58 protein-coding genes, 3 pseudogenes and 1 other annotated feature (1 of these 62 running past the window's edge) are annotated in these 57671 nt (G+C 30.6%); of the genes and pseudogenes, 29 read left to right on the forward strand and 32 right to left on the reverse strand.

Annotation, left to right across the window (positions count from 1 at the left end; translation table 11 throughout):
* Window positions 1–3099: YhgE/Pip family protein (locus JX287_RS00280; protein ID WP_204641246.1), on the forward strand; the 3099-nt coding region annotated here is incomplete at its 5' end.
* A gap of 427 nt (window positions 3100–3526) precedes the next feature.
* Here JX287_RS00280 and JX287_RS00285 read toward each other — a convergent pair.
* From JX287_RS00285 to JX287_RS00310, 6 genes are all read right to left on the reverse strand, one after another.
* The gene (locus JX287_RS00285) at window positions 3527–3973 is read right to left on the reverse strand and encodes an IS30 family transposase (protein WP_204641247.1); all 447 of its coding nucleotides are present in this window, start codon (window positions 3971–3973) and stop codon (window positions 3527–3529) included.
* Window positions 3891–4208, reverse strand: coding sequence for a hypothetical protein (locus tag JX287_RS00290; RefSeq protein ID WP_204641248.1), 318 nt, complete (start codon window positions 4206–4208; stop codon window positions 3891–3893). Before JX287_RS00290 ends, JX287_RS00285 begins: the two co-directional genes overlap by 83 nt.
* A 3-nt stretch (window positions 4209–4211) precedes the next feature.
* The gene (locus JX287_RS00295) at window positions 4212–4469 is read right to left on the reverse strand and encodes a hypothetical protein (RefSeq protein ID WP_204641249.1); all 258 of its coding nucleotides are present in this window, start codon (window positions 4467–4469) and stop codon (window positions 4212–4214) included.
* 434 nt (window positions 4470–4903) lie between these two features.
* Entirely contained in the window at window positions 4904–6034 is a 1131-nt protein-coding gene (locus JX287_RS00300) for a tRNA(Met) cytidine acetate ligase (protein ID WP_204641250.1), read from the reverse strand.
* A 99-nt stretch (window positions 6035–6133) separates the two neighbouring features.
* On the reverse strand, window positions 6134–6742 hold the full coding sequence (locus JX287_RS00305) for a sarcalumenin (protein ID WP_239650291.1): 609 nt from the start codon (window positions 6740–6742) through the stop codon (window positions 6134–6136).
* 142 nt (window positions 6743–6884) lie between these two features.
* Entirely contained in the window at window positions 6885–7460 is a 576-nt protein-coding gene (locus JX287_RS00310; RefSeq protein WP_204641252.1) for a hypothetical protein, read from the reverse strand.
* A 223-nt stretch (window positions 7461–7683) separates the two neighbouring features.
* On the opposite strand from JX287_RS00310, the gene JX287_RS00315 reads away from it, so the two are divergent.
* The 12 genes and pseudogenes from JX287_RS00315 to JX287_RS09095 all read left to right on the forward strand — a co-directional run bounded on the left by JX287_RS00315 (window position 7684) and on the right by JX287_RS09095 (window position 14854).
* The gene (locus tag JX287_RS00315; RefSeq protein ID WP_204641253.1) at window positions 7684–7878 is read left to right on the forward strand and encodes a hypothetical protein; all 195 of its coding nucleotides are present in this window, start codon (window positions 7684–7686) and stop codon (window positions 7876–7878) included.
* Between the two features lie 20 nt (window positions 7879–7898).
* Window positions 7899–8111 carry a DUF2922 domain-containing protein gene (locus tag JX287_RS00320; RefSeq protein WP_204641254.1) on the forward strand — a complete coding sequence of 71 codons (213 nt, stop codon included), beginning with the start codon at window positions 7899–7901 and terminating at the stop codon, window positions 8109–8111.
* A 40-nt stretch (window positions 8112–8151) separates the two neighbouring features.
* Window positions 8152–8313 (forward strand): YvrJ family protein, encoded by a 162-nt coding sequence (locus JX287_RS00325; RefSeq protein ID WP_155801239.1) that lies wholly within the window; start codon window positions 8152–8154, stop codon window positions 8311–8313.
* Between the two features lie 24 nt (window positions 8314–8337).
* Window positions 8338–9012 carry a CHAP domain-containing protein gene (locus JX287_RS00330; RefSeq protein ID WP_204641255.1) on the forward strand — a complete coding sequence of 225 codons (675 nt, stop codon included), beginning with the start codon at window positions 8338–8340 and terminating at the stop codon, window positions 9010–9012.
* 615 nt (window positions 9013–9627) lie between these two features.
* Window positions 9628–9735 (forward strand): annotated as a pseudogene (locus JX287_RS09075) (YSIRK-type signal peptide-containing protein); the annotation flags it as partial.
* 2049 nt (window positions 9736–11784) lie between these two features.
* Window positions 11785–12591, forward strand: a pseudogene (locus tag JX287_RS09080) (mucin-binding protein); the annotation flags it as partial.
* Between the two features lie 170 nt (window positions 12592–12761).
* Entirely contained in the window at window positions 12762–12956 is a 195-nt protein-coding gene (locus JX287_RS00340; RefSeq protein WP_239650292.1) for a hypothetical protein, read from the forward strand.
* A gap of 112 nt (window positions 12957–13068) precedes the next feature.
* Entirely contained in the window at window positions 13069–13356 is a 288-nt protein-coding gene (locus JX287_RS00345; protein WP_204641257.1) for a transposase, read from the forward strand.
* 200 nt (window positions 13357–13556) lie between these two features.
* A complete protein-coding gene (locus tag JX287_RS00350) occupies window positions 13557–13994 on the forward strand; it encodes a DDE-type integrase/transposase/recombinase (protein ID WP_204641258.1) in 438 nt (145 codons plus the stop codon).
* A 15-nt stretch (window positions 13995–14009) separates the two neighbouring features.
* Window positions 14010–14216: pseudogene (locus JX287_RS09085) on the forward strand (IS3 family transposase); the annotation flags it as partial.
* Window positions 14217–14418: 202 nt separating this feature from the next.
* Window positions 14419–14631, forward strand: a complete 213-nt coding sequence (locus tag JX287_RS09090; protein ID WP_204641259.1) for a hypothetical protein — start codon at window positions 14419–14421, stop codon at window positions 14629–14631.
* Window positions 14585–14854: an IS30 family transposase gene (locus JX287_RS09095; RefSeq protein WP_204641260.1), complete on the forward strand. Its 270-nt coding sequence runs from the start codon at window positions 14585–14587 to the stop codon at window positions 14852–14854. The genes JX287_RS09090 and JX287_RS09095 overlap by 47 nt, the downstream gene beginning before the upstream one ends.
* 177 nt (window positions 14855–15031) lie before the next feature.
* Here the strand turns inward: JX287_RS09095 and JX287_RS00370 are convergent, their stop codons facing one another.
* A complete protein-coding gene (locus JX287_RS00370) occupies window positions 15032–16030 on the reverse strand; it encodes a LysM peptidoglycan-binding domain-containing protein (protein WP_204641261.1) in 999 nt (332 codons plus the stop codon).
* Window positions 16031–16370: 340 nt separating this feature from the next.
* On the opposite strand from JX287_RS00370, the gene JX287_RS00375 reads away from it, so the two are divergent.
* Together JX287_RS00375 and JX287_RS00380 are read left to right on the forward strand one after the other, a co-directional pair.
* A complete protein-coding gene (locus tag JX287_RS00375; protein WP_204641262.1) occupies window positions 16371–17099 on the forward strand; it encodes a cytochrome c biogenesis CcdA family protein in 729 nt (242 codons plus the stop codon).
* Between the two features lie 29 nt (window positions 17100–17128).
* Window positions 17129–17707, forward strand: coding sequence for a TlpA family protein disulfide reductase (locus JX287_RS00380; protein ID WP_204641263.1), 579 nt, complete (start codon window positions 17129–17131; stop codon window positions 17705–17707).
* A 121-nt stretch (window positions 17708–17828) separates the two neighbouring features.
* Here JX287_RS00380 and JX287_RS00385 read toward each other — a convergent pair whose 3' ends face one another.
* The 4 genes from JX287_RS00385 to manA form a co-directional block, all read right to left on the reverse strand.
* Window positions 17829–18641, reverse strand: a complete 813-nt coding sequence (locus tag JX287_RS00385; protein ID WP_204641264.1) for an acetylxylan esterase — start codon at window positions 18639–18641, stop codon at window positions 17829–17831.
* A 180-nt stretch (window positions 18642–18821) separates the two neighbouring features.
* On the reverse strand, window positions 18822–20375 hold the full coding sequence (locus JX287_RS00390; protein ID WP_204641265.1) for a sodium:solute symporter: 1554 nt from the start codon (window positions 20373–20375) through the stop codon (window positions 18822–18824).
* Window positions 20376–20514: 139 nt separating this feature from the next.
* Entirely contained in the window at window positions 20515–21393 is an 879-nt protein-coding gene (locus JX287_RS00395; RefSeq protein ID WP_204641266.1) for an N-acetylneuraminate lyase, read from the reverse strand.
* A gap of 370 nt (window positions 21394–21763) precedes the next feature.
* Window positions 21764–22711, reverse strand: coding sequence for a mannose-6-phosphate isomerase, class I (gene manA, locus JX287_RS00400; RefSeq protein WP_204641267.1), 948 nt, complete (start codon window positions 22709–22711; stop codon window positions 21764–21766).
* 197 nt (window positions 22712–22908) lie between these two features.
* Here manA and JX287_RS00405 point away from each other — a divergent pair, with 197 nt between their 5' ends.
* The 5 genes from JX287_RS00405 (at window position 22909) to JX287_RS00425 (ending at window position 26330) form a co-directional block, all read left to right on the forward strand.
* Window positions 22909–23772 (forward strand): ROK family protein, encoded by an 864-nt coding sequence (locus JX287_RS00405; RefSeq protein ID WP_204641268.1) that lies wholly within the window; start codon window positions 22909–22911, stop codon window positions 23770–23772.
* Window positions 23773–23888: 116 nt separating this feature from the next.
* Entirely contained in the window at window positions 23889–24071 is a 183-nt protein-coding gene (locus tag JX287_RS00410; protein WP_204641269.1) for a hypothetical protein, read from the forward strand.
* Entirely contained in the window at window positions 24064–24675 is a 612-nt protein-coding gene (locus tag JX287_RS00415) for a Fic/DOC family protein (RefSeq protein WP_204641270.1), read from the forward strand. The genes JX287_RS00410 and JX287_RS00415 overlap by 8 nt, the downstream gene beginning before the upstream one ends.
* A gap of 232 nt (window positions 24676–24907) precedes the next feature.
* The gene (locus JX287_RS00420) at window positions 24908–25612 is read left to right on the forward strand and encodes a GntR family transcriptional regulator (protein WP_204641271.1); all 705 of its coding nucleotides are present in this window, start codon (window positions 24908–24910) and stop codon (window positions 25610–25612) included.
* Window positions 25613–25631: 19 nt separating this feature from the next.
* Complete coding sequence (locus JX287_RS00425; RefSeq protein WP_204641272.1) at window positions 25632–26330, forward strand: N-acetylmannosamine-6-phosphate 2-epimerase; 699 nt, start codon at window positions 25632–25634, stop codon at window positions 26328–26330.
* A 47-nt stretch (window positions 26331–26377) separates the two neighbouring features.
* On the opposite strand, the gene JX287_RS00430 is transcribed toward JX287_RS00425, so the two are convergent.
* Entirely contained in the window at window positions 26378–26668 is a 291-nt protein-coding gene (locus JX287_RS00430) for a PspC domain-containing protein (RefSeq protein ID WP_204641273.1), read from the reverse strand.
* A gap of 349 nt (window positions 26669–27017) precedes the next feature.
* The gene (locus JX287_RS00435; protein WP_204641274.1) at window positions 27018–27368 is read right to left on the reverse strand and encodes a PBECR2 nuclease fold domain-containing protein; all 351 of its coding nucleotides are present in this window, start codon (window positions 27366–27368) and stop codon (window positions 27018–27020) included.
* A gap of 356 nt (window positions 27369–27724) precedes the next feature.
* Here JX287_RS00435 and JX287_RS00440 point away from each other — a divergent pair, with 356 nt between their 5' ends.
* The 3 genes from JX287_RS00440 to JX287_RS00450 are packed head-to-tail and all read left to right on the forward strand — an operon-like array spanning window position 27725 to window position 30183.
* Complete coding sequence (locus JX287_RS00440; RefSeq protein ID WP_204641275.1) at window positions 27725–28441, forward strand: ABC transporter ATP-binding protein; 717 nt, start codon at window positions 27725–27727, stop codon at window positions 28439–28441.
* Window position 28442: 1 nt separating this feature from the next.
* Window positions 28443–29525 (forward strand): ABC transporter permease, encoded by a 1083-nt coding sequence (locus tag JX287_RS00445; protein WP_204641276.1) that lies wholly within the window; start codon window positions 28443–28445, stop codon window positions 29523–29525.
* Window positions 29526–29544: 19 nt separating this feature from the next.
* The gene (locus JX287_RS00450) at window positions 29545–30183 is read left to right on the forward strand and encodes a TetR/AcrR family transcriptional regulator (protein ID WP_204641277.1); all 639 of its coding nucleotides are present in this window, start codon (window positions 29545–29547) and stop codon (window positions 30181–30183) included.
* 41 nt (window positions 30184–30224) lie between these two features.
* On the opposite strand, the gene JX287_RS00455 is transcribed toward JX287_RS00450, so the two are convergent.
* The 9 genes from JX287_RS00455 to JX287_RS00495 form a co-directional block, all read right to left on the reverse strand.
* Entirely contained in the window at window positions 30225–31835 is a 1611-nt protein-coding gene (locus tag JX287_RS00455) for an ABC transporter ATP-binding protein (RefSeq protein ID WP_204641278.1), read from the reverse strand.
* Window positions 31835–33556 (reverse strand): ABC transporter ATP-binding protein/permease, encoded by a 1722-nt coding sequence (locus JX287_RS00460; RefSeq protein ID WP_204641279.1) that lies wholly within the window; start codon window positions 33554–33556, stop codon window positions 31835–31837. Before JX287_RS00460 ends, JX287_RS00455 begins: the two co-directional genes overlap by 1 nt.
* Before the next feature lie 476 nt (window positions 33557–34032).
* The gene (locus JX287_RS00465; RefSeq protein WP_239650293.1) at window positions 34033–35952 is read right to left on the reverse strand and encodes an ABC transporter permease; all 1920 of its coding nucleotides are present in this window, start codon (window positions 35950–35952) and stop codon (window positions 34033–34035) included.
* Window positions 35953–36046: 94 nt separating this feature from the next.
* Window positions 36047–36799, reverse strand: a complete 753-nt coding sequence (locus tag JX287_RS00470; protein ID WP_204641281.1) for an ABC transporter ATP-binding protein — start codon at window positions 36797–36799, stop codon at window positions 36047–36049.
* A 216-nt stretch (window positions 36800–37015) separates the two neighbouring features.
* Window positions 37016–38623: an ATP-binding cassette domain-containing protein gene (locus JX287_RS00475; protein ID WP_204641282.1), complete on the reverse strand. Its 1608-nt coding sequence runs from the start codon at window positions 38621–38623 to the stop codon at window positions 37016–37018.
* Between the two features lie 363 nt (window positions 38624–38986).
* A complete protein-coding gene (locus JX287_RS00480; protein ID WP_204641283.1) occupies window positions 38987–39973 on the reverse strand; it encodes a sensor histidine kinase in 987 nt (328 codons plus the stop codon).
* Window positions 39973–40641, reverse strand: coding sequence for a response regulator transcription factor (locus JX287_RS00485; protein WP_204641284.1), 669 nt, complete (start codon window positions 40639–40641; stop codon window positions 39973–39975). Before JX287_RS00485 ends, JX287_RS00480 begins: the two co-directional genes overlap by 1 nt.
* 342 nt (window positions 40642–40983) lie before the next feature.
* Window positions 40984–42261, reverse strand: coding sequence for an O-acetylhomoserine aminocarboxypropyltransferase/cysteine synthase family protein (locus JX287_RS00490; RefSeq protein ID WP_204641285.1), 1278 nt, complete (start codon window positions 42259–42261; stop codon window positions 40984–40986).
* Window positions 42262–42337: 76 nt separating this feature from the next.
* Window positions 42338–42575 (reverse strand) — a binding site (T-box leader).
* A gap of 424 nt (window positions 42576–42999) precedes the next feature.
* Window positions 43000–43266 carry an AbrB/MazE/SpoVT family DNA-binding domain-containing protein gene (locus JX287_RS00495; RefSeq protein ID WP_204641286.1) on the reverse strand — a complete coding sequence of 89 codons (267 nt, stop codon included), beginning with the start codon at window positions 43264–43266 and terminating at the stop codon, window positions 43000–43002.
* 205 nt (window positions 43267–43471) lie between these two features.
* On the opposite strand from JX287_RS00495, the gene JX287_RS00500 reads away from it, so the two are divergent.
* On the forward strand, window positions 43472–43753 hold the full coding sequence (locus JX287_RS00500; RefSeq protein ID WP_204641287.1) for a GNAT family N-acetyltransferase: 282 nt from the start codon (window positions 43472–43474) through the stop codon (window positions 43751–43753).
* A 141-nt stretch (window positions 43754–43894) separates the two neighbouring features.
* On the opposite strand, the gene JX287_RS00505 is transcribed toward JX287_RS00500, so the two are convergent.
* The 10 genes from JX287_RS00505 to rpmH form a co-directional block, all read right to left on the reverse strand.
* Window positions 43895–44527 carry a DUF421 domain-containing protein gene (locus JX287_RS00505; RefSeq protein WP_204641288.1) on the reverse strand — a complete coding sequence of 211 codons (633 nt, stop codon included), beginning with the start codon at window positions 44525–44527 and terminating at the stop codon, window positions 43895–43897.
* Window positions 44527–44979 carry a DUF3290 family protein gene (locus tag JX287_RS00510; protein ID WP_204641289.1) on the reverse strand — a complete coding sequence of 151 codons (453 nt, stop codon included), beginning with the start codon at window positions 44977–44979 and terminating at the stop codon, window positions 44527–44529. The genes JX287_RS00505 and JX287_RS00510 overlap by 1 nt, the downstream gene beginning before the upstream one ends.
* A gap of 86 nt (window positions 44980–45065) precedes the next feature.
* On the reverse strand, window positions 45066–45578 hold the full coding sequence (locus JX287_RS00515; protein ID WP_204641290.1) for a GNAT family N-acetyltransferase: 513 nt from the start codon (window positions 45576–45578) through the stop codon (window positions 45066–45068).
* An 8-nt stretch (window positions 45579–45586) separates the two neighbouring features.
* Window positions 45587–46069, reverse strand: coding sequence for a hypothetical protein (locus tag JX287_RS00520; RefSeq protein WP_204641291.1), 483 nt, complete (start codon window positions 46067–46069; stop codon window positions 45587–45589).
* Between the two features lie 194 nt (window positions 46070–46263).
* Window positions 46264–47028 carry an exodeoxyribonuclease III gene (locus tag JX287_RS00525; RefSeq protein WP_102169911.1) on the reverse strand — a complete coding sequence of 255 codons (765 nt, stop codon included), beginning with the start codon at window positions 47026–47028 and terminating at the stop codon, window positions 46264–46266.
* 39 nt (window positions 47029–47067) lie between these two features.
* A complete protein-coding gene (mnmE, locus tag JX287_RS00530) occupies window positions 47068–48450 on the reverse strand; it encodes a tRNA uridine-5-carboxymethylaminomethyl(34) synthesis GTPase MnmE (RefSeq protein ID WP_204641292.1) in 1383 nt (460 codons plus the stop codon).
* A 172-nt stretch (window positions 48451–48622) separates the two neighbouring features.
* A complete protein-coding gene (locus tag JX287_RS00535; protein ID WP_204641293.1) occupies window positions 48623–48991 on the reverse strand; it encodes a response regulator in 369 nt (122 codons plus the stop codon).
* Between the two features lie 8 nt (window positions 48992–48999).
* A complete protein-coding gene (gene jag / locus JX287_RS00540) occupies window positions 49000–49869 on the reverse strand; it encodes an RNA-binding cell elongation regulator Jag/EloR (RefSeq protein WP_204641294.1) in 870 nt (289 codons plus the stop codon).
* Window positions 49870–49871: 2 nt separating this feature from the next.
* The gene (gene rnpA, locus JX287_RS00545; protein ID WP_204641295.1) at window positions 49872–50216 is read right to left on the reverse strand and encodes a ribonuclease P protein component; all 345 of its coding nucleotides are present in this window, start codon (window positions 50214–50216) and stop codon (window positions 49872–49874) included.
* Between the two features lie 277 nt (window positions 50217–50493).
* A complete protein-coding gene (rpmH, locus tag JX287_RS00550; RefSeq protein ID WP_003144116.1) occupies window positions 50494–50628 on the reverse strand; it encodes a 50S ribosomal protein L34 in 135 nt (44 codons plus the stop codon).
* Window positions 50629–51293: 665 nt separating this feature from the next.
* On the opposite strand from rpmH, the gene dnaA reads away from it, so the two are divergent.
* From dnaA to JX287_RS00575, 5 genes are all read left to right on the forward strand, one after another.
* Window positions 51294–52778 carry a chromosomal replication initiator protein DnaA gene (gene dnaA, locus JX287_RS00555; protein ID WP_204641296.1) on the forward strand — a complete coding sequence of 495 codons (1485 nt, stop codon included), beginning with the start codon at window positions 51294–51296 and terminating at the stop codon, window positions 52776–52778.
* A gap of 157 nt (window positions 52779–52935) precedes the next feature.
* On the forward strand, window positions 52936–54075 hold the full coding sequence (gene dnaN, locus JX287_RS00560) for a DNA polymerase III subunit beta (protein ID WP_204641297.1): 1140 nt from the start codon (window positions 52936–52938) through the stop codon (window positions 54073–54075).
* 316 nt (window positions 54076–54391) lie between these two features.
* Window positions 54392–55582 carry an MFS transporter gene (locus JX287_RS00565; protein ID WP_204641298.1) on the forward strand — a complete coding sequence of 397 codons (1191 nt, stop codon included), beginning with the start codon at window positions 54392–54394 and terminating at the stop codon, window positions 55580–55582.
* 572 nt (window positions 55583–56154) lie between these two features.
* Window positions 56155–57108, forward strand: a complete 954-nt coding sequence (locus JX287_RS00570; RefSeq protein WP_204641299.1) for an L-lactate dehydrogenase — start codon at window positions 56155–56157, stop codon at window positions 57106–57108.
* Window positions 57109–57365: 257 nt separating this feature from the next.
* Window positions 57366–57671: the 5' portion of a LacI family DNA-binding transcriptional regulator gene (locus JX287_RS00575; protein WP_204641300.1), read on the forward strand. The gene runs 735 nt beyond the window's last position; the window shows 306 of its 1041 coding nt (coding positions 1–306); the start codon lies at window positions 57366–57368; its stop codon lies beyond the right edge, outside the window.

Here is a 57671-nt window from a genome sequence, read left to right on the forward strand (position 1 = left end):
AATGAACTTGCTAATGGTTCTAAACGTCTAACCGATGGACTAACTCGTCTTAGCGATGGTGGACAAAGACTTAACAACGGAATTAATGAACTTGCTAATGGTTCTAAACGTCTAACCGATGGACTAACTCGTCTTAGCGATGGTGGACAAAGACTTAACAATGGAATTAATGAACTTGCTAATGGTTCTAAACGTCTAACTGACGGTCTTTCTCACCTTAGTGAAGGTGGAGCTAAACTTGGTGATGGAGTATCTCAATTACAAAGTGGAGCTGGAAGATTATCAGGGGGTCTAAGTTCATTAAACGATAAAAAAGACGCGTTAATCTCTGGTGTAAATGAACTAACTGAAGGTTCTAATAAACTTACTATCGGTTTCGATACATTCAAAGCTAAAAGTATTATGCTTACTTCTGGTTTCAATTCTCTATACAACGGAAGCAAAGAATTCCAAGCTGGACTTTTAAAATATACTAACGGTGTTCTTACACTTAATGAAAAATTATTAGCTAAAAAAGATGATTTAGAAAAACTTAATGTCGGAAGTGCTACATTAAACAATGGAATCGATAGATTATCAGACGGTATTTCACAAATCAACTCTGGACTTGCAGCTAAAAAAGATGATCTTAATAGACTTACTGCGGGTGGGGTGGCATTAGGTGATGGAGTAGCTAAACTTTCTGAAAGTACTCCAAAACTTGTAGATGGAGCTGATAAGCTAAACATAGGGTTAAACGCACTAAACGATAACCTACCTAGCGATAGTGCTTTAGCAGCTAAGAAATCTAATCTAAACTCAACATTAGATAAACTTAAAGGATTAAAACTTACTTATAGAACTCATTTTAATCCACTTAACAGTGCTTTTGCAGAATTAGGTTCTCAATTAGAATCTATAAAAGCTCTCGTAGATCGTATAGAAACACAATCTACTACGACTACTACAACTACAACAGCGTCTGCTCCAGCTCCTGCAACTACTAACTTTGCAAACTTGGAGCAAACATTATCATCAATGCAATTAACACCTGAACAAAAAGCAAGTATCCTTGCTGCTGCTCGTAACGATGTTGCTGCTACACCAGCACCTGCTGCTCAACCAACTACTACTGTTCAAAATAGCAGCAGTAACAACAATAGCCAGATTAAAGCTGAACTTTCTTCAGCAGTATCTAGCGCAAACTCAAAATATTCAAGTATGAAATATCGTGTAGGAAGATTAAATTACATCCAAACTCAACTTGATAAATTCGATGTAAATACACTTTCTTCTCAACTTGAAGGAACAATTAGTGGTTTTTCTAGCATTAAAGACGCTGTCGGTAAACTTTCTGCTGGTAGTGGGCAATTAAAAGCTGGTTTAACTATAATGAACGAAAAAACACCTACCCTTATGGCAGGATTCAATCAATATAAAGGTGGAGTAGATGCTACAGTATCTTCTCTAACAACAGGGGACTTAGCAAATGGACTTAACCAACTTGCTAGTGCAACTCCAAAACTTAAAGATGGAGTAACAAACTACACTAACGGTGTAAGTGCCCTTACTACATCAATGACTACAGGTGAACTAGCACAAGGTGTTGGAACACTTGCAGCTAAAGGATCAGAACTACAAGCAGGATTCGATAAATTAGGTGGTGGTATCAGCATAATGCATGAGAAACTTCCTGAGTTAGCTGGTGGTATTGATGCTTTAGTTAATGGAAATGCAAAAATCAATGCAGGACTTAACAAACTACAAGCTAAACTTCCTGAATTAAGTATCGGTATTAAAGAACTTGATAACGGTGGTAAAAAATTATATCAAGGACTAACAGATATGAAAGCTAAAGCTCCGGAACTAATTAACGGACTTAACAGCGCTAAAGACGGGTCTGAAAAACTTTCTAACGGACTAGCCGTTATGCAAGCTAAAGCTCCGGAATTAATCAACGGGGTTAATGCTGCGAAAGTTGGATCTGAGAAACTTTCTAATGGTTTAGCTGCTATGCAAGCTAAAGCTCCTGAGTTAATTAACGGAGTTAATGCCGCGAAAGCTGGATCTGAAAAACTTTCTAATGGACTTGCTGCTATGCAAGCTAAAGCTCCGGAATTAATTAACGGGGTTAATACTGCTAAAGATGGATCTGAAAAACTTTCTAACGGACTTGCTGCTATGCAAGCTAAAGCTCCGGAATTAATTAATGGAGTTAATAGCGCCAAAGATGGAGCTAACAAACTTCACGGCGGACTTGTTGCTATGCAAGCTAAAGCTCCTGAGCTACTTAATGGACTTAACACTGCTAAAGCAGGTTCCGACAAACTTTACAGCGCTCTTACAATCATGCAAGCTAAAGCTCCTGAGTTAATCACAGGATTAGATAAAGCAAAAGATGGGTCTGGTTTATTAGCAGATAAACTTTCTAGCGGAGCTGATAAACTATCAGCAGCTAAAACTGGAGACAAAAACGTAGACATGATGTCTAACCCAATCAAAACTAATATTAGCGACATCTCAGAAGAAACTAGCTACGGAAACGCAATGGCTCCATTCTTCTTAGTATTCGGACTTCTAATCGCAGCTGCGGCATTTAACATCCTATTCCCAGCTCGTAAAGCGGAATACAGAGAATCAACAAATAGTCTATTCACTTCAAGACTTGCATCAATGTCTACATTCGCAGTATTAGCTACACTTATCGAAGTTGTAACGATGAAATTATTATTCGACTTTAGAATACAAAACTTCGGAATGTACTTCTTAGGATTAATACTTTCAGGTATCGTGTTTATGATAATAACTCACTTCTTATCATACACGTTCGGAAAAGTTGGGAATGCTATTAGTATCGGATTTGTAGCTCTACAATTCGTCCTAACTACACCACTATTCCCTAAAGAAATGTTACCATCTCTATATAGTGGATTAATTCCTTTCACACCTGTTTACTATGGTGACATGGCAGTTCGACACGCTGTTCTTGGTGGTTTAACTGATGGAATTTACAACAACTCTATATTAATCTTAGTTGTTTTAGGAATAATATTCTTAACTATTACTTACATCTCTTATAACAACAAGAATAATAAAGTTGCTGTAAATTTAGCAAAATAGTACAAAATAAATAAAAATGAGGGTGACTCAAAAAATCAAGATTTCAAAAAACGATTTCATCGAGTCACTCCCACAATTTATGGTTATATAATAAATTCGGGGCATGAAAAAATTCTAACCCCGAATTTCAATTTTTATATAAAAAGACAAATATCCAATATAATAAAAGTGTAAAAACTAATTAACTAAGAAAGGATATTGGTCGTGAATAATTTTATCACAAATTTACTATTAATAAAAAACGGTAAATGTCAATATCAAATTAGACAGAAAATTTTTCAGTAAAAATCTTAGGGATTAATAACACTTCCCCTCATTTTTTTGAAACAAATCAGCTTAATAGGCACGTAGAAAAAACAAATATCTTAGTCAAGGGTTTAAACAAAGTATCCCTTGACTAACGGTGGAGGTTTTTTCTATACTTTGCCTATGCTGATTGTTTTATTATCACTCTAGCTTCTTTATCAAAAGCTTCATTGGCTCTTTGATAACCTAGTATTTTTCTAGGGAGATTATTTATTCTATCTACTATATTCTCAATGTATTGTCTATTATAATCATCTATAGACGTACCTTTTGGTATAAACTGTCTTATTAATTTATTAAAATTCTCATTCTCGCCTCTTTCGAAGGCTGAATATAGGTGTGCGAAATATACTTCTACCACGTTTGAAAAGTATTTACTTAATGTTGAAAATTCAGATCCGTTATCTTCTGTTATAGATTTTATAATACCTTTTTGATATTCTTCCATTATTTTATTTAATACATATGTAACAGATTCACTGTCTTTAAAATCTATTAATACTACGATTCCTTTTCTTGTTTTTCTTTCTGTTAAGGTTAGTAAACATGTACTTTCTCCTTTTTTCATGTACTGTATCTATTTCAAAATGACCAAATTCTTCACGCTTATCAATATGGTTTGGTCTTTCATCTATACTAATACCTAAGATTTTTTTATTCTCCTTTGGGTTTGTTTTGCATTTTTCACGTCCCAATTTCTCTTTCAGATTTATATTTTTAACTTTAAGTCTACCTTCATCTATATAACGATAAAGCGTATTTACGCACACTACTTCTTCTTTTGTGAATAATCCCTCTATCAATGCTCATCCTATAACTACATCAGGTGATAGTTTATCTTCTAAAATCAATTTTTCTGCATATTCTATGAACTCTTTAACCTTGTTAAACTTTGATTTATTGCGACTATTCATTCTATTTGTTTCATACACACATTGATCGTAGACTGGGCTATACTCCTCTTTATATTTAACTTTACTATTAACCTTTTGTTTAGTTCTAACTGTTCCTCTTTTGATTTCATTGAGTACTGTTTGTGGTGATACTCCCAGTATTTTTACCATAGTTCGTTTTGGCACAAAAGGTAGCTTTTTCTTCTTGCATTTCTCAGCTTCTTTAATCAAGTTAAATAAAATTCTTCGCGTTGCGAATATTAGATGTTTACTTTCTTTGTATTTTCTTGTAAAATTAGTTTTAGTATTTCTACTTTACTCAAATTACATAGAGAGAATGATTTAAATATATTTCTAACACTTTCTTTACTTCTTTTAAGAAACAACTTTTTAGCTCTAAAATTTAACCTTTTTCAAATTTTTTATACCTTATATTGCTAATTTCTATATAAATTGTATAATTATAAAATATTGTAATATAATTACATAAATTTTAATTAAAGTTTATTTATAATGAATTAGAATTATTTATATTTTCTATAACGCGGACTTCTTTTATCCACAATAAAAAACAGAGAATTTCTAAAAAAACCTCCGTTTAATAATTAATCTATTATTTGTATATTTTCTCTAAAAATGTCTTTGTTATTAAATAGTAATTCATATATTCTAGCTACTTTAATATCTTGTTCAAAGTTCAAACTATTTTTACTATTCAAAAGTGGATGAAGAATGATTTTACCGTCTCTATTGATTTCTCTAATAACAGCTGCTCTATCCTTTTTCACAGCTAACACTCTAAAATTGTTAGTAGAAAAATATTTTTTATAATCTTCTTTCGTTGTATTAGTTAGTATATGAAGTAATACCCTTTGAATTTTTTTATTACTATATCTTTTCGTAGCAATTAATTTTACTAAATCACCATAACTTCCTGCTTTAATAGCTGCTTCGTAAATTCTATTTTCTAACCCCTCATTAATATCATAAATCTTTTCTATCTCTGATTTACCAAGAGATAATATCTTATATTTTAAATACGGAAATATCTCTGTTTCTGATGCTTTTTTTTCTTTTTTTAAATCTCTCAACATCTCATTCGAAAGATACTTTTCAATCTTTTCATCATCTATATTGTTTCTTATGGAAGTTGCACTAAGATGCACTTGATCTGACATCTCTGCGCTATTCAATCCTTGACCTTCTCTTTTTATCGGAATCATTTGAATTTCTAGTCCCGCTTCTCTAATAGCTTTGTAATAACTATATGCTAAACTGAAATTCGGATTATTATTCTCAAAACCATATAATCTACTATTAATTTTCGCGTGATTAAGACCTAATTTTAATAATTTTTTATATTCTTCTCTGCTTGCGTTTTGCTGTTTTGTGTAAATCTCCTCAAACATACTTACATCTTCATTTTCAGTTCCAAAGATTAAATGAGTTATTCCAGCACCAGACAATATCTCTATACTCTTTTTAGCGAAATCATCTCCATACGCAACACTACCCAAATAAGGTAGTGCTACAACTAAATCACAACCACACCTAACAGCTTCCTTAGCACGAATATAGCCATCTACAACAGCAACTTCTCCCCTCTGTGTAAAAAATTCACTCATCACACAAACAACTTCTCCGTTATTTCGATCCGCAATATCTCTTGCACATTCTATTAAATATCTATGTCCACTGTGTAACGGATTAAATTCTGCAACTATTCCTATCCTCATACTTCCACCTCACTTTTTACTATTTTTGTGAAAACATGGAAAATAGCGAGTCTTTTACTTAATACTTTTATACTAAGCAAGTCCCTCGCTTTCTTTTTCCTATTCTCTATTTTTATTATTTTCTGTATTTTCTGTCGGATTAGAGACTATCTTCTCTACGCTGTTATCTTCAAAAATATCTACAGTCCATCCTACTAGGCTTCCATCTTTCGCCGTTACCTTACTTATAGAAAATTGTCTAGGTCTTTTATCTCCTTCAGTTAACTTCTTAACCTCTTGTTTTCCAAAATCTAAAGCTTCTTTTTGGGAATTAAATACTTTACCAGTCGTACCAACACCTTCTGATTCTGATAGTTTTTTCCCTTTATAATCTTGTACTCTATTATTTTTTTGAGATACATTATCGCTATTTTTTATTATATTTTTTTCTTTGTTTTGTATAACTTTATTATTAGATTCGCTATCTTTATTTTCTGATTTTTGTTCTTCTTTTATCTCTGTAGACTGATTATTATCTTCATCACGATTGTTATCTTTACTATTTTTATCTTGTTCTATCTGTTCTTGTTTATTTTCACTTTGTGATGAATCTTTCTTCTGAACAGATTCCTCCTTACCAAAATAACTAATTGTTAAAAAAATAATAATCGCAATAATACAGGATAAACCGCTATATAGCATAATCTTAGTGGTTTTATTTTTTTTCATAATTTCTATATCCTCTTTCATACTTACTCTATATTATACCACTTATCATAGTATTTTGCTAAAATAAAAAGATATTTATTCTCTCTTTTTTACGCAAAAAACACAGTCTCTAGCATATTCCTAAAGACCGTGCTTTTAAATTCTAACCTTCTTTAATATTTACAACAAATTCACCTTTGTTATTTCTGTCTACAGTATAACTATAGTGTTTTTTATTTTCTTTTGCTAATCTAGCTATTTCATCATTAGCATATTTTTTAGCATCAGCTGAACTTCCATATGTTCCTTGTGATGATGTGTTACTAGAAGATGAACTATTATCTTTATTATCAGTGTTTGCTTCTTCTTTCTTAGAAGCAGTATTATTACTATTTGAAGCTGTGTTACTGTTACTAGTTGTTCTATTACTTACAGCTCTGTTATTATCACTTGACTTATTGCTTTCTGATTTAGAAGAGCTTGAAGATGATGAACTATTGCCATCATTAGAATCTTTACTTTCTCTATATTTCTCCTCATCACTTTTCTCTTTTGATTTAGACTTAGAGTCATCTTTGTCTTTAGTTTTTGATGAAGATACATCTGTAGTATCATTATCCTTTTTCTTACTTAAACTATCTCCACCTGTAAAATAACTTATCCCTATGAATAACGCACTACATAAGAATATAGCTAATACTATACCCCATAATACTTTCAACAATCTATTATCTTTCATTATATTCCCCTCCTTCGTTATTAATATATTATAATACTATTTTTAGCAGATTTCCACTATTTTTTTATTATAATCTATTCAAATTAAATTTTACTTAAAACTTTCTCTAAAAATAATTATTAATCAAAAAAATTATTTTTGACAAACTATAACTAATTAATTCGTTATATATAGTGTCAGAGGCCAAAGACAAATAATAAACAATTACAAAGGAGATTTGAAAATGAAAATATTAAAAAAAGTTTTACATTTAAACTATAGCGAAGAGAAAAACCAAAAACAAGTTGGTAAAAGTTATAACTTTGAGGTTGCTACAAACGCTGAAGATAACACTTTAAAAGAAGTAGGAGAAGAATTAAAAAAACTTATCGATAAAAATATCGATACTATTACTACTAACACTAAAGAATCACTATAATTTAGGAGGAAACACATATCATGGAGAAAAAATTAAATATTTATTTTAATACGGAGAATAAAAAAACTTATCACATCGCTTTATCACATCCAAAAGAAAACTTAAGTAAAGATACTGTTGAGGCTGTTGCTCAAAAAATTGTTGATACAAAAGTATTTAACAACGAAAAACATACCCTTACAGGTTTCAAAAAAGCTACTTACGTTACACGTGAAGCAAGCGAACTTCAATAATAGAAGGGAGGGAGGTGCGGTTAATTCCGCACCTTTTTTTATGGATATATTAAATTTCATTAATACTGTAGGTTTTCCTATTTTTGTTGCAGTATTCTTTTTATTAAAATTAGACAATACTCTACAAAATATAGGAAAAAATTTAAATGAACTTACTCGTATTATCGAAACAAAATTAAATCTAGATATTAGCAATAAATAATACTAACAAAAGGGAGTAAATATTATGACAAGTCAACAAACAATGGTAAATTGGGCTAAAGATAATGTATATAAATGGATTGATATGGATGGTATGTATGGTGCACAGTGCGTCGATCTTACTATGGCCTATGTAAAAAACTTTGCAAACTTTCAAATATACGGTAACGCTATAGATTATCTAACTAACTCTATACCTCCTGGGTGGAAAAGATACTATAAAGGGGAGGCAGAAATAGCTCCTGGAGATATAGCAATCTGGCATTGGGGAAGTTGGGATAAATATGGACATGTAGGAATAGTCATTGAGGTAAACGGTAGTACTATTACCTCTGTAGAACAAAATGTTGATGGTACTCCAGAACGTGGAGGTATCGCTCGTATCATGAACCGTGATGATACTTATCTAGTTGGATTCATAAGACCTAGCTATGATTCTAGTGAAGAATGGACTAGAATCTCCGAAAATGGGCAGTTCATAGTAGAGGTTCCTTCAATAAATGTCAGAGTTAAACCAAGCAAACTAGGGAAAATCGTTAGCGTCTATCACAAAGGCGAACGAGTCTTTTATGATAGCTATGTAATTAAAGAAGGATTTGTTTGGATTAGTTATGTCTCATATTCGGGCGAACGCCACTATATGGCTATTGGAACTCATAACGGTTCGCAACGAACTAGCTGTTGGGGAGATTTTGAGTAGTGACGACTAATTTGCTATACTAAGAGAAACTAATCAAAAATCCTGTAACTAAGCAAATCAAACCAATTAAAATAACTTATCAAAAAAATTGGGGGTGACTCAAAAATCATGATTTCAAAAAAAACAAGATTTTGTCGAGTCATCCCCGAAAATCTTATTATATGTATTAAAATCTTTCACAGAACGAAGATAAATATCAATAACCCTCTATGTCTATGAATCCGTATATAACGGATTTTTAAACTAACCTTTTCAGCTACTTCTCTTATAAATTATATCTATTAAAGCCCTAATTATTATCAACGCACTTTTCCCCTTAAATTTAGAATATTTATCATCAATTAGACCTTTTTTCTTCTATCCTATAAAATTATCAAGCCAAAATATCTTTTATGTTATAATATTAACAAATAATCTCTTAATGAATATTTCAGAAAAATATCCTTTGACAAATAAATCATTTCAACACATTTTTCATTATTAAAACTGTAATTACAACCATTCTCCTACTAAAGAACAAATCTTTAAACTACGATTATTGCAATATATATATTGCAAACTACTAAATTTTTTCGTATAATATAGCTAAACTTTATGCTGAAAGGTGAAAAATTTATGCGTAACATAGAACAATATAAAAATACAATATATACAATAAGAAAACTCAGCGTAGGGACCGCTTCTATCGCTATCGCTTCTATAATGTTTTTAGGAGGAAATGCTTTAGCCAGCGAAGATAACAACACCACTAGAGATAATAGCGTTACCGTCACTCCTGCTAATAATTCTCCACAAGCCGATAACATTTCATCGGCAACACCCAATGATGAAAAGTCAGCGTCGGATGTTCACGATAATACAGACTTGAAGAATAATACGAACGAACAAACTACTAACGCCGTTACCAACAACAATGAGCTAACGACATCGAAAGAAAAATCAGAAAATACTAGAACTAACATCGATAATACAACATCAGCATCTAACTCTGAACAGCCGGCTGATAGTTCTAACACACATAAACCTAGAAGAAAAAGAGACACTTCCTCTCAACCAGAAAACAATAACGAAACCAAAACTCTTCATAATATTTCGGAAAAAACAAACAAGAATCCTATCCAAGGTAAAGAATTTAACGGAGAATATGGATTTTATCTTACAGCAAATGATAAAAATGGAAAAAAATATTCATCTACATATGGAGGATACTCTTTTCTTAATCTAGATAATCTAGATCCCGAGTCAATCCGTGGTCACTTCGTCCTAAAAAACGGAGATAAAGATATTAATTCAAATATAATCTTAACACTACCTAATTATTTTAAAAATGGTACTGCAAATCTAGTATTTGACAAAGAAAACATTGATTCTAAAGATGGTATTGCTGTTAAGAGTAAATTAGGAGAAGATTATTCTGGACAAATGAGATACGGTAATGCTAATGGTGAATATCGACCACTAGCAGACTATCTTCAAACTTATGGCAACGCTGCTTTTGGAGAACAATTAAGAGCTATTCGTTTAGAGAGTGGCTCTATAAAAGCTAACGACGAAGTTACTTTCAACTTTAAACTTAAACTACTTAAACCAAGTACCGAGATTAACCGTGACCTTAATACATTTTCTATCTATAATTTCATTAACGGACACAACGGTTATGTTACCGATAATCTAAATCTAGCTATGATTCATCACTCTGATATTAATACAGGTGAGCACATCGGTAAATATGTTTATCCTGTTTATCGTAAAGAGGTTGATGTTGATGGAGGTTCTAATTGGGTTTATGTACCTGAACTACAAGAACTTATACCTACATCAAACGAAATATTTAGATTCGGAAGAAAAGATAATAATACTAGGCCTGAGTCATCAATCCAAGCCGAAGAAGATGCAAAAGGATTCTATGTCGTTAAATCACAAGATCCAGATTTAGTACCTTATCCTAATTTAAGCCCTTACTACTTCCTTCTATTGGATAAAGCACAAAAAAACATTTCTAAACACGGGTATTCTGTCAATCCAGATCGTATTGATGCAAACTTTTACATCTACGGAGGTCGCAATGGAATAAAAATAGAAAATAATGGCAGCGTTGACTCTGATAGAGAAGCTTTAGCTAAAGAAGGAGCAAAATTTCTTCACTTCCAAGTAGTGCCATCAATATTACTAAAAGAAAAGCAAATTTTTACAGCATCTCCTGATGGTGGCAGCTGGGATCCTAAAACCCTGGTAACACAATTTACAGATCCACGCACTGTTAAATGGCTAGTTTCAGAAGATGATTCACGCCAATTAGATAAAAATAAACTTAATTTGAAAATAACTAACGTTACACCCGGCGTTCCAGCGACGACTGTTTCTGAGGTGTCACTAGCGAAACCTGGAAAATATAAAATTGAATATAGTTATAATTTTGGAACTACTGAAAAACCACTATCAATATCGAATACAGGTTATGTTGATGTTGTTTCTGACTATCAACAAGTTAATATCCGCGTACTAGATGACACAACAAATACAACTTTATCTGATGGAAAAGTCTACTCTGGAAAATCTAATGAAGTTCTTAATGAAACAACTAAAGAAAACATGAAAACTTCTTTAGATAATATCAAAAAAACTTACCTTGATAAAGGATATAAATTGGTTTCTGAACCTCTATTACCTTCAAAATTAGACGATACAGAGAACTTTTCAGCAAACACTGATAACAACATACAATATGTTGATGTACACCTAGTTCACGATACTCGTGTCGAAACAGAATATAAAGAATCAAAACAAATAATCCACTATAGTGGGGCTGGAGATAAAACTCCCGTTGATAAAGTCACTACCGATGATAAGACGTTTTCTCGTGAAGTCACTTATGATAAGGTAACTAACAAAGTCATAGGTTCCCCTACTGCATGGAGTGGAGCAAAAACATATTCCGCTGTAACGACTCCTGTTATTAAAGGGTACTCTTCTGATAAAGCCGAAGCTGGTTTTGGGCAAGTTATTCCAGATAATCCTACGATAGAAGTAACAGTTTCTTACTCTAGAATCCCAGAGACTGTCTCTAAAGTTAGTAAAACTGTTTCTAGAATTATTAATGTGACTTATCCTGACGGTAAAATGGAAACTATTACTCAAACTGTGACTTTCACTAGAGATAAGACTGTTAACTCTGAAACTGATGCGGTTACTTTTGGTGCTTGGAGCAAAGATGGTAAGCATACTTTTGAGACTTTTTCTCCTAAGGATATCAAGGGATTCTCTCCTTCTGGGGCTGTAGACGCTGTTGTCGTATCTCCTGACAGTGAAGATATATTTATAAATATTACCTACCACAAAACACCTGATGTTATAAATCCTGATAACAATAATAACAACAATAACAATAACAAAAACAATAACAATAATAAAAACCCAGGAAACCTAAATAAAGTTATCGATAGTAAATCCCAAACTACTCCAAAAGTTAAAATCCTAGCCAAAACAGGTATAAATTATAACAATACCGAGTTGCTAATAACTTTATTATTTGAGTTACTTATATTAATGGTAATTCTCTTCCCAAGAAAAATAAAATAATTCAAAAAATGGAGATGACTCAGAAATCACGATTTTGAAAAAGCAAGATTTTGGCGAGCTCGCAGTATAAAAACAACTTATCAAAAAATGGGAGTGACTCAAAAATCGTGATTTCGGAGAAATGATATGTGCCCCTTTTACTGGACAATCCAGTGAAAGGGGTGTTTTTTATGCGTTATAATTATGAATTTAAAATAAAATGTGTTGAGTTGTATGAAAGAGGAGAATATCTAGATACACCTAATGGAATAACCACTAGAAAATTTAGAGATACTATTAGGAAATGGAAAAGAATGGTCGATTCATTAGACGTAGGCGTCTTAAGACATAAAACGAAAAATAAGAAGTTGAAAATGATAAAATAAGAATGTATAGTTTTGACAAAATAAAAATGTATTAGGCTATAATACTGCATATAATAAAGAAAGAGAGAAATATATGTTGGAGTTATACTAAAAAAGTAGACACAGAAAGGAAGTGTTTAAAACGGCAAAAAATGTCTACGATGAAGATTTTAAAAGATTAATTGTTAGTCTATACCAAAATAGTAAGACTCAAACACAACTAAGTAAAGATTATGGTATTTCTTTAAGTGCCATTAATAAATGGGTGAAACAGTATTCTGAGATTAAAACTGAAGATGGCGATGTGTTTACCGCTAAACAAATAAAAGAACTTCAAAAACGAAACGCTCAATTAGAAGAAGAAAATCAAATTTTAAAAAAGGCGATTGCCATCTTCACGCCACACTCAAACAAAGATTAAACGCTATTTTCACCCTTAGAAATCAACATAATATTAAACTTTTATGCAAAGTATTCAATGTTAATAGAAGCACATACTATAAATATATCTCAAATGATTTACCTCCTAAAATTGAAGAAAATCAAATGATTTCTAGAGTTATTTTAAAAATTCATGGAAACTAAGATAAGCGACTTGGTGCATATAAAATAACTCATATTTTGGAACGTGATTATGGTATTAAAGTTAGTGTTGGAAGAGTATATCGATTAATTCAAAAATTAAATCTCCCTACTATGTCTACTTCTAAACCTTTTATCAAAGCGAGTAAAAAAAACTGTGAGGATACTAAGTTATGTAACCACTTAAAACAAGAATTTAATCCTCCTAAGCCTAATATGGTTTGGGCTAACGATTTTACTTATATAAAAGTAAATGGTGTTTGGTTTTATTTGTGTATAATTATGGATTTATTTTCTAGAAAAATTATATCGTGGAATATTTCCAATAAAGCTGATTCTAACCTTATTATGAGCACATTTAATGACGCTTATAATAAAAGAAATTGTCCTACTGGTCTTATGTTTCATTCTGACCGTGGTACTCAGTATACAGCAGCCCCCTTTAGAAAACTCCTGGATAAATTTAACGTAGTTTAATCTTTTTCTAAAAAAGGATATCCTTTCAATAATACTTGTTGTGAGTCTTTCTTTAAATATTTAAAGAAAGAGGAGTTGAATAGGAAAAATCATCACTCAATTGGAGAATTAAAACTTTCTTTATTTGAGTATATTGAGGGATTTTATAATCTTAAAAGACCACATTATTCATTAGGTTTTATGACTTCTAACGAGAAAGAATTAGCATTTTATAAACATTAAAAATTTATTTTACACTGAACCTCTATCGGTGTGATTCTTAATGTAGGAAAAGTGGCACTGCCACATTTTCCTCACAGGATATCACACCTACTTCTCAATATAAAACAAATTCCACTTAAATTCTTAACTAATTTTCGTATTTTCGTATCTATTTACTTGACTATAGTCCATACCAGATGTAGTAATAGGAAGAGCATTGGCAATGGGAATATTTACAAAAGAAGAAGTATTGTGCGTAAATACGCTATATCGTTATATAGATGAAGGTAGACTTAAAGTTAAAAATATAAATCTGAAAGAGGAAGTAGAACGAAAAAAACGTAAAACAAAGCCAAAAGAGAATAAAAAGATCTTAGGTATTAGTATAGATGAAAGAATATCCAAAAGGTATTATAAAATCTATAACAACAGATAACGGATCTGAATTTTCAATATTAAGTGAATACTTCTCAAACGTGGTAGAAGTATATTTCGCTTACCCATATTCAGCCTTTGAAAGAGGTGGAAATGAGAACTTTAATAAATTGATAAGACAGTTTATACCCAAAGGAACGTCTATAGATGATTATGATAGACAATACGTTGAGAATATAGTAGATAGAATAAATAATCTCCCTAGGAAAATACTAGGTTATTAAAGAGCCAATGAAGCTTTTGATAAGGAAGCTAGAACGATAATATATATGTTTATAGTGAAAATAATAAAATATTTTCTATCTATAATTCCCTATCAACATATATATTATACAGCCGAAAATTTCCAAATTAAAAAGCGATTGGAAAATTCCAATCACTTTTTATTACATTTCTTTTAATTATTTAACTCGGATGTATACTGCTCCACCAGCTACGTTTGCAGAGTTAAGTACTGTTTGATTACCTAACCATCCACCGTGAACTGCTTGACCGTTACCAGCATAAACTGCGATGTGAGCCATTCCTAATCCACCATTTGCATAGTAGATTAAATCTCCAGGTTGAGCTTGTGATGCTGGAACTACAGTCCCTAAACTCATGTATCCTATTGGCCAATCGTGGAAGTTAATTCCTACTGCTTTAAGAGCATTTGTTACTAGCATTGTACAGTCTTGGTATCTACCTAATTGAGCTAATGCTGCTTGGTAAATTGCTGCTCCTTTGTTTGAAGAAGCCACTTGAGTAGTTGCCACTGCAACTGGAGCCACTGGTTTTGCTGCTACACTTGGTGCTGCTGTTGCTACTGTTGTTTCTTTCTTAACTTCTGCTTTTGGCGCTGCTGCTGGAGTTTCTTTTTTAACTTCTACTTTTGGTGTAGCTACTGCTGTTACTGCTGGTTTGGCAGGCACAGTTTGAACTGGGTCTACTTTAGCTACTGTTTTTTCTGTAGTGTTTTCTACTACAGTTGCTTTAGCTACTGTTACTTCAGCTTTAGCTGCTGCATTTTCACTTACTTTTAATACTGTTCCAACATAAATTAAGTTAGGATTGTCAATGTTGTTTAATTTAACAAGTTGATCTACTGAAACACCAAATCTATTAGAGATTTTTCCTAAAGTATCTCCTAATACTACTGTGTAGTAACCTTCTTCTTTAGCTTGAGCTACTTGAGCTACTGTTGTATTGTAAGTTAATTTATCCCCAGGGAAAATTAATGAACTTGTTAAGTTGTTATCTTGCATAAGTTGATCAACAGTTGTTCCGTTGTTGATTGCGATATCCCAAAGAGTATCACCTTTTTTTACTGTATATGTATCTGCATCAGCGATTTGTGATAAACCAACACCTACTGTTGATACGATTGCCGTAGCGGCTACTAATTTTTGTAATTTACTCATCTATTCTAATCTCCTTAAAATTAAGTTCGAGTCAAGCGACTCATTTTCTACTAAGTTCTATTTAAATTTCTGTTTTCTAATTTTACATTTTTAATTTCTAACGTCTTAACTTCACTTCGAATCACTTCGATTGATTTATAAACTTGACGTAATATCATTATATATTGAATACACTCGTTTTTCAATACCTGTAACAGTTTTGTAACAATAACGATAACTCTCTGTTACATTATATTATACTCGTAACATTCCCTTTGATTGCAAGCAATTTAATTGCATTTAAAACGTTTTTATAATATAGTAAATCTGTAATTTTAAATTTAATTTTCAGGGAGGTTATATGACAGATTTTAATACAGCTAGTTCTGCCTTAAAGATGGGCCTTGTCTTTTTAGAAGGACTTTTATCTTTTCTTTCTCCTTGCGTAATACCTATATTGCCAATCTATATCGGTATTCTTGCTGGAAAAAAAGAAATGAATGAACACGGAGAACTAGTCTTTAATAAACGTAACACTATTACAAATACACTATCATTCGTACTTGGTATTTGTTCAACTTTCTTCATCCTAGCTTTTGCAACTAGTTTTATCAGTATTTTCTTAAACGAAAATATTAAAACTTTACAAATTGTTAGTGGTGTCTTAATTATTTTTATGGGACTATTACAACTAGGCATCTTCAAGATAGGATTTTTAAAACAAGAATTTTCAATAAAAAATAAAGTTAAGAGAAAAGGAAATAAAACTACTCCTATTCTTGCTTTTCTAATGGGATTCACCTTTAGCTTTTCTTGGACTCCATGTATTGGACCAATCTTAGCTAGTGTTTTCTTATATGCATCTAGTCACACTGGAATAATGAGTGTTCTTCTAATTCTTGCTTATTGCTTAGGATTTATCTTACCATTCATCCTTGTAGCATTCTTCGCTTCAAAATTATTAGACCTATTCAAAAAACATACAAACATTCTAAAATATACACAAGTTATCTCAGGAATCATCCTTATTTTAATAGGTATACTAATCCTAAGTGGATCATTTATCGCATTAACTAGATATTTCGCTTAAACTTGTAACTTGAATTGGAGGAAATTAATATGAAAAAATTGACAATACTTAGCGCAACTCTTCTTAGTAGTGCTCTTATTTTAAGTGCATGCTCAAGTTCTTCTGAAAAGAAAGAAGAGACAAATAAACAAACTTCTACATCTTCATCTAGTGAAACTAAAGCTACTCAAGCTTTTGATTTTACAGCAATGGATAAAGATGAAAAAACTGTAAAACTTAGTGATTTTAAAGGTAAAAAAGTCTATATTAACATGTGGGCAAGCTGGTGTGGACCTTGTATGAGAGAAATTCCAGAATTAGAAAAAGTTTATCAAAAATATAAAGATAATAAAGATATCGTCTTTCTATCAATGACTTCACCTAATGATGCGGAATTTAAAAACCAAAGTCCACAAGATAAAAGTAAAGATGTAATTCTTAAAAAAGCAAAAGAACTTGGTGCAACTTATCCTGTTCTTTTCGATGTTAACGATCGCTTCATCATAAACTACGCAATTCGTTCATTCCCTACCCACATTTTAATTAATAGTGATGGTACTTTTGAAACTAGAATTGCTGGGGCTGTTACTGAAGAATCACTAACAAAAGAAATAGAAAAACTTAAATAATAAAAATATCCGAATCTAATTTATTTATACACATCTATAGATTAATTTTCTATAAGACCATGTAATTATTAGATTCGGATTTTATTTTATACAAAGACTCATTGCTAGGTCATACTCCAACTTAACTCATCAACCACTCTTCCAATAACTTCTCATGAAGATTTTTCTCTTCGCAATCGAAAACAACAACTCTTTTTCGTTTAAATAAATTAGCTAGCTTCTTATGAATAACAATATTTCGCTCATCATCTAAACTCGAATAACCAAAATAAATCTCCGTTTCAACATCCTCTGCATAATTTAACACATCAATTTTTTCTAACATCTCTAATAAGTAGTCCTCTTTTTCAGGATAATTACGATTATATTCTCGAATACCATCATAAACTCCTACATCAAGATTATTATCAAAAATATATCTAAAATCTACATTTTGAACATTTGAAATGACCAAATTTTGAACTTTCTTACCTACCGCTGCTGCGACAATTCCTATAGCTGCTCCTTGTCCTTTAGCAACGATAGTCACTTGGAAATTGGGAAACTCCTTCTTAAGTATATCCACTAAATCTATCCCATCTTGATACGCATAATTATAATATAAATTATCCTCACTATTATTATTTAAAAATGGAGAATATATTGAAGCTGGTTGCTTATTTTCACTTCTTCCTCTATCTCCCCTAACATGAAGTGTCGCACACCCATAACCCAAGGCACAATATTTCATGAGATTCACCTCACTACTCGGTACTTCCTCATAATCTGGAATTTCTAATATTAGTCCTTTGTTATTATCTTTTTTCACAACAAGTTCGGTATGAATTTTTGAATTATCTATGGCATCAAATTCAATCGACAATAATTGCATCTCTGCATAATCTTTTAAAATACTAACCTTATAATCTACTTTTCGTTCTCTCTCTAATTTCATTCTCTCACCTTCCTACCCCGTATTTCAATACAATTATACCTCAACAAGATTTAGAAAGACAGTATCCTAACTCATTGTCTCAAAACTCTAATAAACTATCATAAAAAGAACAATCCCCGACTTTTACATCGAGGTTTGTTCTTCGTAAGTTTGTTATATTTTATTTAAGGTCTTTGCTTATTATTTTTCTTCTTTTACGTATTCTTGATCTTTAGTGTGAATAGTAAGTCCAGTGATATTTTTAGTAGATTTGAAGAAGAAACTACAAACATATCCGAATACTAATGCACTTAAGAATGAGAATCCTGAGAAGATAAATGGACTTTGTTTAGCATAAGTTGTAAAGTCTTGGATGTACCAACATACAACACCTGCTACTAATAATCCTAATAGTGCTCCTGCTCCGTTTGCACGTTTAGTAAAGATACCAAGTGCAAATGTACCAGCTAAAGGCACTCCTAGAAGTCCGATATATTTAAGGAATAAATCCCAAGTTTCTTTTTGGTTAGTGTTAACAAAGTATAATGCTGCAATTGTTCCAAGTACACCTGCTACAATAATGATAACACGAGCTAATAGAACGTCTTGTTTAGCATCTTTACTTAGTCCGAAGAAACGTTGTTTAATATCAACTGTGATACAAGCAGAAATTGAGTTTAAGCTTGATGCGATAGTTGATTGAGCAGCTGCTAAAATAGCTGCGATAACTAATCCAGCGATACCAGCTGGTAATGCTGTTAAGATGAAGTAAGGTACTAAAGCTGTTGTGTTAGCTGCTTTACCTACTACTTCAGCGTTCATGAAGTCTGGTAATTTAGTTACAGCGTGGCTACCTTTGTAGAAGCTGTAAAGAACTGTTCCCATTCCATAGAAAATTGGAATAGAGATGAATGCTAATAATCCGTTAGTCCAAAGTGATTTATTAGTTTCTTCTACTGATTCAGTAGTACTATAACGTTGAACTACGTCTTGAGAAGCTGTGTATTGTTGTAAACTGTTAAATACTGATCCAATAAAGATGATTGGAATAGTAGATGCAGTTAATGACCAATTAAATTTCTCAGCAGTTACAATTTTACCATTTGCTAAAGCATCTTGAGTAATGTGTCCGAATCCACCTACGTGGTAAGCTCCTAAGATGATTACTAAAACAGCTCCTCCAAGTAAAATAATACCTTGGATAACGTCTGTCCAAATAACCCCTTCTACCCCTCCTAAGAATGAGTAAACTACACAAAGTAATCCGATTACCGCACACACTAAGAATGGATTAAGTGTCGATACTGATGTAATCGCAACTGTTGGTAAATAAATAACGATAGCTACACGTCCAATATGGAATAGTGAGAATAACACACTTCCTACTACACGTACACTAGGATTAAAACGTTCTTCTAAATATTCATACGCTGTCGTTACATTTAATTTTCTAAAGAATGGAACATAGTAGTGAATTAATATCGGAATAATCGCGATAATTGAAAAGTTCCCTGCTGCATATGTCCAGTCTCCGTTGAATGCTTTTTCCGGTGTCGCCATAAATGTAATGGCTGATAATGTTGTTGCATAAATTGAGAATCCTACTGCCCAAGATGGAATATTCCCACCAGCTTTAAAGAATTCGTCCGTGCTTTCACCTGCTTTTTTAGTGAAATACACCCCTATACCTAGCATAGCTATTAAGTAAATTCCTAATACTATACTATTAAGTGTACCAAATCCTATTTTGTCCATGGTACTCCCCTCCTATTTTGCTGTTTTTGTTTAATAATATTTTTTGTTATAGAAAGATTTTTCTATTTAGGAAGGAGGAGCTTTGCTCCTCTTTCCTGGCCCCTAATTTTACCTCTAATATACCCCTTATTATTAAAAATTATAGGTTATAATCTTTAACTAATTTTTCAACTTCAGCTAATTTAGCTGGATCGAATGATTTCATAGGTTTTTTACAAGTTCCTGCATCAATACCTTTAACTTTAAGGATTTCTTTAAGTGTTTGGTATAATCCTAATTCTAGAACTTTTTCAATTACATCATTTGCTTCGTGTTGAAGTTCATAAGCTTCTGCAACTTTACCTTCTTTAGCAAGTCTGAAGATTTCTTTACTTCTTTGCCCATTAACATTGTATGTAGAACCGATAGCTCCGTCTACTCCAGTAATTGCAGCTTGAACTAACATTTCATCGAATCCTGACCAGATAAGTTTGTCAGGGAATCTTCTTCTGAATCTTTCTAATTGATAGAAGTCTGCAGCAGTATATTTAACCCCGATAACTTTTTCATCTTCGAATAATTCAGAGAATTGATCTAAACTAATTTTAACCCCTGTTAAGAATGGGATGTAGTAAAGAATCATGCTGTTATCTGTAGCATCAATGATTGTTTTGTAGTAGTGTTTAATTTCGTTAAATGATAGTGGGTAGTAGAATGGAGTAACTGCTGATAATGAATCATATCCTAATTCTGTAGCGTATTTAGCTAATTCTACCGCTTCATTTAAATCTAATGATCCTACTTGAGCGATAAGTTTAACTCTGTCCCCTACTACTTCTTTTACAAATTTAAAGATTTGTTTTTTTTGAGCAGTGTTTAATAAGAAGTTTTCCCCACTACTTCCATTAACATATAATCCATCAACTTTACTTACGTTAATGTTGTGCTCAATAACTTGTCTTAATCCTTCTTCTTTAACCTCACCATTTTCATCAAATGGAATCAGTAAAGCCGAGTAAATTCCTTTTAAATCTTTCATTGTTATAACCTCCGTATATTTGTTTTTATTTTAATTTTAATTTCGTGCATTTATTTAACACATTAAATTTTAATACACTTATATTGTAAAACGTTTTCTACAGTTTGTCAATAGAAAAAAAGAAAATTAAAATATTTTTTGAAAACCTTTGGCACCTTATATTGATAAAGTAGTATCCACTATTACTTCACTTCCATAAATCGCCTTTTAGGTATTTATCTCTCATCGCAATATAGAAGTCAATTATTTAATACATTAAAATACTTTAACTCTTTATATCAACTCCCCTCTGACGTTAATTAGACATAATAAAAAGCAATGACAAACATCTCCTTGCCATCACTTTTCTCTATTCTATGATTAAGGGTAATTATCTATCGTAACTTCCTATAAGCAGCATATCTCCATCTAACAGACAATCGCTACATTGGGTTGTCAAAATAAAACTATCTCCTTTTTTAATATCATACACAGTATCTTCTACCTTAATACGACCTTGACCTTCTAACACTGTGAATAAATTCCCTGTATCGTTTTTTGTTAATTCTGCCTCTCCTGATACTTCGATTTTATAAACACCAAAGTATCTTTCTTCTGCAAGTTGGGTTACTTTTATATTTCCAACTTCGTAAACTTCTTGCTCTAGTTGGACTTTTTCAAAAGGAACTTTGGTTACATCTTTTGTTTTTTCTATATGCAGTTCACGAGCATTTCCCTCTTTATCAACACGATCATAATCGTAAACTCTATATGTTGTATCAGAGTTTTGTTGCACTTCATAAATTAAGATTCCTTCTCCAATCGCATGAAGGGTCCCTGCTGGAATATAGAAGAAATCCCCTGCTTTTACACTTTCCTCAATAAATAATTCATTCCATTGTTCAGCATCTATTTTACTATTGAACTCTTCTTTTGTTTTAGCAGTGTGTCCATATACTAATTTTGCACCTTCTTTAGCATCTAACACATACCAACACTCAGTCTTACCTAGCTCTCCATTCTCATTTACTCGCGCATAGTCATCTTCAGGATGTACTTGAACTGACAAATTATCACTAGCATCTAAGATTTTAATCAATAATGGAAACTTATCGTAAGTTTTTTCTGTAAATAACGTAGGTTGTTTCTCGTAAGCCTCTTTTAATGTTAATCCCGCTAATTGTCCATTTATTATTTTTGAACTTCCATTATCATGAGCTGCAATTACCCATGCTTCTCCAATATTTCCTTGTGGAATAGAAAAATTAAAACTTTCTAAATTGCGTCCTCCCCATATTCTTTCACAAAATACAGGCTCTAAAAATATAATTTTACCCATTTTCTTCTCCTTATATTATATAACTACGATTTAATTATACACCAAGTAGACTACTTTATATAGCAGATGCCCTATATTTTTTTCAATAACTTATTTTCAAAAAACCGTTTTTATGGTAATATATCGTTGTAAAGAAATTTAAAAAAATTAACAAAAATCAAAGATTGATATGTCTTTATTTAGAAAGTAGGTATAATATGTATTTAGGAATTGATATTGGTGGGACAAGTATAAAATTTGCTGTGTTTGATGACAACTACAAAATCATTCACTACGAAACTTGTAAAACACCTGACAACGTAACTGTAAAAATTACTGATGAGATGTTCAGAATAGCAAGCAAAATCCGTGAAACTTACAACTTCTCTGCAGCAGGAATTTCTGCAGCAGGAGTTATCGATAATGTACACATGGAAGTAATCCGTGCCGCTCCAACTATTAAAAACTACCTTGGAACTAACTTCAAACGTGACTTTGGAGATAGACTAGGTATTCCAGTATATGCTGACAACGACGTTAACTGTGCTCTACTTGGTGAACAATGGCTTGGTGGAGCTAAAGGGCTAGATGAAGTATTCTGTATGGCTTTAGGAACTGGAATCGGTGGTGCTTACTACTTAAACAGCCTTCCTTTCGGATCTAACTTCGGTGTTGGAGAAATCGGACAATCTGTTTATGACTTCGATACTAAAACTACATACGAACAACGTGCTTCTACTATCGCATTAGATAGAAAAATTAAAGCTGAAATGTACGAAGGGCTAAGCGTTATCGAATTCTTCGACCTTTGTAAACGTGAAGATACAACTGCATTAAAAGTGCTAGACGAATGGTTATTCGAGCTTGCTCGTGGTATCGTTAACTTACTATGTATCTTAGATCCAAAATACATCGTAATCGGTGGTGCCGTATCTGCTCAAGGTGATTACTTATTAAATAAACTTGAAGCTAAAGTACGTGAACTACACCCAATCGAAAATAACCAAACTAAATTCCTAGCAGCTGAATTAGGAAACGATGCAGCTCTATACGGAGCTATCAGCCCATTTGTAGAAAAATAAAATATTAAAACTTATCCCCTCTTTACCTAAAAAGTAAGGAGGGGCTTGTTTCTATTGTATTTCAATAGCTAATAATATATAATAAAAGTGAAAAACATTATTAAGGAGACATTGTTATGAATTTAGACCTAAACGAAAATGAACTAACTATCATGGGAATTAAATTTGATAATATTAAAGATTTTAAAAGTGTCTGGTATGCCCTTAGTACAAACATCATTGAAGGATGGACACCGTCATCCAACGATGTTCTCGAATTAAAGAATAAACTTACTTCAATTTCAAAAAAACATGAGTAGAAATAAATACGAAGAATATACATATATAGATTATGATAATATCTATACCTATCCAGACACTAATATCCTTATAAACAAATTTAATGAAAAATCATTAGAATCGTTAAAAAAGAAAGAATACTCTCTAGTGGCTAACAAAATACTAGAATTATACCTTCAACCTATCTTAGTTCATTCTATATCTGATATTTATAAAATACATAAATTTTTATTCTCAGACATATATTGGTGGGCTGGACAATATAGAAAAGTTAATATTTCTAAAAATAATAAACCCTTTATCCCTATTCAATCTTTTCCTACAGCTGAGAACTATATTAATTACTTAATTTCAAATTATCACAGAAATGCTCATAGCAAAGAAGAAATTTCTAGTGAACTAGCTAATATTTTAGATAACCTTAATTACTTTCATCCGTTTAGAGAAGGAAATGGACGTACCCAAAGAGAGGTAATTCGTGTCTTGGCGTTAATGAAGAATTACGAAGCTATAATTAATGTTGGAACAGATGATAATATATACAACCTCTATATGGACGGCACTGTATACAGTGATAAAACTAAATTAAAAATTCTATTTGACAATATCCTAAAAAAAATATAATAGGTTATTAAAACTTATCCCCTCTTTACCTAAAAAGTAAGGAGGGGCTTTGTTTTTTCATCAATATCTCTCTAGTTCTAATATTCCAACTTATGCAACCGTTTAAATTTTTTCTAATATTATTAAAAATTTTTCTTTACAAAGTTCATGATAAGTGATAATATAAATTTAAGTTAACACATTAAATTTTAATAAACCTAGTTTTATATAAATTAGCCAAGGAGGGATCAACTTGAAAAAATACGAAAAGATTATAAATGACATCATTTTAAAGATACAAACGGGTATTTTTAAAGAAGGTGAACAACTCTATACAGAAAAAGAGATAAAAGAAATATATAATGTTAGTAGTACTACTGCAGTACGTGTTCTTAACGAACTAGAATCTGCTGGGTATATTTTTAGAGTTCAAGGTAAAGGAAGTTTCGTGAATAAAACATTAGTTAACAAAAAAGTTTTAGTTACAGAAAATAACAACTTCCACAAACACTTTAAAGAATCAGTATCTGAACACTCTGAAGTTATCGAAGCTGAAATTATTCAAGATAAAGAGCTTTGTGCAAAACTAAAATTAAAAAATCAAAAACTTCTAAAAGTTGCCCGTATAAAATATATCGGTAATATCGCATGGGCTCATCAAACAAACTATATTCCAATTAAATATTTACCTGATGTCAATATTAATGATATAGATAGTTTTAAAGAGCTTGCGACTATGATTAGAAAAAAATATCGTATAGATATTCACCAAGAAAAATCTAAAAAAATTATGAACGTTATAGTTGATACTCCTGAAGAAGTTGCCAAATTTATCGCAAAAGACGATGAACCATGTTTTGAATTCGATAGGTACACTTACTTCGGTGATGGCAAAATTTTCGAATATGTAAAAATATATATAAATTATAAATACTACAGCTTAACCATTAAAGATTAAGCTCTGATTGGAGTTAACTATGGATAAAAAAGAAAAAATCTTAAACCAAATAAAAGGTGGAATCATCGTTTCTTGTCAAGCATTACCTGGAGAACCACTTTATGTTGAAGAAGGTGGAATCATGAAACTTATGGCACTAGCTGCTAAAGAAGCTGGAGCCGTTGGTATCCGTGCACAAGGTGTTACTGATATAGTTCAAATTAAGGAAACAGTAGACTTACCTGTTATCGGAATTATCAAACAAAGTTACGAAGGAATGTCTCAATTCATCACAGCAACTATGAAAGAAGTAGACGCCCTTGTAGAAACAGGTTGTGAAATCATTGCCTTAGACTGTACTTTACGCCCTCGTTTTGATGGAACAACAATTAATGATTTTATTGCAGAAATCAAAGCTAAGTATCCTGATATTATTTTAATGGCAGATATCGCTACTTTCGAAGAAGGTGTAAATGCAGAAAAAATAGGTGTTGATTTCGTAGGAACTACCTTAAGTGGTTACACAGAAAATACAAAAGATAGACCAAATGAAGTAGACTTAGATCTTATCAAAAAATTATCTGAAACTATTTCTGTTCCAATCATAGCTGAAGGACGCATCCATTACCCTGAGAATGCTAAAGCAGCATATAATGCAGGAGCTTTTAGTGTAGTAGTAGGTGGAGCTATTACCCGTCCAAAAGAAATAGCAGCTAGATTTATCGATGCAGTGAAATAAACAAAAAGTTCTAATTGACAGTTGATCAATTAGAACTTTTCTTTATATTACTTTTCCCAAGCACGTCCATCGATGTAGCTTGATTTTCTATAATTTTCTTTCATCGGTTTTACCGGCATTATTATCGATAACAGTATATATATCAATATCGGGCTACCGAATGAGAAAATACTCGCTAATAAGAATAGTACTCGTAAAAAACTAGCACTTATTCCAAATCTTTTACTTAAACCACTGCATACCCCAGAAACTAAAGCTCCTTCGTATGATTTATAAATTTTTTTATCTTCTAAAAAATTAAGAAATTTATTCCAAATTTTATTTAATCCATCTATCATAATAAATTCCTCCTGACTTTATTGTTGATATTTTATTATTCTGACTTTATAAATATTATATCACATTTCTATGATATATATTAACTATTGTACTTAGGCGACTTTAAACTAAGTTTAGATTATTAAGATTTTGTAATAAATATCTTATAATTGGCATTGTCAGTAAAATATTTATCCAAAAAAAACAAAAGAACACTCCGAAGAATGTTCTTTCATTTTTTAACAAGAGTCTTAAAGGATGGACGGCGTACCCATCATCTCAGGTACTCTATAAAAGAGTGTGTAGAGAGCCTTTTCTACTTCTATAAGACTTTTTCTATCTTTATGTTATAACAAATATTTTGGTTTGTCAATTATTATACTTTTTAATACGTCCACTTCTTATCATGCTCTTTAATTTTGCATCCGTAATATCATACATCGAGGCTGTATAAAAATAATTATTTTTAATATCTAGTTTTATTGCCAATAGTATATTATCTTCAAATAACTTTATACATTCTAAACTAATACCTTTCTCTCTCGGATTAATTCCTACATAATCTGGAGTTTCTATAATATTTTCTATATGAGAAATATACTTAATCGCATGTTTATGTCTACTCTTTTTCATATGAGTTTCTAATCCTCTAGAAATTATTACCTCATCGACATCGATATTAATATCTAGCTGCTGTTTTATTTTTTTATTTATTTTCACTTTAATCTCTCCCATCTATTCAATTTTATCATATTATAGATTTTTTTTCACCGTTTACTCACTTATTTCAATAATTAAATCTTTATTTTTCCTGATTTTTTATTTCATCCTCCTTATTTCTTCTTGACAAGTGAGTGTTTACTCACTATAATATTAAACATAAGGTGAGTTCCTACTCACCAAAGATTTGAAATTTTATTTCTAATGGAATATTTCTTAGCACCTACCGTGAACTGTGCTTTAATACTCATAGTTCTAATTGTGTAACACTAACAAGTATACCTTAAATAATCTCTGCTATATTTTTTTAATCTTGAAGTGAGTGTCTACTCACTTTAAAAAGAAAGGTGATTCTTATGAAAAAATTAATACAAATTACTTCATTATCAAAAAGCTTCGGCGATCAAACAGTCCTTGACAACATTGATTTCAACCTAGAAAAAGGTGAAATTGTCGGTCTTATCGGCCCTTCAGGATCTGGAAAATCAACATTAATAAAAACAATGCTCGGTATGGAAAAAGCGGAAAAAGGTGAAGCACTTGTTCTAGATAACAAAATGCCAAAAAGAGAAATTCTTTCTAATATTGGATATATGGCACAAAGCGATGCTCTTTATGAAATGCTTACCGGCTACGAAAATTTAGAATTTTTTGGAAAAATGAAAGGTGTCCCTTCTAAACAACTAAAAGAAGAAATAGCTTATATAGCAAAAATAGTTGACCTAACCGACCACCTAAAAAAATCAGTGTCGAATTATTCAGGTGGGATGAAGCGAAGACTTTCACTTGCTATTGCATTAATCGGTAGCCCTGAGTTACTTATACTCGATGAACCTACTGTCGGCATAGACCCTAGCCTTCGTCGTAACATTTGGAAAGAATTGTTCAAGCAAAGGGATAATGGTGTGGGCATACTTGTGACAACTCACGTAATGGATGAAGCAGAACTTACAGATAAAGTTGGACTTCTTCTTCGTGGAGATATTATTGATTTTGACACACCAAAGGATCTAAAAGAAAAAAATAATGTTACTACTATCGAAGAAGTATTCTTGAAAGCGGAGGAAAAATAAAATGAGAATTTTAACTATTTCAAAAAGGGTATTTAAGGAATTTTTTAGAGATAAGAGAACTTTAGCAATGATGTTCGTTGCACCCATTTTTATAATGTGGTTAATTAGCATAGTCTTTTCAGCAAACACAAATTCTGAAATTACTGTTGCTTCTGTGAACACTCCTCAAAGCGTCGTTTCCATAATGAAAGATATCGACAACGTTCATCTAGAAGAATATCAATCAAAAGAAGCTGCTGAAGAGAAATTAAAAAATAATGAGATTGACACTATAATTTCTTACGATAACAATACCTACACGGTGACTCACGCTAACATAGACACTACAAAAACTATACAAGCTCAACAAGTTTTAAAAAATTCTATAAAAGCATCAGAAGTGAAAAACTTGGAGGAAGTTGTAAAAAAAGTAAATCCTAAATTAAATGAGAATAAACAAGAACCTGAAGTTAAGGAATATTATAACTATGGTAGTGCAGATTCAACATTTTTCAATAAAGTTGCGCCTACTTTAATTGCTTATATCATATTCTTCTACGTGTTTCTAATCTCTGGTATGGCACTATTAAAAGAACGTAATAGCGGAACTTTAGATAGACTTTTAGCAACTCCAGTAAAAAGAAGCGAAGTCGTCCTAGGTTATGTATTATCTTATAGCTCATTAGCCATAATTCAAACTATTATCGTCACTTTATCATCTGTATATTTATTAAATATTGAAGTTGCTGGAAATCCGTTTTATGTTATAATAGTTAATGTATTACTAGCAATGGTTGCCTTAACACTAGGTTTACTAATCTCTACGATAGCAAAATCAGAATTTCAAATGATGCAGTTCGTTCCGGTAATAGTTATTCCACAAATGTTCTTTTCAGGAATTGTATCTGTTGAAAGTATGGGGAAAATCGCTGTCTATATTAGTAAAATCCTGCCTGTTACCTATGCTAGTGACGGTTTAAGTAAAATAATTTTAGAAGGTAAGAATCTTCTTGCGATAAAAACTGATATCATTGTTCTACTTGCACTTTGCATCCTTCTAATAATTCTTAATATTCTGGGCTTAAAACGATATAGAAAAGTTTAAAAAATAATAGGAGACTCTTATGACTGAAAATATCTTACAATCTTACTTTAGCATATCTCATGACGAAACCTTCCCACCTGGTAAGAAAAAAACAATAGAAGCTGCGATTAAATTATTCGCAAAACAAGGATACCACGGGACATCTACGCTTCAAATCGCCAAAGAAGCAGGCGTTAGTCAAGCAACAGTATTCAAGTACTTTAAAACTAAAGAAGATTTATTACATTCAATAATAGTCCCTGTTATTCCTAAATTATTTTTAAATTTTCTAAAAAGAACTCAAAATACTAATTCTCTTGAAGAATTAATCAGTTATGTTGTGGAAGATCGCATGGTTTTCCTAAAAGAAAATAAGGATATTGTAAAAATAATCTACTCAGAAATATTAACAAATGAAAATTTTAAAACACAACTTATTAATTCTTTAAAAATAACATTTGAAAAAATAGACTTCAAAGCTATATTACAAACATATAAAGAAAATAATCCTGAAGTTAACGAAAACTTATCAACAGCTGAAATAATTCGTTCATTCTCAGGACCTATCACTACGTACTCAGTCCAAAGATTTATTCTTTTTGAGAATATTCCATGCCCTACTGAGGAGCATGATCTACAATTTATTAAACAACAAATCTATAAAAATTTAACAAAGTAGAAAAAAGAGGAGCTTGGCATTTTCCAAGTTCCTCTTTCTTTCTACTCACCTAATCTAATTACCTTATCACATATTGATAATGTTGATTTATTATGTGAAATTATTATTGTTATCTTATCTTTTTTACTTTCTTCTAAAGCTTTTAGCACTTCGATTTCACTGAAGATATCGATGTTCGCTGTTGCTTCATCAAGAATCAGAAGTTTACTATCATTGTAGAATGAACGTGCTACTGATAAACGTTGTTTTTGACCCGAACTTATGTTCGAACTTCTCTCTCCAACAATTTCATTTTCACGGCGTTTTAAGCTATCCACAAAACCTCTTAAATTAGTTTTTCTTAAAGATGCATCCAATTCTTCTTTATCTAAATCTTTTTCGAAGAATGTGATATTATCTTTAATTTTTGCATTGAATAAGTAACTATCTTGTAAAATTATCGAGCTATTTTCTCTAAAGTAACGATTATCTATATCTCTTAGATCAATACCATCGATAGTGATATTACCTTCCATGTTTTCATCTGAGATGAATTTCATAATAAGTTTCGCTATTGTAGATTTACCGCATCCACTAGGTCCACTTAATCCGATAATCTCACCTTTTTTCACGTCGAAGCTTAGATTATCCACTACAGTATTATCAGCGTATCGATATGTTAAATTATCAACTTTAAGTTCGTTAAAATCAACAACTACTCCGCTATTTTCCGCTTCTTCTGGCGTATTCATAAGCTCTAAAAATCTCTTTCCACTAGCCATCGTCTGACTTAATGTTGAAGCAAGATTCCCCATGTATAAAATAGGAATAAACGATACGATAAACATCGCAACTAATGAAACAGTTACGAACTGACTATCAAGAGAAGATGCCACATAGATAAATGCCAACACCCCGATATTGTAAGTTACAACATTTAGAACATTCAAATCTACTAAAAATTTATTTTTAAGATATGAACTTCTTGTCAGTTCTTCGGTTTCCATATCGATGTTACGTTTTGCTTCATCGATTTTTCCATATTGTAATGTTTCAAAAATTCCATAAGCTTCTTCTGATGAATTGTTGTTTACTTGAGTCAGTTTACGGCGATAATTTTCACCAACATCTTGCCCTACATTTCTAAAACTTAACGGATATACAAGTCCAATTACGATATAAATTATTAACGCTACTAATGCTAGTTTCACGCTAAAGAATAGTAAGAAGATACTAACTACTAAACTTTGCACGATATAAATCATAAATGGTGTTATCGTGTGCGCGTAGAAAACTTCTAATAATTCAATATCAGTCGTAATCATCGTCATATAATCACCAGATGTGTTTTTTGTAAAACTATCGACAGATATACGTTTGAATTTCTCTAAAACTTTAACACGTAAGGCATGTAGTACTTTGAACGCTACATAGTGATTTAAAAGTTGCTCAGTATAACTGAATAGCCCTTTTAATACAGCTAAAGCGAAAATCACGATAAATAAAATCGCAGCTATTGTCGTTATTTTCGTTAAAAAGAATAACGAGATGAAGTAGGTAAATACAACAAGCGTTAAGTGCCCTAAACTCCCGAATAGAGTCGCTCTAAGTAATGGACGTTTAAACTCTTGAGCAATAGCTAAAAGTTGTTTTAATTCTCTTAATGATGTCATTACTCTACCTCCTTAGCTAAAAATTTTGATTTCAGTTGTTGTTGATCTGTGAATAATTTTCTATACAGAGAATTTTCTTCAATCAGTTCATCATGTGTTCCTTCTTCGATAATTTTCTTATCTTTTAGAACATAGATATTATCTGAATTTGTCACAGTCTCTAAATCGTGAGAAATAACGATAATAATTTTTCCTTCTTTTATTGAATCGAAGGCATTAAGCACGATTTCTTTACTGTAATCATCAATATTCGATACAGCTTCATCAAGTATATACAAGTAAGAATCTTTTAGTATTGCTTTTGCTGCAAGTAATCTTTGTTTTTGACCACCTGAAAGATTCGAAGCTCCTATCGCAAGTTCATAATCTAGACCACCGTGTTCTTCTACAAAACCTCTAAGATTAACTTTTTCTAATGCATTGTACATTTCTTCTTCAGTTATATTTTTACGAACACTTAGATGCTCTCTTACAGTACCTTTAACTAAATAACTATCATTAGTAATAAGTGTCGTAATTTTAGCCATTTCTCTAGTAGGAATACTATCGATATTGAAGTTGTCGTATTTTATACTTCCGCTATAGTTAGAATTTAAACCTAAGATTAGTTTGATAATAGTAGACTTACCACTTCCACTTTCTCCTACTAATGCTGTTTTCGTACCAGGTTTAAATATCATATTAATATTTTCTAAAGTCGTCTCCTCACCATAAGAGAAGCTTACATTGTTCAGAACAATATTCTTTCCAGCCTCTACCTCGATAGTCTCGTCTTTTTCTTGTTCCGGATAATCAAGAAGTTTATAGATATTATCTAACTCAACATTCCCTTTCATCGAAATATGGAACAAGCCACCTAAAGCACGTAACGGTTTGAAACATTCTAAAGAAGCTACGATTACGAAAACAATAAGTTTCTGATCTTTCACCGCAAAAATAGCAATAATCGATAAAACAAAAATAGAAACATAAGTAATAGCGTCCATCACATTAATAGAATTAAGTTGGTGACGAAGTAACGCCATCGTTGATTTTCTATATTTTGCACTACGAGTATCAACATCACTCGCTACGTTATCTTCTTTACCGTAAATTTTTGCCGTTGTGAAACCTGATAATCTATCGTAAAATACCTCTGATAAACTTAAGAAATCACTAAAATTCTTTTTATTAGCTTTTTTCGATCTCTTAATAATAATCATAATAGACACAGGAATAAGCGGATATAATAATAACATCGCTATAAATAGTAAGATGTGAATCTTCCCATAAATCACAAACGAGCTAAGTACTATAAATAATGTTGCAAACATCTGTGGTACAAACTTATTGAAATAAAACTCAATATTCACAATCGATGAAGAATTCATCACAAGAAGACTACCAGTGTTTACTGCTTCTGTGTAATTTAGTGAAAGTTTTTCTACTTTGTTGTAAATCTCTTTCCTTAATGTATTTCTAACCTGTTTAGAAATTTTGTGACTGAAGTAATTATCCCCTGTTGTAACTGCGTAATAAACTACTAAACCTACTACCGTTTTTAGAATAAATCCTAATACAGCGCCGCTTCTACTCTCTTCACCTAGTGAATAAAATAGAAAATCTACGAAATTGTAGATAAAAAATAGCGAGCACCAAAAGGCAACAAGTTTAAGAATCGCTACGAGATATACTTCTTTTTTGATATTAAAGAGAGCCATCGCTCTACCATCTATCTTCATAATATCTCCTTATTTAATTTCAAATTTAGATTTATTTTACATAAAATGAGTAAAAATATAATATCAGACTTAGGTTGTTTTTTATAAAAATCCAACATTCACTCTTTTTATGAAAAAGGCTCTAGCTACCTTTATTGATATTTATTATCAATTACTATTATACTATATAGCTAAATTAAAAGATAGCTTTAAAGTTTATTGTTACGAAAATGTTCAAAAATACAAAGAATGTTCGGGAAATGAGGTTTTATCTCGTTTCCTATAACGCTTTGCGTTGCATGGTTTTGTTTGTATAGGGTGCACAGTTTGCCGTTGCTTATTAATTTGTATGTTTTTCTTAGAAAGACAGCGAGTAACTTTTCTTTTTACTCCTAATCTCACTTTTGCTCTTACATTTCCTATTTTGTAAGAACAAAAGTCCAAATGCAAATAAAAAGAAATAAACTCCAGATTTTTCCTCTGGAGTTTTTTTTCGTCTATTCTTTTATAATTCTATAGTAAATTTTTGATGTTATTGCATAAACTATTAGATAGAAGATTGCGAAGACTACTATTGTCACAGCTAGTGCTTGTAAGAAAATACTATTATCTGTTATTAAGAATAATCTTAAGATTTTCTCGATAAATGGATATGCTACTATCGTGTGTAGTGTCGCTATAATTAGCGGTGAGAAGAAGATTAACAATACTTGTGATCTTATTGATTGTTTAATCTGTTTATCTGTAATACCTACTTTTCTCATGATTTCAAAGTTTCCTTTATCTTCATATCCTTCTGAGATTTGTTTGTAGTACATGATTACCACTTGAGATGTTACAAATATTAAGCTTATGAACACTCCGATGAATAGGAATGATGCGAAGACTCCTCTAAATGTAAGTTTATTTTCTTCTTTACCTTCTATTTCTATACCACTTTGTTTTTCTAGTTTTTTAAAGCTTTCGATTACCTTAGCTTCTTTAGTTGTATCTTTGATATTGAAGGCAACGTAGTTTTGAAGTGTAGGAATACCTGTTTGTATACTAATCCCTCTTTTTTCTAACTCTTTACTACTTAACTCTGTTAGTTTTGTAGCTAATTTAGTTGCTTCTTTCTCATCTTTAACAACAGCATAATATGTATCCATAATATTTGCGGTAGCCGAACCTATTGTTCCCGGAAACTCAGATAATTTTTCTTTAATTTTATAGTCACTACCATTTAGTGAAATAGTATTGTGATTGTAGTTTCCTTTTTTGTCGATATGTAATAAAATTTCATTACTTTCTAATGTTTTATTTTTATTAGCGAACTTATTATAATCTTTTAATTGTAAAACAACTATCATTTTAACATTACTTAAGTCTACACCTACATTTGATTCAAAATTGAACTTATCTTCAACTAATCTTCCTACCATAGGTAATGAATTATATGAGACCATGTCTTCCACTTCAGTTCCCGCTTCTTTAGCTGATAATTTTGCATTATTTTCAATTTCTTTTAGTTTATCACTAGTAGAATGATAACCTGCAATCATTAATTGTCTTGGGAATCTTTCGTTGTAAGATTTTTCCATACCTGCATATAATGCTGATGTTGATCCCATAGTTACAAGAACCATTGTAGATAATATACAGATATTCGCTAATCCTACTGCATTTCTCTTCATTCTGTACAATAAACCAGAAACACTGATGAAGTTTTTAGGTTTATAGTAGAAGTTTTTATTATTTTTCATGATTTTTAGTACTGTGATACTAACTGCCATAAATACTAGATATGTACCTATAATTACCGCAATTACCGCAAAGAAGAATACTGTTATTGCTTTTATAGGATTTTGTACCGTTTGTGCTGTGTAATATCCATAACCGATTAATGCTAACCCGATTATCGCTAGAATCCATCTAGATTTCGGTTCTTTTTCACCTTTATTTTCATCTTTTAATAAAGCTACAATTCTAAGTCTGGCTATTTTTATAACAGTATAAAGTAATAATAAGAAGTATATTCCTCCGAATAATAGTACTGAGAAAACTATAGCTATCGGTGTTATGCTGAATCCAAAGCTAACTCCCGCTGAGAATAATTTTAATAATACTAACAACATAAGTTTATCAAAAATTATTCCTAATCCAATTCCTAACACTATTGTAGTTACAGCGATAAAAATTGTTTCTAACACTAAGATTTTAGCTATTTGTTTTTTCGTCATACCTAAAACAGAATACAATCCAAATTCTTTTACCCTACGTTTTACTAAAAAACTATAAGTGTAAAATAAGAAAATTACAGAGAACAGCGCAATTACAATAATACCGAAACTTAATACCTGTTTCGTAGCATCAATACCGTTTGGAAGTTTGTTTAAATTGTCCCCAAATGCTAGAGATGACAATATGTAAAACGACATTATTGTAAAAATTGCTGATAACACATACGGTATTATAAATTTTTTGTTTTTTACAAGGTTATTTAAAGCAAATTTGCTATAAAAGAAGCTCATCTTACTCACCTGCCTGCATTAAAGTTAACGTGTCATTAATTTTTTGGAACATCTCACTCGTAGTCGCATTTCCTTTTCTAAGTTCATGGAAAACTACCCCGTCTTTAATAAATAATACACGTTTAGCACGAGCTGCTGTTTTCACAGAGTGCGTAACCATAATTATTGTTTGTCCTGCATTATTAAGTTTTTCAAAAACTTCTAACAGTTGATCTGTTGATTTTGAATCTAGCGCTCCTGTAGGTTCGTCCGCTAAGATTAATGCTGGATTCGTAATAATCGCACGAGCTACCGCTACCCTTTGACGTTGCCCACCAGATACTTCATATGGAAACTTGTTGATTAATTTATCAATTCCTAAAGGTTTAGTTACTTTCTCTAATCTTTTTTCCATATCTTTATATTTTTTATTAGCCAGTACTAACGGTAATAAAATATTATCTTTTATAGAAAAATTATCAAGTAGATTGAAATCTTGGAAGACAAATCCTAGATTGTCACGACGAAAATTCGCTAAATCTTTATCTTTCAACTTGCTTAAATCTAAATTGTTTAAATTCACATTTCCTGATGTTGCTTTATCGAATGTTGCGATAATATTTAATAAAGTAGTTTTACCACTTCCACTCTCACCCATAATCGCTACATATTCACCATTATCTACTGCGAAATTTACATTTCTTAACGCTTCTGTACTTTGTGTACTTAATCTTGTTGTATAAACTTTTCTTACATTGTTGACTTCTAATAACATTTTTATCACTCCTGAATTCTTTTTATCTTATCTTCCTAGTTCGAACTTTTCTACAACTTCCTCGTTGTTTATATTTATATTCTACCTTACTTTTCTTACGGATTCTATCGATTTTCCTTACAAAAAAGCTCCCAACCTTACACTTTTGTAAGATTGGGATATTTATTACTTTTTATTTGATTTCAAAGAGGCATTATTACCTTATTTCCTGGGAAATTATAATCTCAATATATCTGTAAATCTTTGTTCAGAGTTGCTATCTAGTCTGTGTGTGATTAGAATTACCGTTAATTTTGGATTAGTTAATAGAAGTTCTTCTATTTTCTCTGCATTATCCTTATCTAAATTAGAAGTTATCTCATCTAACAGCACTACTTTTTTCTCTCTAATTATTCCACGAGCCAAGGCTATTCTTTGTTTTTGACCACCCGATAAATTCTTACCACCTTCTACAAGTTCAGTATCTAAGCCATCCTCTAAACTTGCTAAAAACTCACCTAATCCTACACTTTCCAACACATCTTTAACTTTTTCATCAGCATAATCATCACCTAGCGTTATATTAAATCTTAGACTTTCTGTGAAAATATACGGTTCTTGCGGAATATATAACATCTTATCATACAGGCTATGCTTATTAAGACCCTCTAGTTCTTCTCCGTTAAATTTAATTTCACCTTCGTAATTTTCTATTCTTCCAGTCAATAATTTTAACAATGTAGATTTTCCACTACCACTTTCACCGACAATAGCGTATTTACCATATTTATTAAATGAATACGAAATATTTTTTAATACACTTTTCTCTTCATATTTATAAGAAACATCTTCTAATTCTATAGTTTCAATTTCTTCTTTTAATAATTTTTTACTAGCATCTTCATCATTAATTGTCTTAGCTTCTTCTTTGAATTTCTCGAATTTTTCAAAGATTGGCACTACGATATTTAACTCTACCGTAATATTCATAATATTTCCTACTGAATTAAAAATCGTCGATGTTAGTGACTCTACCGTTAAAATAGATCCAAAGCCTACAATATTTTTCAGAGCTAATATTCCTGTTAGTAATACTACACCAACTTGCCCTACTAAATTTCCTAAGCCACCTAGAACTCCGGCTAATCCGACACTTTTTCTTAGAGACACTGATTCTTTTAATACTTCATTAGAAGAGTTTGCTACAATTTTTTTCAAAATTCCTAATTTATTAAACGATAATAAACTATCGAATCCCTGTAAGTAATTTGTATTTTTACTTATTAATTTTTCTAACGAACCTGAATATCTCTGAGCTTTATTCTGGATAGATTTTTGCGCAAGTGCTGGTAAAACTAATGTAAGAACACTCATTACTATAGAGAAAACGATAATCGACCAGTGGAATGCAAGCAGTCCAACTATAGCTAAAAGCGTCTCTATTATCGCTGTAATACTTTGATAAAAATTACCAAATCCTTTTTCCTCAACAATCATCAAATCATTACTAAGCCATGATATGTAATCTCCGCTATTTTTCTTATTAAAATTAGCATAGTTATTTTTAGAAATTGCATCAACGACATCACATCGGATGTCAGTTATCATTTTTTGCACTACATAGTTTTCATACGGAATTTTTATATAAAGAGAAACTAAATATAATAAAAACACTATACCTGCATAGGCTATATTATAGAAAAATCCATCGGTATTTGACTTAATTAATTCGTTAAATCCATCCCCTATAAAATATGCAGCGACAACCTTACATGCTCCTCCAAAAATAATTAGCAAAAGCAACAAACTATTTTCTAAATATCTTTTCTTTAAATACTGCTTCATCTTTTCCCTCCTTATACCTTACTAATATTCTATCAAATATACCTAATTTAAACAAAATAGTTTTCAGATAATTTATTTTATTTGTTAGAAAATAATTCTTATGCATATTATAATATATATATATCAAGTAGCTTTTTAGATATCTAATAAACCACTGCAGAAAGTGACTCGACAAAATCATGTTTCTTCTAACTCACGATTTTTGAGTCACTCGCATATATCAAGTAAATTTTGTCAGGTTTATAACTAACTTACTTTGGGAATTTATCAATTTATATCTAGTCTCACTTGTGAAATTAAAAAATCCTCTCAAGAGTTAAATCTATAATCTAACTCTCGAGAGGATTCCTTATTTATTTTCATCTAATCCCTTAAAGTATCTTCTTTCGGGAATATTATTTCTATTCTAGTTCCTTCGCCTACTTTTGAAGAAATTTCAATATGATGTCCAAGTTTATCTAGAGTTTTTTTACATAAATACAAACCTAGACCACTCGATTTTTTTTCGTATCTTCCATTAAAACCTGTAAAACCTTTTTCGAAAATTCGAGGTAGATCTTCTTCTTTAATACCCATACCGTTATCTTCTATAACTAGTTTATTTTCATAGGTTTCTATTGTAATTTCTCCACCATTGCTAGTGTACTTCACACTATTACCTAGTATTTGTTCAAAGGCGAAGCTCAACCATTTTTTGTCACTAATTACCATTGTTTCATGTGAAACATAATTTAATTTTATCTTTTTGTTAATGAAGATAGTCGCATATTTTTTTACACTATCTTTCACAACTTCATCAAGATTAATTTTCGTTATAACATAATCCGACGATATACTATCTAATCTTATGTACGTTAGAACCATTTCAACATAACGTTCTATTTTAAACAATTCTTGCTGTAAAATTTTTTGATCTACTTCTTCATTATCTAACAGAAAATTCATTGCAGCAATCGGCGTTTTTATCTGATGAACCCACATACTATAGTAATCAACCATATCTGTATTTTTTTGTCGATTCTCCTGAGTTAGTTTTTCTAACTCTTCATATAATTTCTCTATAATTTTATGATAATAGTCAATCCTAATATCCAAACTCTTCGGTAAATCTTCAAGATCATTTAAAACATTCTTCTCTAGGAATTTTAATTTTTTATAACTTTCTCTATAATTAACAAAATCTGAAAAGCTAGCTACAAGCGCTGCTAAAAAACAAAAACTTCCCGTATATATTAGAGCTTCTAGTGGCAAATTATATAAATAAAACATAATGAAAAATATAGCAATAAAAACTACGAACAAAATATAAACTTTTGTGTTTTTCTTTAAATAACTTTTTAATATTTCCATTAGACTATATATCCTTTACCTTTTTTAGTAGTAATAAATTCATCTATTCCTATACTTTTCAACTTAGAACGCAGTCTGTTTATATTCACCGACAAAGTATTTTCATCTATAAAGTTATCATTTTGCCATAAGGCGGTAATTATTTCTTCTCTTGTTACTATTTTTTCTCTATTTTCTAATAATACTGTAAGAATTTTACTTTCATTTTTTGTTAGTTCAACGAGATTATCTTGATATTTCACCTCATCACGGCTCATATCAAAAATTACATCCTTATAGACTACAAGATTCGAAGATCCACTAAAATTATAAACACGGCGGAGTAGGGCTTCTATTTTTGCCTTTAGGACAACTAACTTAAATGGTTTTTCTATAAAATCATCTGCACCGATATTCATAGCCATAACAATATTCATATCATCATTCGCAGATGAAATAAAAATTATCGGCACTTTCGACAACTTCCTAATCTCCTCACAGAAATAATAACCATCAAAGTAGGGGAGATTAATATCCATTAATACTAAATCCGGTGATTGTTCCACAAATTCCTTAACTACATTTTGAAAATCTACGACTTCATGTGTAGCGTACTGCCATTTTTGTAGATATCCAGCTATTGAATTTGAAATTATTTCATCATCTTCTACTATCATTACTTTATACATGTTTTCACCCCTTAGCTACTATTATTACTAAAATTATATCATAAACACTCTTCTTAAGATATATTCTATTAAAAAATATATCTTTCTCTATATTTCTTGAAAAATAAAAAGCAGAGATTGTCTAGGAAGGAGTTTAAATGAAATTTCCACGCTGCCTCGCTTCTATTTCGTGCTCCCAAACAACCTCTACTCAAAAAGAGAAAATTGTGGATTAAGATGTTATTTTAAATATATAGTATTAAAATAAATGGCTGTCAAGGGTATTTAGTAATCTGTCTTAATCCACAAATTTTAATAAAATATTAATTATTTTAAATTATTGTTTCTCGTGAAACTTTTCTCTTAGATATTTTCTAATGCTAAACGTAAGTCTTCGATTAAGTCATCTGCATTTTCTAGACCTATTGATAGTCTAATTTGTGCAGGAGTAATTCCTGTGTATTGTAATTCTTCTGGACTTAATTGACCGTGTGTAGTTGAAGCAGGGTGGATTGCTAAACTTTTCGCATCAGCTACATTTGCTAAGTTAGAGAATATTTCTAAACTATCAATTACTTTACGCGCAGCTTCTTCTCCACCAACTACATCGAATGAGAAGATTGATCCACTACCTTTAGATAAGTATTTTTTAGCTAATTCATAGTATTTATTTCCTTCTAATCCAGGATAGTTAATTGATTCTACTTTAGGGTGTTTTACTAAGAAGTCTATTACTTTTTTAGTGTTTTCTACATGACGTTCTACTCTTAGAGATAATGTTTCTAATCCTTGTAATAATAAGAATGCGTTGAATGGTGATAATGCCGCTCCTGTGTCACGTAATAATTGTGTTCTTACATTCGTAATAAATGCTGCAGCACCAACATCTCTTGTATAACTTAAGTTGTGGTAACTTGGATCTTCATCTACTAATTGAGGAAATTTTCCGCTACCTTCCCAGTCGAATTTACCACTGTCTACGATAACTCCACCGATTGATGTACCGTGTCCTCCGATAAATTTAGTCGCAGAGTGAACTATAATATCTACACCATGACTAAATGCATTGATTAAGTATGGACTAGCAAATGTGTTATCAACTACTAATGGAATTTTGTGTTTATGAGCAATTTCAGCCCATTTTTCTAAATCAGCTACGTTTGCTAATGGATTTCCTAAAGTTTCTACAAATAGTGCTTTAGTTTTATCTGTAATAGCTTGTTCAATTTCTTCAAAGTTATCTGGATCTACAAAAGTTGCATCTACTCCATAACGAGGTAATGTAAGTTTTAACAGGTTGTAAGTTCCTCCGTACACATTTTTAGACGATACGATGTGATCTCCAGCATGAGCTAATGTTAAGAATACATATGTAATTGCAGCCATTCCTGAAGCAACAGCTAATGCTCCAACACCACCTTCTAAAGCGTTAATTCTTTCTTCGAAAACAGCAGTAGTAGGGTTTGTAATACGTGTATAAATATTCCCAGCTTTTCTTAATGCAAATGAATCTGCAGCATCTTGAGTATCATCAAATACAAAAGATGTTGTTTGATAAATTGGTACAGCTCTTGCTTTTGTGTCTCCAACTGTTTGTCCAGCGTGCAATTGTAATGTTTCAAAACTAAATTTTCTTGTCATAATAATTTTTCCTCTTTTCTACGTTTTGATAAGTTCTGTGTTTTAGATAATAAAAAAACACCCCTATTGCGTATGCAATAGAGGCGAGTATCTTAATTCGCGTTACCACTCTAGTTTATACTAACCTTGCGATTAGTACCTTATTCAGTACATGTTTATACTGTGTGCTATATCGTGCAGCTCACGTGTTTACCTATTAGATAAACAAAACTCTAAGACCATTTTCAATTAATCTTCACCTTGTTATTTCGCACCATCCAATAACTCTCTGTTGTAGCTACGTATTAATCTACTTATCTTTTCAACGTTTTATATTAAATTTAAACTCATTGTACACCCGTTTTGTATATTTGTCAATAACTTTTTTCAAAAAAATTAAAACGTTTTATTTTTCTTCTATAAGATGTTAAACAAAAATTTTATAGAAATATTTTAATTTTTTTATTATTTAAGAAATAAAAATTTAGTAAAACTATTTATTTTAATTTAAGAAATTGTAATTTCTGAATTTTTTCCATATGAAAATTAAAGAGTAGGAAAGAAGTGACAAAAAATAAAAAAAAAGGGTAGAATATTCAAAAATAAAAAAATATCAAAATAACAATATAACAATATAAAACGAAGAAAAGTAGGAGGAATATAGAATAAAGTGAAATAATAACTGTGCAAGTAATAAAAAAAGGAGAAAAGAGTAGAAAAACGTTGTTTAACCGGATAGTAAAATATGTTGTTCCTACTCTAATACTTTCCTTCATTTCCTTTAATTTCTCCCCAGTCCAGTTCCTTGTGACGAATACCCTCATTCTCCCAATCAGAGAATAACTCATGTATAGTATCAGGTTGTTTTACTTCTGGAGGTAACACTATTGATTCTCCTTGTATAGAAATTAAGAACTTCTGATTATTTTCTAAAACCAACAAATCTATAATATTATCAGGTATTCTTGCTATAAAAGAATCTCCATAGAGTTCCAATTTTGTATTTCCTTTTATTTCTTTAATCATAAATTGCACATCCTTTTCTCTAAAACACTATTTAATAAGTTTCTTGTCAACTACATACATTTTATCCCTTCTTCACAAACCTCTTCTCCCTTTTTTTATATTCTCTGCCTCTCCATTGATTCATTTACACATCTTTTCCTCTTTTTTATGATATAATAACAGTAATAACACTCATATTACTATATGATTATTCTAGGAGGTTTATATGGAATTTACTAAAACAAATAATGGTTTCGTTAAATATGATGAGAATGGTAGGGTTATTGCTGAAATTACTTATTCTAATACTAGTAATCCTAATGTAGTTGTTGCTGATCACACTTTTGTCGATTCATCACTTCGTGGTCAAGGTGTAGCAGGTAAGCTATTAGACACTCTTGTTAAAGATATGCAAGAACAAAACAAAAAAATTATCGCAACTTGCTCTTATGTTGTTAAAAAATTTCAAGAAGATTCTTCTTTCGATTTTATTAACGCTGAAAAATAGTTTTTTAAAAGCAGAAAATTGATTTTTTCAATTTCCTGCTTTTCTTTTTTATAATATTAATCGATATTATTATTTTTATATTTTATTTTTATTTTACATTCTAGTGGAATTTTCTTAATGTTGTTTAATAATGTTATTATTTTAATATTCTACAATGTATAATTGTCCTTTATCGTATTCAGCCAGGAATATTTTAGATGTGTCTTTATATCCCATTTCTAATAAAGTTTCTTTTAGCCAGTCTTCTGTTTTATCTATTGATTCCAATGTATTAATTTGAATATTACCATCTGTAATTATTGGATATTTTGGATTTTCATCGCCCGCTAAAACTATAATTAACTGTCCATTTTGTTCTAACACGGCTCTTTTAACTTTTTTAATACTATATACTCCCTGACTTCTTAGTTTGAACGCTAAATCATGAGCAGTCAAACCACTCTTTCTTGTAGCTTCTACATCTATTTTTCCATTTTTCACCACAGTAATCGGTTCTCCATCTACTATTTTTTTGAAGAACATATTGTTTGTTTTCAACCATTTTTGAATAAGTACTAAAATAACCCATATTAATAGGATATTTATATACTGTAGAATTGAAATTGCTGGATTATAGATTACACCACCAATAATCCCCCCAAGTACGTAGTTTTGCACTTGATCACTTGCTGAAGATGGTGCTAAATTACCTTTACCAGAAACATTAATTACAAACACTAATGATATTAATCCAAGTGCTAATTTTATTGCTATATCAACGTATGAAAGTTGCATTATTTATTTACCTCCACTTTCTCAACTACTGGATCTACCAGTTCAATTTTTTCTAATAAGTAATCATCTTTTTTTCCATTATTTATTACTCTATAATATGTATCATCAATTTTTACGAATGAATTCTCTATTGATGCCTCACTATTGATGTAAATACGTGTTTTTTCTACATTTAAATGCTCTGCTATTTTTTCAATAAACTGTACAGAGCTTCTGTATTGATTAGAAGAAACAGATTTATCTTTGTAATTTGTTATACCTATGGTTATTGCTAACAATGTTCCTAATACTAATATTATTGATAATTCTCTATATTTTGTATCTTGTCTGTTTTTATAATATTTAACTAAACTAAACAACAATACTAAAAGTAGTAATCCTACTATTACAATTCCTATTAGATTATTTTGTTCTATTTTACTTTGTAAGTATTCGTAAGAATAAAATTTCATCGTTTTTCCTCCTTGTATATTGTTTCATGTGAAACGTGCAAAAAAAATTTATTATCTTATATTTGTTTCACATGAAACATCGATTTTTATTTTACTTCTAATTCATAAGCAACTCTTTCTTTATCATCTAAAATATTTTTCATAGTTAATTTTATAAGACCTCTTTCTTCGAATCCAAATCTACTTAAAAATTTTCTCATTATTTCATTGTCTAAATGAGTATCTATTCTCAAAAATTTTATATTTTGAGATTTAGCAAAAAGATAAATAGTTCCCATAAATTCACGAGCAATTCCTTGAGCACGATATTTTTTTACCGTTGCTAAACGATGAATAGCTAAATAACTAGAATTTTCTGACCAAAAAGTAGGGTGGTTTTCATAATCTTCATCAAGAGTAGTAAGCATAGCTGTAGCTACTATCTCACCTGATTTTTCATATACATATGATATTCTTTCGTTGATATCATTAATAATCGTATCTCTACTCGGAACACCATGTTGCCACTGATTCACACCTTGTTCTTTTAAAAACTCTCTACCGTCTTCTATTATCTTCATTACACAGTCTAATTCATCTTTTTTCGTTGTTCTTAGCATATTTTCACCTATTTTATTCTAATTAGTTTTTCTTGGCATCTATGCTCTTTATCACGTAAGAGTGTTCTTATTACCTGCATAGTTTTTTCCATAGCATCTATAGCGGAAAATTCCCATATCATCGTCGCTTCCATAAGGAGCTCGAATGCATCTTTAAATCCACCAGGTCTATCAGCTCCCCTAGGATCACCTATAAATAGTGCATTATTTAAAGATACTTCATCTATAACTATATTTTCAGGAGTATGCCCCACTAATTTATGAAGAATATCTGAAAAATACGGATCTATTATATCTTTTTCTGCTAAATAATCAATATATTCTTCTTCTGTTTCAAAAATTGGTAACTGTATATCTCTTTCTACTAAATAATTTCGTCCGTATGTTTCTCTAACAATATCTATTTTCCCTAATTCATCGAATTTTATATAATCAATAGAATATTGCGAATCACAATCATGTACGTCTTCTATATAGAATTTTGGTCCCATAAATTACCTCTTTTCTTAAAATTAATAACGGATGCAACCTAATATTATAGTTTATTCTAATTAAGTCGCCTCCGTTTATTTTATATGATATTTTAAGGATTATTGTTTAAATTCTTTAAGTACCAACGAATATTAATCTTAATGCTGGTTCATTAAAAATACACGTCATGGTTTACCATAACGCATATTATATTTTACAACAAATTGTCTTTTAATACAAGCTCAACAGGGCAATGATCACTACCAAATATTTCGTTATGTATTGCCGCACTTTCTAAATACTCCTCTAAGTCACGACTTACTAAGAAGTAATCAATTCTCCATCCTGCATTGTTTTTACGTGCATTAAAGCGGTAACTCCACCAAGAGTAGGCACCTGTTAAGTCTGGATTATAATATCTAAATGTATCGATAAAGCCAGCATCTAATAACTTCGTGAATTTTTCTCTTTCTTCTGGGGTGAATCCTGCATTTTTTGTGTTTGATTTTGGATTTTTTAAATCTATTTCTGTGTGAGCAACATTTAAATCTCCACAAACAACTACACCTTTAGTTTTATTTAGTTCTAATAAGTAATTTTTAAAGTCTTCTTCCCAACTCATACGGTATTCTAATCTCTTAAGCTCACTACCTGAGTTCGGTGTATATACAGTGATAAAGAAAAATTTATCGTACTCTAGTGTAATTACGCGACCTTCTGTATCGTGTTCTTCTATTCCTATTCCGTATGTTACATTTAATGGCTCGTGTTTAGTATATATCGCAGTTCCTGAGTATCCTTTACGCTCAGCATAGTTGAAATAACTGTAATAACCATCAAATTGTAAATCTAATTGGCCTGCTTGCATCTTTGTTTCTTGTAAACAAAAGAAATCCGCATCTAATTGTTTAAAATCTTCTTCAAAATTTTTACCAACGATCGCTCTAAGACCATTGACGTTAAAACTTATACATTTCATTTCGTTCTCCTTTTTGTTTCATGTTTCATGTGAAACATTTTATTTTCCTAGACAGAATCTGCTGAATAATTCATTTATCAGCTCATCACCAGAGTTTTCTCCGATGACTTCTCCTAATAGATTGAATGTATTTGTATAATCTATTAATACCATGTCTACTTCTAATCCTAATTCAGCAGCACCTATAGCATCATTTAAACTAGCTAAAGCACGTTGAATAAGGTTGATTTGACGTGTATTTGATAAATATGTCGCATCTTTTGGACGAGCAGCTCCACCAAAGAATAAGTCTCTTATATTTTTCTCTAGTTCATCTATTCCTTTATATGTTGTCATAGATGTTTTTATAATAGGGTGGTTGTACGCTAATTTTTCAACTTCTGCAATATCGATTTTTGTCTCTAAATCTAATTTATTTAATATTACAATAGTTGTTTTTCCTTCTGTTAGCTTTAATAACTCTTTATCGTCTTCTGTTAGTTCTTCACTACTATTTAATAAGAATAATACTAAATCTGCTTTTTCTAAAGCTTCTTTACTTCTTTTAACACCTATTTGCTCTACGATATCGTCTGTTTCGCGAATACCAGCTGTATCGATTAATTTAATAGGTACTCCTTTAATATTCACGTACTCTTCTAGTACGTCACGAGTTGTTCCTGCGATATCAGTTACGATAGCTTTATTTTCTTGCAGCAGGTTATTTAACAGTGAACTCTTACCAACATTAGGTCGCCCAATAATCGCTGTATTTATTCCTTCTTTAATTATTTTCCCTTGTTTTGATGTTTCTAATAGACTTTCTAAACTATTTCTAATACTTGTTGATTTTTCAAGAATAGTTTTTGTCGTTTCTATTTCTAGGTCATCGTATTCAGGGTAGTCGATATTTACCTCAACAACTGTTAGTATATCCAAAATTTCAGCTCGTAGACGTTTAATAAGCGTCGATAAACGTCCTTGCATTTGGTTGTTAGCTATTTGACTAGCCTCATCTGTTTTACTCTTAATAAAGTCGATTACAGCTTCTGCTTGTGTTAAATCGATACGACCATTTAAGAAGGCACGTTTTGTAAATTCACCTGGTTCAGCCATTCTAGCTCCATATTCTAAGCAAAGTGCAAGTACTTTTTGAATTGTTACAATACCACCGTGACAATTGATTTCAATAACGTCTTCTGTAGTATATGTACGAGGACCTACCATTTTCACAAGCATAATTTCTTCAATTTTTTCATTCGTAGCTGGATCAACTACATTTCCATAATTTATAGTGTGACTAGCTAGACTCTCTACAGTTTTTCCTTTTGGTAGTCTAACTATTTTTTCAGCAATGCTAAATGCTTCGTCACCACTAAGTCTAACAATACCTATAGCTCCTTCTCCTAGAGCTGTCGATATAGCGCAAATTGTTTCACTCATTGTTCAAACTCCTTTAAAATTTTTATATTAATAAAAAATTCATATTCTATTTATTATACACTATTCCTTTGATTTTTTCTCTATATACGACCGAACTATATACTGCTAACTATTAACTAATTGAAATCAAATTTCAACGTTAAAAAAAAAGTAGCCTGGATAAATCTCCAAACTACTCATTCATCAGTTCTATTTCTGAAATAGCGAATTCTAAATCATCTAAGTCATATTCTTTCGGTAATACACCGCAAGCTCCATTAGCGAATGCCTGCCTTTTATACACAGGTACGTGTCCAACACTACTGCAGATAAGTACCTTAGCACCAGGAAATTTCGTACAAATTTCTTTAGTTGCTTCTAATCCATCCATTATCGGCATACAAATATCCATTGTTACAAAATCTGGTTTTATTCTTCTATACATACGTACAGCTTGTTCGCCATTTTCTGCAAAATAATACTCATATCCTGCACGACTAACAACTTCTGCTCCACGGCTTCTATAATAAGAACTATCATCAACTATTAATACTGTCTTCATTAGACCTCCTATTTAGCTGTAATAACTAAATATCTATGTGGCTCTTCACCACGTGATTCTGTTTCAACGTTTTTAATACCTGTTAGAGCATTGTGAATAATTTTTCTTTCGATGCTTGTCATAGGTTCTAATTCAACTGGTTTCCCGATTTTTTTAGATTTCTTAGCTAAGTTTAATGCTAGGTCTTCTAATGTTTTTTTACGGTTTTCTCTGTAGTCATCACAGTCAACTTCAATTCTGAAGTAATGTGAGCTGAATTTTTTAGCAAAGTTATTAACTAAAAACTGTAAACTATTTAAAGTTACACCACGTTTTCCGATAATTAGGCTAGTGTTTTCTTCTGTTTTAATATTTAAAGTGAAATGACGATTCCCATCTTCTCTAAAATCAACAGTAGCATCCGGATATCCCATCGCAATAACGATATTTTGTAAGTAGCTTACGATACGGTCTTGATTTTTTACGATATAATCTTCTCTTTTAGCTTTTTTAACTGGTTCTTCAGCTGTTTCTGTTGCTTCAGTTTCAACAACAGTCTCTTCTTCAACTATTTCTATTTTTTCATCATGAGCTTCTTGTTCAGCTACTTCTTCAACTTTAACTTCTTTAATTTCTTCTGTAGTTTTTTCAACTTTTACAACTTGTTCTTCTTTTTTCTCTACTTCAATAACTTTAACAACAGCTTCTTCTTTATTATATTCTTCATCTAATGGAATTAATTTTACCTTTGCTTCTTTTTTGAATAATCCGAAGATACCTGTGCTACCACCTTCGATTACTTCAATTTTCACTGCATCTTCTGATAAAGCTAGGTCTTTTAATCCCTTTTTAATAACCTCATCTACAGTAGCTCCAATATAATAATATTCTTTTTCCATTCTTAACTCCTCTTCGCTTTCATAAGTTTTGATCTTTTTAAAACATGATCGATGCTGCTACCAAATTCTAAAAACGGCATTTCTTTAGCACCAGATCTTGCAATCACTATTATATCATAGTTTTTTACATATTCTTTTCTTGTTTTAAAAGTTTCTCGTATATATCTTTTTATTTTATTACGTTCGAAAGCCTTTCCTAATTTTTTACTAACAGAAATTCCTAAACGCATATGGTCTAAATTATTTTTTTGATAATAAATAACAAACTGTCTATTCGCAAAAGATTGTTTTTTTCTTATTATATTATCGAAATCTTGACTTCTTTTTACTCTATATTCTTTTTTCATTTTAAAACCTTTCTTAACACTAATATTTTAACAGTTTATTTACTTTTTTACAACTATCTTTCATATTTTTTAGGACTGACTAATAAAAAAAGGGAGCAACTCAAAAATCGTGATTTCGAAGAAATCGATTTTGTCGAGTTGCCCCCGCACAGTTTATTAGGCATTCAAAAAGCTTTTTAAAGCGAATTTGGATGCCAATAAACCACTGCGTCTATGAGTTTTCATATAAGCTTTTAAAAAAATTTAGGACTTTTGGGTAGCCCCCTCAGTGCAAACATTAAGCTGAAAGAACTTTTCTTCCTTTAGCTCTACGTCTTGCTAATACATTTCTTCCGTTTTTAGTGCTCATTCTAGCTCTAAATCCGTGTACTTTTGAATGTTTTCTTTTATTTGGTTGATACGTACGTTTCATTTTGTCCTCCTCGAGTTTTCTTTTCTTTAACTTAGATAGATGTAATAACTGAATTAGTTTAACATATCTAAAATAATTTATCAAGCAAAAACCTCATTTTTTCAAAAAAAATATTTTCTTAAAGAAAAATATTCTAAATGGCAGTCATTTTATCTCTATTTATGAGTAATATTTCTTTTAGCATATTAATATAGACTCACAATAAAACACATAAAATTAATATAATTGTTAATAAATTATTAAAAACTATAAAAAAATATTTAAGTATATTCCTGTTATACTTATTCACAGTTTATTAATAGTTATTCACAATTTTTTGTTAAAAACTTATATTTCTGAAATAAACAAATTATATTTATCACGAGTTTTTAACAGATTTTAAAAGTTATTAACAAATTAACAAGAAAAAGTTATTCACAGGTGTGAATTGTGTGTGAAAAACTCTTAATCTATATTTCTATCAGTATTAATCTTTGTTAATAACTTATTAAAGACTCTTTAATCTTTAATTATTTTTATTTAATTTTAACATATTCACAGCTTTTTCTTAGTTTTTTATTAACATAGTTAATAACTTCTGTTAACAACTTGTTAATAACTATCATTTTATTTTATTAACAGTTTATGCTATAATTATTTATATATTTTTTTAAGGAGGTATTTCATTGAGTAATTCTAATTTCTTATGGGAAATAATTCTTCGTGAACTAAAAAGTACTGTAGACCCTCATGTATTTGATACCTGGTTTTCTAGTGCTTCTATCGATAACGTCGATTTTATGAAGAAATCTATCGTTATTACTAGTAAAGAAGCCCTTATTTCTCAATTTATTCAAAGTGCTTATGATCAAAAATTAAAAGAAATACTAAAGAAAAATACTGGTTTTGATTTTAATATAGAATATACTTCCCTTGATAACGATCTTCCTCTAATTACACCTCATGTTGATGATGAAAAACCAGCAGCAGAAAACTTAATTAGACAGAATTTCCTTCAAGGTGACAAACCTTCTGGAGCTCAACATTTTTATCAAAAACAAACTTTTCCTCTAGAAGATTATAAAAAACCTGAACCTAATAAAAATATTATAGCGAGCAAAAAAAACCCTACGCTAAATAAAAACTATACATTTGAAAACTTTGTAGTAGGGGAAGGGAATGCTTTTACTCATAATATAGCTTGGAACGTAGCTGTTTCTCCTGGTGGAATATACAACCCTCTATTTATATACGGAGGTGTTGGACTGGGGAAAACTCACTTACTTCACGCTATTGGTAATGAAATGGAAGCTAATTTCCCTGATTTTAAAATAGAGTGTATATCTTCTGAAAAATTCTTAAATGAGTTTCTTGCTTCTATTAAACCAATGAAAGATAAGAACAATTATACTAATGCGGATGAAGACTTTAGAAGAAAATACCGTGATGTAGATGCTCTTTTAATCGATGATATTCAATTTTTATCAGGTAAAACAGAAACACAAAATGCATTTTTCCATACATTTAATGAACTACAAATGAATCAAAAACAAATCGTTCTTATAAGTGATCGCTCTCCATCTCAACTTAATGATTTGGAAGATAGATTGGTTACTAGATTCAGTCAGGGGATAACTGCAGATATTACACCTCCTGACTTCGAAACTCGTATGGCTATTATTAAATTCAAATGCGAACAGTTCGATATTAAACTAGATGAAGAAACACTTACTTATATTTCTAGTAACGTATCTTCTAATATAAGAGAGCTTGAAGGAGTTCTTAAGCGTATTAAATTCACGGCAACATCTAAACATGAACAACCTTCACTTAGTATTGCCGAGGAAATATTAAAAAGTGCTAAAACTTCACCTAGAAAAAATATCTCACCTGAGAACATTATTAATGTATGTGCTGATTTCTATAAAATAAAGGTTGATGATATTCTTTCATCTTCTCGTAAAAAGGAAGTCGTTCAGGTTAGAAATATAGCTATTTATCTATGTAGGGAACTTACAACTTTATCATTCCCTTCAATAGGAGATTGCTTCAATAAAGATCATACTTCTATTCTTTATTCATTTAATAAAATTGCAAAACTTAGCAAAGATGAAAATCCTGAAATTTTTGAAGATATAGAAGTAATAAAAGAACGTTTAGGAAAAATTTAGAAGCCTGTTAAATTCTACTATAGATATTCAAAACTTTTTTAACAAGTTATTAACAAGTTAAAATTCATTATTTTTGAGTTATCTTTAGTTTTCCACAGTTTTTACAGGCCTTATTATTATTATTTTATTAAATATATATTATATATAAGGAGAAAAAATGAAATTTACTATAACTAAATCAAATTTTCTTGATGGCTTAAATCACGTATCAAGAGTAATAGCACCTAATTCTCTTTTTGAAATTTTAAAAGGTATAAAAATAGAATTAGAAAAAGATCAACTTATATTAAAAGCGAGTGATTCTTTAGTATCTGTTGAATATTCAATAAATAGTTATGAAGATGATAAAGAAATTATAACTATTGAAGAAGAAGGTCAAGTAGTTTTACCATCTCGTAATTTTATAGAAATTATTAGAAAAGCACCTACTGATTTAATAGAAATAGAAACAATAGAAAATAATATATTAGTTAAATCAGGAAAAAGTGAATTTAACGTAAAAGGATATGATGCAAATGATTATCCAGAATTCCCAGTTATTTCTAAAGAAAATAGTCTTAAATTAGAAGCTAATATTTTTAATGATATTATTAAAGAAACAGTATTTTGTACAGCTCCTAATGATCAAAGACCTATTTTAGAAGGGGTAAACTTCTCATTAAGTAACAAAATTTTAACAGCTACAGCTACTGACTCATATCGTTTAAGTAGAAGACAAGTTACACTTAATGATGAAGATAGTAATAAAGAGTTTAATTTAATTATTCCTAGAAAAGCTCTAACTTATTTCCAAAGAATGATAGAAAATGGAAAAGATCAAGTAGAAATCTTCTATGAAAATAACAGAATAGTTCTTTATTACCAAAATGTAGTTTATACAGTATTATTAATTAGTGGAAACTATCCTAATACTAATAAACTTATTCCTACTGTCTTTGAATGTACATTTATAGCAAATAGTAGAGAATTCTTTAATGCTGTAGATAGGGTTGCATTAATGAGTAGAGAAGATAAAGATGATATTATTAAATTAGTTGTTACTGATAATTTATTAGAAGTTTCTTCTCAATCAAAAGATTTAGGAAGTGCTATAGAAGAATTAAAAGTTTCTTCTACATTAGAAGATGAAAAATTTGAGATTTCTGTCTCTGGTAAATATTTAAAAGACGCGGTATCTGCTGTTGCAGCTGAAGAAATTATCATTAAGTTCTCTGGCGAACTAACAGCATTTATCATTCAACCAAGTGACTACCACAGAGAAATTATCGAATTGATTTTACCTGTAAGAACTTACTAATAAAGTATAAAAATTAAATTTAAACATAAAAATGTAGTTATTTATTAGATATTCAACGAGTTTTTTAGCAACTTGGTGGGTATCTAATAAACTGTGTAGGGGAGATTTTACATAATAAGGCAAAAGTACTGATACCAAAATGCTAAATTTTAAAAAAGTTTATATGAGAACTCATAAACAGATTAGTTTATTAATATCTAATAAACTTTACGGGGAGATTCGATAAAATTGATTTCTTAGAAATATCGACTTTTAAATTACTCCCTAACTCTTAATTGTAAAATCACTACTTTTTCTATGTTAACAAGGAGGAACAATGACAAAAAAATCGAATAGTATATTAATTATACTAGGTGTTATCTTTTTAAGTCTTATATTAAGAACACCTATAACATCAGTTGGGGCAATATTAGGGCCATTAAAATCTATATTAGACATAAATAATACAGCGGCAGGATTTATTACAACAATACCACTAATTGCTTTCGCAATATTTAGTCCTATGGTAGCAAAACTTTCAAATAAAGCAGGGTTAGAAAAAACATTATTAATAGCTGCTATAGTAATAAGCTTTGGATTAGGCTTAAGATTCTATATTGACACGTATGTATTCTTTATTACAACATTTATAATTGGAGTAGGGATAACAATAGGTAATGTACTGTTACCAGGGTTAGTTAAAAAATATTATCCTGAAAAATTAGGTCTTATGACAGGATTTTATGCTGTAGTTATGAATGTAGGTGCTGCAGTAGCAGCTGGTATAAGTTATCCAATTTTAAGTTCTAATATTGGTGGAGAAAAATTCTCAACTGGTCTTGCTGTTAATATTTGGATAGTTATAGCTGTAATTAATATTATTATTTATGCTGCAATGTCTAAGAATAATAATGTTAGCGAAGTAAATGATGAACATGAAAAAGTTCATGGTTATTTTAAATATTCAAAAATGTGGACAATCATGTTAAGTATGGGACTACAATCAGCATTATTCTATTGTAGTGTTTCTTGGTTTGCTGAAATAATGATTAGTAAAGAGTTCACACCAGAAACTGCAGGATTATTATTATCAATAAGCCAATTTGCACAATTTCCATCAACATTTATAGTACCGATTTTAGCTGATAAAGTACATAATAAATTAATAATCCCAGTGGTTATTACTATCGGATACTTAGTGTCATTAGTAGGGATGCTGTACACAAGTGGAAACTTTGTATTAATGTTAATATTTATCATTATATTTGCTTTAGCTGGAGGAGGATCATTCTCGTATGTAATGTATTTATTCTCAGTAAAATCAAGAAATGAAAGTGAAGCGGCTGATATTTCAGGTTTAGCCCAATCAGGAGGATACTTATTAGCTGCAGTATTCCCACCATTACTAGGATATATTAGAGATATTTCTGATTGGAATAAAGCTTTATATGTATTAATTTTAACAGCTGCAGTATTACTAGTAACACTAGTACATTGTAGTTCAAAAGGAAACATAATAGAAAAATAATTTAAGAAGAGGCTCAAGAAAAATTTGAGTCTCTTTTATTTATGAAAATTTACATAGAAAAATAAAGAAGATAAGAAAAAAATATAAAACTGTAATATTACAGCATAGAAAAATAATTACAAATAACTAATACACATAAATCTAACATAAATACAGAAAATAAAATGTAAATGGTACAAGTAGAAAAAATCTACAAAATAAATAAAATTTTTTTAAAAAATTTAAATAAAAAAAATATACTAATTAAAATAAAATTAGAAAATTATCTTCTACTAAAAGTATAAGTAAAAACTAAGACAGTTAAAGGAAAACGCTTTATTTTTTATGTATATAACACTATAAAAACTTCAAAAAATATATGAAAATTTCTTTAGATTAATAACAAGATAGCATAAATAAAGGCAATAAAAACACTTTCTTTTTTTCCAATAGTGTGATATAATTCTAAGGGAAATGAGATATTTATACTTTAATAAGAGTTGTTATAGTATTTTATCCCATAAAAATAAAATAGTAAAAATAATTACTTAAAAAATATCTAAAACTATATATATATTAATGGAGGTTTTCTTATGAAAGCGAAAAATAGAAAAGTTGTTTTAATAGGAGCAGGAATGGTAGGAATGAGCTTTGCTTATCAATTATATTCAAGCGGACTTTGTGAAGAACTAGGATTAATCGATTTCTTCGCTGAAAAAGCTGAAGGTGAAGCAATGGACCTTAACCACGGTGGAGCTTTAGTACCACCTATTAAAGTAACTTCAGGTGGATATGAACAATGTGCTGATGCAGACGTTATCGTAATCGCTGGAGGTCTTCCACAAAAACCAGGTGAAACTCGTCTTGACCTAGTTGACAAAAACATTAAAGTTGTTAAAGATATGTCAGACCAAATCGTTGCTTCTGGATTCGATGGAGTTATCGTTATTGCATCTAACCCAGTAGACGTATTAACTAACGCTTTACAAAAATTCACTGGATTCCCAAGAAACAGAATCGTTGGATCTGGTACAACTCTTGACTCTTCAAGATTCCGTTACATCTTAGGAGACAAATTAGGATTAGCACCAAGCAGTGTTCGTGGATATATCATTGGGGAACACGGAGACACTCAACTTGCTGCATGGAGTAACGTAAATGTTTACGGAAAACAATTCGATAAATTCTTAGAAACTTCTAAATACACTAAAGAAGATTTCGCTGATGTTGAAGAAAAAGTTATGCGTGCTGCATACGAAGTAATTAATCGCAAACGTGCTACTTACTACGCAATCGGACTTGCATTATTCACAATCGTTAAAGCTATCTTACGTGATGAAAACGTAGAATTAGCAGTAAGTGGATACTGTGATGGACAATATGGAATCGATGGATTATACATCGGAACTCCAGCTATCGTAGGACGTGAAGGTGTTCGTGAAGTTGTTGAATTACAATTAACTGAAGAAGAAACAGCTAAAATGCAACACTCTGCTAAAGTATTAAAAGAAACTTTAGAAAAAGCATACGCATCTTTAGAAGCATAATTTAAAGGAAATTATAGGAGAGTTAGATTCTAATCTTAAATTTTTAAGGAGAATTTAACTCTTCTTTTTTATATTTTTTCAATAAAATGAATATTAATATTAAAGGGAAGTAAACGTTTTTTGAAAATAAAAAAATATAGAAAAAATTATTTTCAAATACTAGACTTATAGAAAAAAATTTGGTACAATATATACGGATGAAAAGGTTTTTAAAGTTATCAAAAAAATTTAAAATAAAAAAGTAGAGGAGAAAAACTATGACAATAACGATATATGACGTAGCAAAAGAAGCAAAAGTATCGATGGCGACAGTTTCAAGGGTTGTTAATAATAATCCAAACGTAAAAGAAGATACAAGACTACGTGTACAAGAGGTTATCAAAAAATTAAGATATACACCTAACGCTGTTGCCAGAGGACTTGCTAGTAAAAAAACAACTACTATAGGTATAGTATTACCCGATATAGCAGATTTATCTTCGGCTGAAATAGTAAGTGGAATTGAATCAGTAGCAAATATGTATAAATACAATATAATTTTAGCAAACTCATGTGATGATAAA

The organism is Gemella haemolysans, from assembly GCF_901873445.1.
Lineage (GTDB): Bacteria > Bacillota > Bacilli > Staphylococcales > Gemellaceae > Gemella > Gemella haemolysans_C.

Bases quoted from the DNA above. Each gene is read 5' to 3' on its own strand.
- JX287_RS00285 (WP_204641247.1), bottom strand. From the start codon at position 3,973: ATGAAAAAAGGAGAAAGTACATGTTTACTAACCTTAACAGAAAGAAAA.
- JX287_RS00295 (WP_204641249.1), bottom strand. From the start codon at position 4,469: ATGGTAAAAATACTGGGAGTATCACCACAAACAGTACTCAATGAAATC.
- JX287_RS00300 (WP_204641250.1), bottom strand. From the start codon at position 6,034: ATGAGGATAGGAATAGTTGCAGAATTTAATCCGTTACACAGTGGACAT.
- JX287_RS00305 (WP_239650291.1), bottom strand. From the start codon at position 6,742: ATGAAAAAAAATAAAACCACTAAGATTATGCTATATAGCGGTTTATCC.
- JX287_RS00310 (WP_204641252.1), bottom strand. From the start codon at position 7,460: ATGAAAGATAATAGATTGTTGAAAGTATTATGGGGTATAGTATTAGCT.
- JX287_RS00315 (WP_204641253.1), top strand. From the start codon at position 7,684: ATGAAAATATTAAAAAAAGTTTTACATTTAAACTATAGCGAAGAGAAA.
- JX287_RS00320 (WP_204641254.1), top strand. From the start codon at position 7,899: ATGGAGAAAAAATTAAATATTTATTTTAATACGGAGAATAAAAAAACT.
- JX287_RS00325 (WP_155801239.1), top strand. From the start codon at position 8,152: ATGGATATATTAAATTTCATTAATACTGTAGGTTTTCCTATTTTTGTT.
- JX287_RS00330 (WP_204641255.1), top strand. From the start codon at position 8,338: ATGACAAGTCAACAAACAATGGTAAATTGGGCTAAAGATAATGTATAT.
- JX287_RS00340 (WP_239650292.1), top strand. From the start codon at position 12,762: ATGCGTTATAATTATGAATTTAAAATAAAATGTGTTGAGTTGTATGAA.
- JX287_RS09090 (WP_204641259.1), top strand. From the start codon at position 14,419: ATGGGAATATTTACAAAAGAAGAAGTATTGTGCGTAAATACGCTATAT.
- JX287_RS09095 (WP_204641260.1), top strand. From the start codon at position 14,585: ATGAAAGAATATCCAAAAGGTATTATAAAATCTATAACAACAGATAAC.
- JX287_RS00370 (WP_204641261.1), bottom strand. From the start codon at position 16,030: ATGAGTAAATTACAAAAATTAGTAGCCGCTACGGCAATCGTATCAACA.
- JX287_RS00375 (WP_204641262.1), top strand. From the start codon at position 16,371: ATGACAGATTTTAATACAGCTAGTTCTGCCTTAAAGATGGGCCTTGTC.
- JX287_RS00380 (WP_204641263.1), top strand. From the start codon at position 17,129: ATGAAAAAATTGACAATACTTAGCGCAACTCTTCTTAGTAGTGCTCTT.
- JX287_RS00385 (WP_204641264.1), bottom strand. From the start codon at position 18,641: ATGAAATTAGAGAGAGAACGAAAAGTAGATTATAAGGTTAGTATTTTA.
- JX287_RS00390 (WP_204641265.1), bottom strand. From the start codon at position 20,375: ATGGACAAAATAGGATTTGGTACACTTAATAGTATAGTATTAGGAATT.
- JX287_RS00395 (WP_204641266.1), bottom strand. From the start codon at position 21,393: ATGAAAGATTTAAAAGGAATTTACTCGGCTTTACTGATTCCATTTGAT.
- manA (WP_204641267.1), bottom strand. From the start codon at position 22,711: ATGGGTAAAATTATATTTTTAGAGCCTGTATTTTGTGAAAGAATATGG.
- JX287_RS00405 (WP_204641268.1), top strand. From the start codon at position 22,909: ATGTATTTAGGAATTGATATTGGTGGGACAAGTATAAAATTTGCTGTG.
- JX287_RS00410 (WP_204641269.1), top strand. From the start codon at position 23,889: ATGAATTTAGACCTAAACGAAAATGAACTAACTATCATGGGAATTAAA.
- JX287_RS00415 (WP_204641270.1), top strand. From the start codon at position 24,064: ATGAGTAGAAATAAATACGAAGAATATACATATATAGATTATGATAAT.
- JX287_RS00425 (WP_204641272.1), top strand. From the start codon at position 25,632: ATGGATAAAAAAGAAAAAATCTTAAACCAAATAAAAGGTGGAATCATC.
- JX287_RS00430 (WP_204641273.1), bottom strand. From the start codon at position 26,668: ATGATAGATGGATTAAATAAAATTTGGAATAAATTTCTTAATTTTTTA.
- JX287_RS00440 (WP_204641275.1), top strand. From the start codon at position 27,725: ATGAAAAAATTAATACAAATTACTTCATTATCAAAAAGCTTCGGCGAT.
- JX287_RS00445 (WP_204641276.1), top strand. From the start codon at position 28,443: ATGAGAATTTTAACTATTTCAAAAAGGGTATTTAAGGAATTTTTTAGA.
- JX287_RS00450 (WP_204641277.1), top strand. From the start codon at position 29,545: ATGACTGAAAATATCTTACAATCTTACTTTAGCATATCTCATGACGAA.
- JX287_RS00455 (WP_204641278.1), bottom strand. From the start codon at position 31,835: ATGACATCATTAAGAGAATTAAAACAACTTTTAGCTATTGCTCAAGAG.
- JX287_RS00460 (WP_204641279.1), bottom strand. From the start codon at position 33,556: ATGAAGATAGATGGTAGAGCGATGGCTCTCTTTAATATCAAAAAAGAA.
- JX287_RS00465 (WP_239650293.1), bottom strand. From the start codon at position 35,952: ATGTCGTTTTACATATTGTCATCTCTAGCATTTGGGGACAATTTAAAC.
- JX287_RS00470 (WP_204641281.1), bottom strand. From the start codon at position 36,799: ATGTTATTAGAAGTCAACAATGTAAGAAAAGTTTATACAACAAGATTA.
- JX287_RS00475 (WP_204641282.1), bottom strand. From the start codon at position 38,623: ATGAAGCAGTATTTAAAGAAAAGATATTTAGAAAATAGTTTGTTGCTT.
- JX287_RS00480 (WP_204641283.1), bottom strand. From the start codon at position 39,973: ATGGAAATATTAAAAAGTTATTTAAAGAAAAACACAAAAGTTTATATT.
- JX287_RS00485 (WP_204641284.1), bottom strand. From the start codon at position 40,641: ATGTATAAAGTAATGATAGTAGAAGATGATGAAATAATTTCAAATTCA.
- JX287_RS00490 (WP_204641285.1), bottom strand. From the start codon at position 42,261: ATGACAAGAAAATTTAGTTTTGAAACATTACAATTGCACGCTGGACAA.
- JX287_RS00495 (WP_204641286.1), bottom strand. From the start codon at position 43,266: ATGATTAAAGAAATAAAAGGAAATACAAAATTGGAACTCTATGGAGAT.
- JX287_RS00500 (WP_204641287.1), top strand. From the start codon at position 43,472: ATGGAATTTACTAAAACAAATAATGGTTTCGTTAAATATGATGAGAAT.
- JX287_RS00505 (WP_204641288.1), bottom strand. From the start codon at position 44,527: ATGCAACTTTCATACGTTGATATAGCAATAAAATTAGCACTTGGATTA.
- JX287_RS00510 (WP_204641289.1), bottom strand. From the start codon at position 44,979: ATGAAATTTTATTCTTACGAATACTTACAAAGTAAAATAGAACAAAAT.
- JX287_RS00515 (WP_204641290.1), bottom strand. From the start codon at position 45,578: ATGCTAAGAACAACGAAAAAAGATGAATTAGACTGTGTAATGAAGATA.
- JX287_RS00520 (WP_204641291.1), bottom strand. From the start codon at position 46,069: ATGGGACCAAAATTCTATATAGAAGACGTACATGATTGTGATTCGCAA.
- JX287_RS00525 (WP_102169911.1), bottom strand. From the start codon at position 47,028: ATGAAATGTATAAGTTTTAACGTCAATGGTCTTAGAGCGATCGTTGGT.
- mnmE (WP_204641292.1), bottom strand. From the start codon at position 48,450: ATGAGTGAAACAATTTGCGCTATATCGACAGCTCTAGGAGAAGGAGCT.
- JX287_RS00535 (WP_204641293.1), bottom strand. From the start codon at position 48,991: ATGAAGACAGTATTAATAGTTGATGATAGTTCTTATTATAGAAGCCGT.
- jag (WP_204641294.1), bottom strand. From the start codon at position 49,869: ATGGAAAAAGAATATTATTATATTGGAGCTACTGTAGATGAGGTTATT.
- rnpA (WP_204641295.1), bottom strand. From the start codon at position 50,216: ATGAAAAAAGAATATAGAGTAAAAAGAAGTCAAGATTTCGATAATATA.
- rpmH (WP_003144116.1), bottom strand. From the start codon at position 50,628: ATGAAACGTACGTATCAACCAAATAAAAGAAAACATTCAAAAGTACAC.
- dnaN (WP_204641297.1), top strand. From the start codon at position 52,936: ATGAAATTTACTATAACTAAATCAAATTTTCTTGATGGCTTAAATCAC.
- JX287_RS00565 (WP_204641298.1), top strand. From the start codon at position 54,392: ATGACAAAAAAATCGAATAGTATATTAATTATACTAGGTGTTATCTTT.
- JX287_RS00570 (WP_204641299.1), top strand. From the start codon at position 56,155: ATGAAAGCGAAAAATAGAAAAGTTGTTTTAATAGGAGCAGGAATGGTA.